Here is a 57671-nt window from a genome sequence, read left to right on the forward strand (position 1 = left end):
CCATTCGTTTTTAAGCTCTTTTTTATCAAAATCATCAAAAAAACTATTGTTTTTCTTATTTATAACTCCATTGAACCCTTTTGGAATTTCAACATCTAAAGCAGGTGAATGACCACCATGACTAAGTCTTAGCCAACCATCTTCTGACCAAATAACCTTTTGCAGTGCGGTTTCCCTTCCTAGAATAGGATATTTTCCCGAAACAGGTCTTGTACATAGATGTGCTAAATACCATTCATGCTCATCTGTTTCTACTAAACTTGCATGACCTGAACACTGAAGAGGTAATTCAGAATTATCTCTAGAAGTTAGCATAGGATTTTTGGGATCTACTTCATATGGTCCAGTAATACATTTTGATCGTGCAACCGTAACCATGTGCCCTTCTTCTGTTCCACCTTCAGCAGTTAATAAATAATAGTAATCCCCATGCTTATAAATCTGTGGTGCCTCTGTTTTTTGATACTTTGTTCCATTAAAAATCTTATATACCTTTCCAATCAATTCTTTTTTTTCATCATCAAATTCTTGAAGAACAATTCCACAAGATCTGTTATGAGTTGCTAAACGGTAATCCCATATTTCATTTACTAACCATTTTTTTTCATTAGTATCGTGGAATAAAGCTGGATCAAACCCAGAACTATTTAAATAAAGCGGTTTGCTCCAAGGACCTTTAATATCTTTAGCAGTTATTAGATAGTTATTTACATCTTTAAATGGTACTTTTGTAGTTTTTACATCAGTATATACTAAATAAAAAGTGTCGTCTGAATAACTTAAATGAGGTGCCCAAATGCTGCATCCTTTTGGGTTGCCCTGTAAATTAACTAAATTCTCATTTGTTAATACTGAAGTGTAGTAATCCCAATTAACTAAATCATATGATTCGTAAATTCTTATTCCTGGCAGCCATTCAAAGGTAGAAACTGCAATATAGTACTTTTCATTAACTTTTACTATACAAGGATCTGGATTAAACCCTTCAAGTATTGGATTGTGAATAAATTGCATTAATATCACTTCCTTTATTTATTAAACTCGTTCTTTTGCTAATTCAAGAGCATTTCTTTCTTGTAACTCTTGAGAAATTCTCGCATATGTTTCTTTATCTAAGTTATAAAATCTCATACAAACAATTGCTATAATATATAAACAAATAGGAATAACTGCTGTAGCAATAAGAATACCATTAAGTGCTGTAGGTGTTTGTGCTTGTTTTGCTACATATCCACTCATAGATAAAACTAAGCCCGGAATCATTCCACCTAAAGCATTACCACATTTAAAGAAAAATCCTATAACTGCATATATCATACCTCCTAAACGTTTATTTGTCTTCCATTCACCATATTCAACAGTTTCTGGAATTAATGCCCACATAAATGCACTTATCATACCATTTCCCACTGCAGCAATTCCACGTGAAATAAAAATGGCAGTAATCCAGTTACTTGGGAAAACAAATAATCCAACCATACCTATAATATCAGTTGCTATAGATAATGTCATAAGTTGCTTTTTGGTTAATTTTCTACTTAACCATGGAATAAATGGGATAACAAATAGTGCTGGTAATGTACCTATTCCAGAATACCATTTAACTAATTCTGGTCTTCCAACATAGTAGGTAACATAATAAATTCCAGTTGAATTAACAACAGATTTTACACCATATATAACGAAGAAAAATATACTTAAAATTACTAATGGTCTATTAACTTTAAATTGTTCAAAAATATCACTAAATTTTATTTTTGTATGTGAAGCTGGAACTTGTACTCTTTCTTTTGTTGTTCCAAAACATATAAGTAATAAAACTCCTCCAATAGTTGCAATAATAATCATTGTTAACTGCCAGCTTTTTGAAAGGCTCATTGTTTTTGAAAATTGATTTGCTAATAATGGTACAAAGAATGCTACAATAACGCCTCCTATATTTGCTAAAAATGTTCTGTATGTAGTTATACTAACAGATTCATGTTGATCTTGAGTCATTGCAGAAGTTAATGCACCGTAAGGAACATTAACAAATGTATAACAGACTGATAAAGCAATATAAGTTGCATAAGCATATAAGATTTTCCCACCTTGACTAAGTTGAGGTGTACTATAACATAATATAGCCAAAACAGCAAAAGGAATTGCACCATATAATAAGAAAGGTCTAAATTTACCATATTTTGTGTTAGTTTTATCAACAATCATTCCTACAATAGGGTCCATAACGGCATCGATGATACGAACTATAAAAAACATAAATGCTGCAGCACTTGATGCTAGTCCAAAAACGTCAGTGTAAAAAAACAATAAATAGCTTGAAATACTTGCATATACAAGGTTACATGCAAAATCTCCAAATCCATACCCAATTTTTTCTCTTACTGAAATTTTAGCATTTGAATTTTTTTCCATAATTTAACCTCCTAATTTTAAATTAAACATTTGAATTCATATTTTTGTGAATCATACTAAAACACTAAAGTTGCTAACGTTTTCTTAAATGAGTAAAAACGACTTTACTTTTTTATTAATTCTATATTTCACTATTTAAGAATTCATGTAGATACTATTTTTTGCTATTAGCTACTTTTTCTATGCACACGTTAACACTTAATTGTGTAATTACATATGTAATGCAACATTAAAATTGGTAGAGACTTCTAGTTAATTCTATCAGTTATGGCATTTTGTTATTTTTGATCACCTCCTACTTTTAAATTTAGTATATCATCTTTGTATAACTTTTTCAGTAAACTTTATAAAGCCACTTCAATTAACTGTGAACTATCTATAAAGTGGACTATTCAAAGCAATCTAAAAAAATTGCTTTGATTTAATGCATCCGCAAAATATTGAGTTTCCAAACAAAATTCACTATTTTTATATACTTAACCATCATTCTTATAATTTTTGTAATTCACATATAGCTAGATTTTCTTATATTAATAAGTTATCTATTTCTTTAAATTTATCTTTTAAACAAATATACAATGATGAATAAATTTTATAAAGTTTATTATACTTTTCAACATTTTCTCTTATAGGCTCTATTTTATCTGTAGTTCTTATAAGTTTGCTACATGCTTCGTCTACAGAATTAAAAAACCTACATCCAACTGCTGCAAGTATTGCTGCCCCATAAGCTGAACCTTCCTTTGAACTTACAATACTTACATCAAGATTAAAAATATCTGCTATTATTTGTCTCCAAAGTTTACTATCCGAACCTCCACCATTGATTCTTATCTCTTTCATATCTACATTTAAATTCTTTAATATTTCAAGTGAATTTCTAAGTGCAAAAGATACGCCCTCTAAAATAGCTCTTGTCATATCTCCCCTTTTATGAGTTACATTTAATCCAATAAAACTTCCTTTTGCATAAGGATCATTGTAAGGTGTTCTCTCACCTATTAAATATGGTAAAAAAAATAATTTATTGCTACCTACAGGAGAATTTTCTGCTTCCAAAAGTAATTTTTCAAAAGCATTTTTACTTGTATCTACGTTAATTTCATCTATCCACCATTTAAGGCTTAATGCTGCAGATAATATTACCCCCATTTGATGCCATTTCCCATTTGCATGACAAAATGAATGTAATCTATTTTTTTTATCTGCATAAAATTTTTCATTTGATGCAAAAACAACCCCAGATGTTCCAAGTGTGACAGATAATACTCCAGAGTTAACTGTTCCAGTACCTACAGCTCCAGCTGCTTGATCTCCAGCTCCAGCTATTACTTTAGTATCAGTTAAAAGTCCAGTTTCTTTTGATGCTGCAAATGAAACATTGCCTATTACTTCATAGGATTCATAAACTTTAGGCAAAACATCTTCTTTTATTTCCAATAAATCTATCATTTCCTTTGACCATCTTCTATTTTTAACATCAAACATTATTGTCCCAGAAGCGTCTGATACATCTGATACGAATACTCCTGTAAGTTTAAAACTTATATAGTCCTTAGGAAGCATAATATGTGCTATTTTGCTGTATATATATGGTTTATTTTCCTTAACCCACAACATTTTTGGTAATGTAAAACCTGTTAATGCCATATTTCCTGTATACATAGAAAGTTTATCTTGTCCAAATTCTTTATTTAAATAATCACACTGTTTCTGTGTTCTCTGATCACACCATAATATAGCTGGCAATAAAATTTTATTTTCTTTATCAAGAATTACGAGTCCATGCATTTGTCCACTAAAGCTTATACCTGCAATATCTTTTGCATTAATATTATGGTTATTTATAAGCTCTTTAATTCCATCTTTAGTACTATTCCACCAATCTTCTGGGTTTTGTTCTGCCCAACCAACCTTAGGATAACTTATGTTATAGTCTTTAGATACACTTTGTAATATATTGCCTTTTTCATTCATTATGATAAGCTTTACAGAAGAAGTTCCTAAATCTATACCTAAAAAATTCATAATCATCCCTTCTTTCTTCATAAGATTATTATTACAGAGACAGTTTAACTGTCTCTAGATTTTAAGTTATTATTTATCTTCAAGTAGATATTGATTTACTATAGATTCTAAAAGTTCTTGTCTTCCTGATCTATTCTTTATATCATTGTTTTCTAAAGCATATTTCTCAAGCTCATTAAATCCTACTTTTCCATCTACTATTGCTTTACCTATGCTAGTATTAAAGCTTGAATATTTTTCTTTGATAAAGTTTTCAATAGGACCATCTTTTAAAAGTTTATATGCTACTCTAAGCCCCTTAGCAAAAGTATCCATACCTGCTATATATGCTAAGAATAAATCTTCTGGTTCAAAAGATGCTCTTCTTACTTTCGCATCAAAATTCAATCCGCCTGGTGCTATACCACCATTTTTAAGTACTTCATACATGGACAAAGTTGAACTATATGTATCTGTAGGAAATTGATCTGTATCCCATCCAAGATGTGGATCACCTTGATTGGCATCTAAGCTTCCAAGTGCATTGTTTATTCTTGCCAAACATATTTCATGTTGGAAAGTATGCCCTGCTAAAGTAGCATGATTTGCTTCAATATTTATTTTAAAATAACTGTCTAGCTTGTACTTTCTCAAAAATCCCAAAACAGTTGCTACATCAGAATCATATTGATGCTTAGTAGGCTCCTTTGGTTTTGGTTCTATAAGAAATTGTCCTTTAAAGTCTATTTCTTTTGCATAATCTACTGCCATATGTAATAGTCTTGCAAAATTATCAAGCTCAAACTCCATATTAGTATTTAAAAGTGTTTCATATCCTTCTCTTCCACCCCAAAACACATAATTTTCTCCGCCTAGCTCTTTCGTAATTTCTATTGCTTTTTTAATTTGTGCTGCCGCATACGCGAAAACATCCACATTACATGTAGTACCAGCGCCATGTACAAATCTTGGGTTAGAAAATAAATTTGCAGTACCCCATAATAATTTTTTATCGTGTTTTTTCATTAAATTTTTACAAAATGATACTATCTCATCTAAATTTTTATTAGTTTCTGTTAAATCTTTTCCTTCAGGTGCTATATCTCTATCATGAAAGCAAAAATAATTTATATTTAGTTTGTCCATAAATTCAAAAGCTGCTTCCATTCTAGCTTTTGCAAGTTCCATTTTATCGTTTACATTATTCCAAGAACGAAGCATAGTTCCTACACCAAATTGATCAGTTCCATCCGCAGTTAATGTATGCCAATATGACATTGCAAATCTTAAATGTTTTTTCATTGATTTATCACCAATTATTTCATCAGCATTATAATATTTAAATGAATATGGATTTTTAGAATTTGGTCCTTCATAATTTATTTTAGATACGTTGTTAAAGTATTCTTTCATTTTTCATCACCTCATACCTTTATTTTCAAATTTAGTATACCACTTTCATTAATCTTTTTCAACCCACTTTATAAAGTTATTTTATAAAACAGCTTTATAAATTCATTTAAATTTATATTTGTACTTTCATATTAAAAAATGAGTATAAAAGCAAAAGGGACTGACACCCTAAATAATTAGTGTCTCAGTCCCTTTTTCTAACTATTATAAAAAAGAATTATTATAGCAAAAAAGCAACCCCCTTAAATAGAAACTATTTAAGGGGGAAACATTCATTAATTAGATAATGTTAATGTTTTCTGCTTGAGGTCCTTTTGGTCCATCAACTACTTCATAAGATACTTTTTGACCTTCTTGTAAAGTCTTGTATCCTTCTGCTTGTATTTGAGAAAAATGTGCAAAAACATCTTTTCCATCTTCTCCTGTGATAAATCCAAATCCTTTTTCTGAATTAAACCATTTAACTGTACCACTCATTTATCGTGTACCTCCGAAATTTTATTTTTCTTAAACTCTTTGTAATAACCCACCAATAAAATTTCGATATCAACATACTATTTTTATTAAGTACTCATTGAAATATATTTGTGTAACATTATTTACTCTTCATTTAAGCAATGTACTAATGATATCACATTTTATTACATAAAGCAAGTTATTTTAATTAATTATATTCCTTTAAAACAAAATAAATGTTTTAAAGATTCTTGGTGACATTATTACTAAACATTTGTCATTTATAGTATATCAAAGTTTATAAAAAATAAACCTATAATTTGAAATTTAAAAATCAAATTCACGCATAATTACAATTCCTACAAGTCCTGGACCTGTATGTACTCCTGCTACAGGACTTATATCTCCCATTCCAAGAAAAGTTATGTTAGGAATTAGTTTAAAATCTTCAAATACTTTCTTGCATTCGTCCTGTGCACCACCATTCATAACCCAAACTCTGCATTTAGAGGAACTTAATATATCCTTTGTAATATCCATTAGTTTATTTAAAGCTTTTTTGTTCCCCCTAACTTTAGTGTAGGTATAATAAATTCCTTGAGAATCTATTGATATTATTGGTTTTATATTCAACAGTTCACCTACTGTACCATAAACTTTTCCTATTCTTCCTCCAATAATAAGATATTTCAACGTATCCACTGCATAAAATACAGATATACTATCTCTTATCTTAGGTAAAGCCCCAACTATTTCCTCATAAGTTTTGCCAGCTTTTAAAAGTTCACCACACTTTATTAGTATAGCTCCTGCCCCTAATGTTAAAGACTTAGAATCAAAAACTGTAGTTATTATACTAGGATAATTACCGCTTACTAATTTTAATGCATTATATGTACCTGATAATCCTGAAGAAATAGGAACTATGATAGCATGTGTATATCCTTCACTTTCCAATTCTCCAAAAAGCTTTTCCATATCCTGAATAGATGGTAATGATGTATGTGGAATTTCCTTATCTAAATTATCATAAACTTCATTAGGCGTTATATTCACCCTATCTATGTACTCCCTGTCCTTATAAACTATTCTAAGTGGCAATACTTTTATATTATATTTTTCAACTATTTCTTTATCTAAATCAGATGTACTATCTGTAACTAATGCAATTTTCGTCATTATAATTAGACGCCTCCTTTATTAACAAGTATATTATATATCATATTATTAATATATATCAACAGTGATATGTATCAATGGTAATATATCTTTTTTAGCTTCACGAGCAAATATAATATTGAGAATAAATATTTATTTGTGTTAATATTTAAATATGACATTTAAAAGCTTATTAATATTTAATAAGCTTTTAATTAAAAACATAGTAAATAAAATATCAAATTGCTTTCATGCCAATGTGTAACTTTTACATAAAGTTGTCAATAATTATAACGAAAGGATGGAATATTTATGAAAGATATACAACTTAAAAATAAAGATGGATTAACAGAAAAAGAGTTTCTAGAAAGATATACGCCTGGAAATTATGAAAAGCCTTCTACTACTGTAGATATGCTGCTCTTTACAGTGGATGATAAAAAATCATATGATACAGAAAAGTTACCTGAAAAAGAATTAAAAATTCTTTTAATTAAAAGAGGAAATCATCCTTATATGGAATGTTTTGCAATTCCAGGTGGTTTTGTAAATATAGATGAAACTTTAAATGAAGCAGTTTATAGGGAACTAAAAGAAGAAACAAATGTGGAGAATGTATATTTTGAACAGCTTTATACCTGGGGAGATGACATAAAAAGAGATCCCAGGATGAGAGTTATATCTGTATCTTATATAGCTTTAGTAGATAAAAACAATATAAAGCCACAGGCAGGAGATGATGCCTGTGATGTAGAATGGTTTTCTATAAAAAGAGAATTTATATCATCAAGTAAAAATAATGGTGCAAAAGAAGATACATATAACTTAATATTAAAATCTGATACTAAAGATTCTGAAATAATATATAAAATCACTGAAAAATGTACAAAAAATGGCATTATAGTGAATAAAGAACCTAATTACGAACTTTTAAATCAAAGTAAAGGTAAACTAGCTTTTGATCATGTACAAATTATAGATACTGCACTTAAAAGGCTTAAAAACAAATTAGAATATACCCCTATAGCATTCACACTTTTACCTGAATATTTTACTCTGTCAGAACTCCAAAGTGTATATGAAGCTATTCTTAATAAACCTTTAATTAAAGAAGATTTTTTAATAAAGATCACTCCAATGATAAAAGAAACGGATTGTATAAGTAAAAATTCAAATCATAAATCTGAAAAATATTATAAGTTCAATGATAATTGGCAACACAGTTTTTTTAAGTAATAGAGTTGTATTTTGTTTAAAGTTACAAATACATATTGTATTTTTTCTAAAATAACATTATATTAGAAGATACAGAAAAGAAAACTAAAATTTGAAATCTAAGGAGACTTTATATGGACTTTTTAAAAGAGCTATTTGCAAAAGAATCTACTAAAAGAATTTTATTCTTTATTGTGTTAATAATAATTTTCTATTTATTAAAATCTTTATTAAACTTATTATTATTAACTTTCTTATTTACTTATTTAATGAACAGTTTACAAGGTTTGATAGTACGACAACTTAAAAAAATCACTCCAGTAAGAGAAAAGCTCATTACAATTCTTTTGTATTCATTATTATTTGCATCTATAGTTTTAATAATAGTAAATTATATACCTCTACTTATTACTGAAACTAAATCTATGTTGAATCAACCTACATTTGATTTTAGCACTAATTCTAATTCAGATATTATTCAAAAATATTTGGTAAGTGCATTTCAACAAATTGACTTACAGAAATATGTAAAATCAGGTTTTGATATTACAGTTCAGCTAGCTGCTAATATAGGAAAATGGAGTGCCAATGTATTTATTGCAATAATGTTAAGTTTATTTTTTATGCTGGAAAAGAAAAAAATAGAACTTTTTTTAGAAAAGTTTAAAACAAGCAAAGTAAAAGACATGTTTAAATATTTCAGCTTTTTTGGAAATAATTTTTTAAATTCCTTTGGTAAAGTTATACAAGCTCAAATTATAATAGCCTTTGTGAATACCATAATATCTGTTATCATGCTTTCTATATTAAGATTTCCACAATTAATTACATTAGGATTCATGATATTTATATTTAGTTTAGTTCCTGTAGCAGGAGTTATAATTTCACTTATACCACTTTCTTTGATTGCATTTAAAATAGGTGGCTTTACTAAAGTTTTATATGTATTAATTATGATAGCAGTGATTCACTCACTTGAAAGTTATATTTTAAATCCTAAGCTTATGTCAGCTAAAATTGAATTACCTATATTTTTTACATTTATAATACTATTAGCTTCAGAACATTTTATGGGAGTATGGGGATTACTTATAGGCATTCCACTTGTAATGTTCATACTAGACTTACTGGATGTAAAAGTAAATGATTAACTTAAAACCTTATAATAATTAAATATTTGCATCAGCCTTAGATAAAATCAATAAAAGCCTTAGGACTTTACCTTTACTTGAAAATAACAAGTTTGTAAAAATCCTTAGGCTTTTAACAATTTAACCTTTAAAACAATTAAACTTCTCTGTTATAACTAAACTTTTTAATAATTGAATACAAACCAATAAATAATAAATTTAATGTTATTACCTAGAAGCTTTAACATTGGCTCCTGTATTTATATATCTTCTACAGCAACAATAGTTACATTTCTTAAATTCCAATCATAAGTTAAATCATATATTTCTTTTGTTTCTACATTCCTAACTTTAGGACGAATAGAACATTCCTCATTGTTTTCTATTACAATAACTCTTTCACCATTACTTAGTTTTAAAATTGATCCTACAGGATATGGAGCTACTCTTCTAAGAAATATTTTTACTAATTTAGGATCAAATATTTGTCCATTATTAGCCATTATATATTCTATAGCTTCTGATGGTATACATGCTTTTGTAGTAGCTGTTTTTGTAACCAATTTATCATAGGCATCGCAGAGACATATAATTCTTCCAAACTTTGATATTTCCTCTCCCTTTTTTCCATCAGGATACCCTTTACCATCAAACCTTTCATGATGTTGAAGTACACCTACATAAGAAGTCACAGGTATAGTGTAATATTGTTTTATGTATTTATATCCAAGTTCAGAATGGCTTTGTATTAATTTTTCCTCTTCTTTTGTCAGGTTTTCAGTTTTATTTAATACTTCTTTTGATATAAATACCTTACCAATATCATGTAGAAGTCCTGCTGCTGTCAGTTTTTCTATCCTTTTAGTCTCTAAATTAAGTCCTACTCCTACAACTGCTGCTAATACACCTACATTTAAACAATGAGTATACATGTAGTCATCAAAGGTTTTAATATCTATCATATTTATCATTATATTTTTACTATTTAAAATTTCAAACATAATACTTTTTGCTATGTTTTCCACCATATTTATAGTTCTGCCTATGTTGCTGGAATTATTATATATACTTTTTATGGACTTAATTGCTTGAATTCTAAGTTCATCTGAAATTACGTTTTTAACTTCTATGTCTGAAGATATACTATCATCTATATAAACACCATTAACACCTATTTTTACAAGACTAGATATATATTCTTCAGTTAAAACTACATCTTCAGCCAGAAGCACAACACCTTCAGTAGAGTATATACTTTTGCCAAGCTTCATACCTTCTTTAAGGCATAATACTGGAACATATCTCATACTAATTGTTTCCTCCAATTCTTAATTATCTATTACTGTTATCGAACTAATTAAATTCAACTTTATTTTCACTTCATATATTTTAGTATTGTATATCCATTAGTATGCATATTAAATAAATCCTTTAATAGGTTATTAACCTATTAAAGGATCGTCCTAAAATATTTTAAATTACTTCTATTGTATCTCCCGATTTTACATAACCACCTTTTAAAACTTTTGTAAATATACCTTCCCTTGGCATAATACAGTCACCTACCTGACTTCGTATAGCACACCCCTTATGACATTCTTTTCCAATCTGAGTCACTTCCATTAATGTTTCTCCTATTTTAAGTTTAGTTCCAACTGGAAGTTCATATAAAGTTATACCTTCTGTGGTTATGTTTTCTGCAAATTTACCACTGCTTAGTCCTTCTGCTCCCATAGCTTTCATTTTATCAATACTTTCTTGCGAAAGCAAACTAACTTGCCTATGCCACTCTCCAGCATGAGCATCTCCCTCTAATCCATAATTTTCTTTAAAATAACCTTTTCCAATAGGTTTTTTTACAACTCCTTTAGTCTCACTTATATTCACTTCAACAACTTTGGCCATCTCGTACTTCTCCTTTACGTGTAATTTAAAAATTAGCGCTGGTATACTCCTGATTTTCCTCCGCTTTTTCGCATAAGCATAATATCAGATATTATCATTTGCCTATCTATAGCCTTGCACATATCATAAATAGTAAGCGCTGCCACAGAAACTGCAGTAAGAGCTTCCATTTCAATTCCAGTTTTTCCTACAGTTTTGGTTACAGCTTCAATATCTATTTTTAAATTTTCAAAATCCAGATCAAATCTGATATCACATCCAGATATCATAATTGGATGGCACATTGGAATAATTTGAGATGTGTTTTTAGCTCCCATTATACCACCAACCTGTGCCACTGAGAGTACATCTCCCTTCTTTATTCCTCCATCACTAATTCTTTTGAGAGTTTCCTCTTTCATATATATAGAGCCTTTTGCAATGGCTTCTCTTTCTGTATCACTTTTCTCACTTACATCAACCATTTTAGCTCTTCCTTCACTGTTTATATGTGTAAGTTCCATGCTTTTCCTCCTCTTTTAATGCTATCTTGCACACTCTGAAGCCTTTCCTGTTAATATGTCTATACCATGAGGCAATGCTGGTAGTATTGCTTGTAAATTTTCTACTGCACCCTTAGGACTTCCTGGCAAATTAACAATTAACGTTTCATTTCTTATTCCTGAAATTGCTCTTGAAAGCATAGCCTTTGGAGTTACTTTTAAAGACTCACTTCGCATTGCTTCTCCTATACCAGGTACATATTTTTTTATTACTTGCATTGTAGCTTCTGGAGTTACATCTCTTTTAGAAAAACCTGTTCCTCCATTTGTTAATACTAAATTAACTTTTAATTCATCGGAAAGATATATTAGTTCTTCTACTATTTTCTCCAATTCATCTGGTATAATTTTGTAATGATCTATACTATAATACTCTGGATCTAATATATTCTTTAATGCTTCACCTGTCCCATCTTTTCTTTCGCCTTTAGAACCTTTATCACTTATAGTAACAATAGCAGTTTTTATCATTATATCCCCACCTAACAGTATAAAAATTTGCATTCTTAATTTATATAATTTTCCTTAAACCTATAATACATGAATTTTCAAAAATTTGCAATGTAGCATTTAATTTGAACTTACTATACTTCTTTATAATCTACATCTACAATTTTCTTTTCAGAAAAGTCAAATTCGTCTTTTTCATTAGATATATTACTATGTGTTTTAACTTCTTCTCTTCTAATATTGTCTCCACTCTTCCAACTTTTAAAACTTTTTACTACTTTAGAAATCCCCCAAATTCCTGCAGCAACTAATGCTATCCATGGTAAAATTCTTATAAGTACTATAAAAATTATCAATCCTATTGCTATTTTAAAAACTGATGAAAAACCTTTATTTATAAAATCCATAATTTACATACCCCTTTTCTATTTTATTAAATTTAGTATTTTACATAACAATTATCAAGTAATTCCTAGATTCAAATGAAATTTGTTTATGAGAATTACTTTGTCCAATCAATAGTAGCCATCGGATAAAGTAATAATTTATTTTGAAATTATATCTTTTGATATTATAATATGATTATACCATACGCTTCTAATAAATGGTATCTAATATTACTTAATAAAGTATTAATAAATTATTAACTTTTTATGACATATTTCACTTTAAAAATAGTATTAAAAAAACTATAAAAAAATTAAATAATTATATTTGCAATATTATAACGAAAGGCAGGCCACATTATGCTATTATATTTCTTATTATCCATAGTACTCTTTTTACTAATAGTTGAAATAATTACAGTATTCTTCAAACTTACAGGTTTATCTGAAGAAAAATCTAGATTTCAAGTTATCTCTTTACTTACAGGATCTGGATTTACCACAAGAGAAGCTGAGCTTATAACTCAACATCCCACCAGAAGAAGATTAGCTCAACTGTTAATGGTTTTAGGGTATATAGGTTTTCTTACAGGTATATCTTTTTTAGTAGACATAATCAAACATTCTATGTCTATAAAGAGTATTCCAATGCTACTAATATTTTTTATATTTATGTGGTACATTTTAAGGGAAAAAATACTTGTACAATATTTAGACACATTTATTGAAAAAGTAATTTTAAGAAGGTATTCAAAATATAAGTCTCCAACTAAAATGTATAAACTTGTTACTAGAGCTAAAGGTTATGGAGTATATAATATTATTATAGATGAAAATAGTGGACTAGTTGGAGTTTCATTAAAGGATTCTAATTTAAAACCTAGAAACATGATAATTTTAAATATTGATAAGGGGAATCAATTTATAGGTTTTCCTAAAAGGGATTATGTATTGGAAAAAGGGGATAATGTACTACTATATGGTAAAGTAGAAGAAATTATTAAAACATTTAACTTGAATAACCTTCCCCCAAAATATAAAAATAGCTAAATAATATAAAAAAGGACAAGTCACCTTATAATGTGATTTGTCCTTGTTATAATGCTATTTTTTATTAACTTGATACCAATTATTAATAACTTTTGTACTTTCGTCACTAGGGTAATATCGTTTATCTGTACTATGTTCTCCTATTGCAAATATAGAAAATCCTAAAAACCAAGATTCCTTCTCAAATGCCCTTCTATAGCCTTCAAAACAATTAGCTTGCTCCACATTATTTACAGTATTATTTTGATATGGATCCCATGGATGCACAGAAGCATTGTTAATTTTAGGAAATCCAAGTTCTCCAAAGAAAATAGGTTTATTCCACTTATCATGGAATTTCTTTATTTCCTGCTTTACATTCTGCTTTCTATCATATATTTGTGTACTTTCTATAGCGCTAAATATATTTTCTGCAGTATTAGTACTATTATTTGTAAGCTCAAAGTAGGCTGCAATGGAAATAAAATCCAACTTTGAAAACATCTTATTATTCACCTTATTTTCATAAGCAGTAATTGTCTCTGGTTTCCATTTAGCTGTATACCACCACCCCATTCTATAAGTTACTAACCCCTTATAATATTTTCTAACATAATCTATAGTGTCACACCAATAACCTTCTGCAAACTCCATATTTATAAAGCTTGAACCTATATCTAGTGCATCTACATGATATGGCACTGCAATATCATTAATTATAGTTTTTAGAACATTATTTTTCCAATTGTAGAAAAAATCATTTATATTATTCGGTTTCCAAGCTGTCTCATATTTACTTCCATTATCTATCCATGGATAAGGTTCTAATATTATATTTACTTTTTTCCATCTTAATTTTTTTAATAAGATTTTTGCTTTTTCTTCGCTCTCTTTATCTACGCTCATATTACTAGAGGATAAATCCTTTATATTTACAACAATAGGAACATTTATCGTATTTAATTTAAGCTTGTCTATATCGCTTAAAACTTCATCAACCTTATAGTCTGTAGATAAATTGCCTGATTTAATTTTTGTTTCAAACTTTTCATTTAATGTCTTTCCTTCAATTTTATTTATGTTCTTATTAATAACTCCTCTAGAATCCGGATTAGTTTTAATAATATGAACTGCAACTGCAATTATAATTATTATTACAAATAATATTGCGATTTTTTTCTTATTCATTTTTACCTCCATTTGTTATATACATTTTTTAATATCAATTGTACTTTTACTTAGATTAAGTACACTGTTTGCAAATAGAATGCTTTTGCTTTGACTTAAATTTGAAAAATATTAAATTAAAAATAGGCAAAATATATAGATAAAATAGATATGGTATACATGAAGCATCTGCACCTAAGTTTACTATTGGAAGAAGCAGTGCAATATTCCATGGGATTAAAGCAGAAATAATTATAGCCGTGTTTTCTAAATCAACAGCTAAAGTATCATTATCCATTTCATTTTTTTCATAAGCCTTTTTATTTAGCATATGCGTTAATATAACTGCAATAGCTTGACTGCATCCAAATGCTGAGGTAAGTATTCCAGTAATAATCATGTTTCTAAAAAGCTTATATCGTGAATTTGCCTTATAGGTCATATTTTCAATACTGTTCAACATCCCTGTTTCTTCAAAAATACCAGAAAAAGCAGAAGATACAAATATTACCAAAGACGTTTTTAGCATTGAAATGATTCCCCCACCTTTAATTATTGAATAGAGAGGATTGGACTTGTCCATACTGTACCCTAAAATTATAAACCTTATTGAATTTATAATACCATTATGTTGTATTATAATACTCAACAAAAAAGCTATAATTATGCTAATAAGCATTGAAATTTTTACATTTACTTTAAATAATGAAAGAATAATAATTACTAAAGCAGGCAATAGCACAATCATATTTACATCAAATACTTTTAGTATTTCACTATTTATATCAGTGCTAGCTTTATGTAAAGGAAATATTTGTGATACTACACTATAAAAAATAATTGAAATAAAAAAAGGCATTATGCAAGTCTTGATCATATTTTTTATATTATCATAAATGTTTGTTTCTGTAATGCAGGCAACAAGACTTGCACTAGAAGACATAGGGGAGCATCTATCACCAAAATATGCGCCTGCAATAATAGCTCCTGCTGTAGCCGCAATATTTACTCCCCCACCTCTTGCAATCACTATAAGTGCTATTCCTACAGTACCCACAGTACCAAAGGAGGTGCCTATGAGTACTGATACAAAACTACTAATTAAAAATGCAGATAATATAAATATATTAGGTCTTAATAATTTTATTCCATAATAAACTATTGCAGATACAGTACCTGAAGCCATCCATATTGCTGTAATTGCTCCAATGAGCACAAATATTTTTATAACTATAATAGACTTTTTGCCTCCCCTGTATGCCATTATAAAAACCTTCTTTGCAGGATATCCTCTTTTTACTGCTGCTACAAAAAATAATATCAATCCTATAACTAACGGATATACAACGAATATCCCCTTATAAATACTTAAAATTAAAAGTAAAAATGTAATAATGAAACATATAATTAAATCCAAAATAGACACCTCATTATTTGTGTATTAATTTTGCAATTAATGCAAGCATTCCTGATGTAATTAAGGGGCCTACTGGAACTCCACCTAAAAAAGCTGCTGCTGCTACTGATCCTAGAATCATAGCAGGCATAACATCTCCATGACCCTGTACCGTAAGATACTTTAACCCGAGTCCACTTAAATACGTAGTAAAAAATGATAATACTAGTGCAATTATTCCTATCCATGATGTAAACACATTTTTTACATTAATAGTAGTAACAGTACCTTTTGCAATAGGAATTAATATAGCTGCTATTAGTAATATCAGTCCTATAGTTACACCATTTTTCTCTATGTATGGAAATACATATTCTTCTATATGTAAAAGTTTAAGCATTAAAAGAACACAGGCAGCTATGGCTACAGAATTTGCTTTACCTATTACTGCTGCAATAAGTATTGCAATTAACATAATGTTTGATTCCAAAACAAATCATCCCCCATATAAAAATATAATTATACATTTAATAAAAAATATATTCTTATACATTTAAACTATTCCACAAGTGATAATTCTGATTTAAATTATAAATTAAAATTAATCAATTTACCATAGATAGACATAATATATATTATACTCTTTCATGCTGCAATATGTAATATATAACTCTAAATTGCATAAGCGCAAGTACTTACCAATATCATTATAATTTATATTTCAATGAAAGGAGTGTTCAAAATGAACTCTTGGGTACATGAAGCAATATTCTACCACATATATCCATTAGGATTTTGTGAAGCACCTTTTTCTAATGATTCAAAAATAGAAATTGTAAATAGAATAGAAAAAATAGAAAAATGGATTCCTCATTTAAAATCCTTAGGCATAAATGCAGTTTATCTAGGTCCTATTTTTGAATCTAACACCCACGGATACGATACTACCGATTATTACAAAATTGATCGAAGGCTTGGAAATGATGAAGATTTTAAAGAAGTTTGTATGACACTTCACAAAAATGGAATTAAAATAGTACTGGATGGTGTATTTAATCATGTAGGAAGAAACTTTTTTGCTTTTAAAGACGTTAAAAAAAACAAACAAAACTCAAAATATTGCAATTGGTTTTCTAATATTAACTTTAATTTAGAAAATCCTTACAAAGACAGCTTTTGTTATGATACCTGGGAAGGTCATTATGAACTGGTAAAACTAAATTTAAAAAATCCAGAAGTAAAAGAACATATATTTAAAGCTATATGTTACTGGATAAAATATTTTGATATTGACGGCTTAAGATTAGATGCTGCAAATTGCTTAGATATAGATTTTTTAAAAGAGCTTTCACTCTATTGCAAAAATAAGAAACATGATTTTTGGCTTATGGGTGAAATAATTCATGGAGATTACAATGTATGGGCAAATAAAAATATGCTAGATTCTATTACTAATTATGAATGTTATAAAGGTATTTATTCAAGTTTAAATGACAAAAATTATTTTGAAATAAATTATTCTTTGAATAGACAGTTTGGGGATCATGGAATATATAAAAACTTAAATCTTTACAATTTTATTGACAATCATGATGTGACAAGAATATCAAGTATATTAAATAATCCAAATCACATTTATCTTGCATACGCTCTACTTTTTACAATGCCCGGAATACCTTCTATATACTATGGTAGTGAATATGGTATAACAGGAAAAAAAGAAAAGAATTCTGATTTATCTCTAAGACCTAGCTTAAATGAAATAGAAAGCAAAACTTTGAATAGAGATATTTTTAATTTAGTAGCTAAACTTTCTAAAATAAGAATTTCTTCTCCTGCATTAAAATTAGGAAAATATAAAGAAATTATTATAAGAAATGAGCAGATTGTTTTTGCTAGAATTTGTGATACAGAAACTATATTAATTGCACTAAATTTATCAGATAAAAAGATTGCTTCTCTAGAATTTAGTATTTCTAATTCTATAAATTATTTGTTGGATCTTTTTAATAATGGTGAAAAAAATACTATAATAAACGGAAAAGCACTTTTAAATCTTGAACCTTACTGTATAAAAATATTAAAAGCTTACTAAAAAAGTTTATATTAATTTAAAATAAGAATTAAGAATAAAATTTCATTTATACCACCTGGTTTGGATTTTTTTAATTAAGATAATCCTTAGGTTTGCATTGTATTAAATAATTTATCTTATTTTTGGTTAAACTTCTTAATATATATTTAAGAAGGGAGATACTAATATGTCAAGAATTAATTGCGACGTTATAAACTGTTCTCATAATAATGAAAGGATTTGTTATGCCAATGTTATAAATGTTGGAGGAAAAAGTGCTCATAGTAATTCTGAAACTTGCTGTGCATCTTTTTTAGACTCTTTATCTTATAGCCATCTTACAAACAATGTTAATAGCCCACAAAATAGCTGCAGCTCAATTACCTGCAACGTAGTTACATGTACCCATAATTCCAATAGTATTTGCAGAGCTGACTCTATAAAAGTTAATGGGGATAATGTAAATTTATATACAGAGACTAATTGTTTAACCTTTAAAAATGAATAATTTATCACAAAAAGGATTCCTTAATATTTCTATAAGGAATCCTTTCTTTTATTTAAAATATCTATTCAATAAGCCTTCAAAAGCTCTACCATGTCTGGCTTCGTCTTGATACTATGAGTATCTACAAGGGTTACAGGCACTAATTTTTTAAATGTACATAGTTATGTACAACCACTTTACTTGATTTCATCATTGGTTTCTTCAAATAAATATGACAAGTCCTTTTGGATTTTAGCTAGGTTTTCTGCATCTTTCTTTGGTTCTTCAACCAAGTACACTCTTGCTTTTTCAAAAGCTGCATCGATTGTTTCTATATTTTCTATCAACTTATCTCTTGTAAACTTGTTCTCATCAGCATAAAAACGCAATGTGGTCGAAAACTTCTTATGGCCAAGTCTTAGCATTAGCTCGTGAACAGGTGTGTTTAGATTCACCATTTGTGTTGCATGGGTTCTACGCAAGCTATGAAAATTGAAGTCTATACCTGTTTCTTTCTTAATGGCCCTAGTCCAGTATTTGATACTATTAGGTGTGAGTAACTCTCCATTCTCCTTACGACAAATAAAGTCACCACCAACTATTCGCTCTAATAAAACTCCATTTTTATCTTTGTCTAGCACAACCTCTGTGTTTCTATAAGCATCTGGATTAGCTTCACGAGTTTCTTTTTGCTTGTTATCTACCTCAAATAAATGTTCAATCATAGGCAAAGTTAAATCAATAGTTCTCACGGCCGCAAATGTCTTCACTGGACCTAAACATATAGCACCATCTTCAAATCCCATCTGTCTATTAATCTTTACAGTAGAATTACCCCAATCTATATTACTAAACCTCAAACCAAATACCTCAGATATACGCAACCCAAGCTTGAAGCCCAATAAAAACGCAGTGTAGCAGTTACCTCGTCTAAATACTGACTCTATCTTGGCTATTTCTTCCATCGTATAAGACTTTATATTTCTTTCATCTTCCTCATCTTCGTGTGTTCTGTCAGGCATAGTAAGGCGATTACCCTTGTCGATAACCATTTTAGTATATCTGTCAGTATCAATCAAATCGTGTCCATATGCTCGACCATAGAGCAAGTAAAAGAATTTTAAAAATCCTTCCACATACTTATAGGAATAACCACCTTGGTAACTTTCAATACCATCACCATAAGCATACATTTTAGCTAGATAATCTTTTAGCTCCTGTGCTGTAATAGTCGATATATAGCGGTTACCAAAGTTCTTTTCTATGTGATTCTCCCACATAGATTGTTGCTTTCGTATCGTGGACTTAGCTTTTTGAGCTGTACCATTCAACATATACTCCTCATAAATCTCACTAAGCTTAGCATCTTTAACCACAATAGGTTTTGGTGGTTTCGGTGTCTTCAATTCAATGAGTTTCTTAGCTCTTGCTTCAACGGCTTGTTTCTTCGTTTTAAAAGGATTACCTGAATCGTCTTGTCTTGCCTTTGCAGTAGCCTTTAAATCCTTAGTATTAATTACAATCCTATACTCCCAACTACCATCTTCTAACTGATAAACGCCAGTATCATTAACTTTAGCCATACAACATACCCCCCTTAAAATTACTCTAAGATTATCATGTACAGTATAAAAGTACAATACAATTCACGATATTTCTTCAAATAAAACGGGCAAGAAAGTCCTATGAAATAGGGAAGTTGTTACATAGATGGCAAAGGCCATATTATTATACTAAATATTAATAAATTAGTAGTTAGTAGGCAAAAATTGTCATAGGCATAGATACTTAAAGTCATAACATTAAGTTCTTCATAAACACAATAACTATGAAATAAATATGTACATTTTAGAACTTTTTTTGTTTACGGCACATAGTATTAGTATGAACCGATTTACTGTATGAGCAGTATGCGGAATACAAGTACAGCACTATTATATATAAGTATAGAGCTACTAGATACAGGTACAGGATTACTTGATATAAGTACAGAGCTATTATACACAACTACGAGTTAGTTTATACATAGTAATGGTATATCACCGAACTCTGTATGAACAGAAATCGGTATAAACCGTCGGTGTATCAGGGGTTGACGGGATTTTCAAAGTAGGTCGAATAAAACCAACAAGATTACAGGATACTGGATTATTAAATTTATATTGTTAATTCGCTATGCAATCGCCTTAGAGGCAGTTTTGAGGGGGTACTGGTATATTTGTATGTCTAGGTGGGTAAGGGGGATTAGAGGCGATTATATGAGGTGTTGAGAATTTCTGATAAAAACTTCAAGGATTATGAAGGTTTTAGACACATAAGATTCGAGGTTTAAACCCTATAAACCGGCCTGTAGATGGATTTATGTATAAAGCATTGCACCTTTAAAATAATCTGTAATTCTGCACTGATACAGAATTACAGATAGACATAGTGAAACCCCGCATACTACAAGAGTTGTGGGGCTATTAAAATCTATGAATCAAGGTTACATTAATACATTCATAGTGAAATTATACTATGATACCAAAAGTATCTATATTAATCCTGTGGACCTTCGGACAGATAAAAATAATGGAAAACTCACTGTCTGAAATGGCTGAAACGAGTCTATGACTAGCCTCACTTACATTTCTACTATCTTGGTACTACAAATCATTCTAACTCATAGTGTATATTTTTGAAGAATTTTATGAGAGTGAGTGCCTTGGGAAACCTATGAATACGGGCGGTCTTAGGTGTCTTGAATTTCGAGTGGAAACCGATAGTAATTGAATGATTTTTCTACATTTGTACTTCCAATTTGAACATAAGTACCCGTTGGTTTATGTTCAATTTCGAGCAATCCGTGGTCAACCATACGATGCTTTACTACCGTGTAAACGTGGTGTTTATCTAGGATAAGCACTTTCCCCAAAGCTTCGTATGTACATTTTACACCTAAATAAGCATTACGTCTAATCGTGATATATAACTTTAGCTCCTGTTGGCTGATTTCTCCAGTTCCAAGCAGTTCAAAGAGTTTCACTGGCAAAGTTACGAACTGCTTAGATTTAGTGTAGTTCTTCGCTTTATATACAGCCACACCAGTAGCAGATTTAGTTATCAAATTAAGTTCCAATAGAGCTTTCATAGAGCGTGATACCTTCTGCTCTGATAATCCTGTCAGAGTTATAAGTTCTGACACCTTATAAGCTTTCTTACTTTCGATTAAAACTTTTAGAATTACATAAGCGTAACCTTTTAGAGTGCGTAAGCAATCATCGGTTAAATATCTTCCGTCCAGTATGTAAAATTGTGTGCTATCTTCTGTTGGGCCTCGTCTACATTTTGGACATCGGGCCTCGTCACAATACTTTACAAGTATGGAAGAAAAGCTGTTTCTGTCGGATAAACACCCCAGTAGACTGTATTCTTTATTATCTTTGGGTTTCCAGTATCTATTAAAATCTTTAATGACTTCATCGTCTGACTTTGCATCCTCTGCTACACATAAAGAATTACATGTCTCATTCCAGCTTAATACGATTTCTAATGCTTCGCTTTGAGGTACTTTAGCACAATCACGGAAGTAACTTACTATTCTACCAAGACACTTATTTCTCTCACCCTTAGGTACGCCAGTCTCAAGCATTTTTGCTACACAAGGATACATACCACGGAACTTTCGTGTTATAGATTTTTTTCGAGTTACCGGTCTACCTATGCCAGTAGCTTTCTCTAACTTTTTAAGCTTACTCTCTAAGAAATCCAATGTGTATCTCCTGTATTTATTGTCATTGGTATATGCAGATACTATATTTACAGATAACGGGGATTCTTTATCTTTGTGATTAAGTGTTCCGGGTAGGCGTAGCGATTGGGCTTGACTGATATTTGCAATGTCGGCCCCGCATAAAACTGCAAATCTACGAGTGATTGAAGTAACACGGGCTATATCAGTTGTTTCTTCAATACCTATATAAATATGATAACCGTGACCTGAATCTATGACATAATGTATAAATAGACCTCCAGTTGTAACCTTGAAGTGGTTCGTAAATTCTTGTATCGTTTCAAATTTACCCTTAAAATCTTTCTTATCAAGGTCAAAGCCCAAACAAAAGCGGCGACTCATATTCTCACCTTCTTTAGTTTTAGCCTCACTCTTAACTGAGGATAAAGTTATAAAAGTATCACAATCCTTTAATCCCTGTTTTAACCTTAGCTTTAAAAGTTCTTTATTTTCAAAATAGAAAACTCGAGGTATATCTCGTCTGAAAAACAGAGCAATTTTTTCATTGGCCAATAAAGACGGAAACAAAAAGTCGATATAGTTATCTAATGTTGATAAATACATAGGTTCTAGTGGTTCTAAGTTGCTGAAATTATGTTCTCCGACACTTGTATGCCAAGCACCTCTCTGAATTGTACGCATAACCTTATACCTCCTTTTTGTAGTCTAGTAGTAGATTTATTAAATACCTTGGAGCAGTAACCACTTCAAATAGTAGACCGGTCTCAGTGCATATGTATTGCTCCCTATTTGGTTCCTGCTCAGACACCGATATTAGGGTAATTGTACCTTCGGCACGTGCTTTCATTACGGTATTGATTGCGGATTGTGGTAGTGGTCTTCCACAAATGTCGTAAAGTGCATATGCTTGCTCCATTAAATCACATCCTCTTTATATAATGCTTTTGTTTAATCCTCGCTTTCAAGAGTTTGCCTAGCACGGCAAACTGTATCCCTTGTAACTTCATCTACGCCAAAGTCAAGAGCTATGTTAGTTAGCAATAAATTTAATATATAATCAGGCGGTATCCTGACCTCCAATTCCCAGTCCTGTAGAGTACGAACAGATATTTTGTACTTTTCCGCCAGCTCGTACTGTTTTAAACCTATTTTTTTGCGCACAGCTCTTAATGTCGCGCCTGTAGCCATTATAATCACTCCTTTACATACTATTAATAATATTATAACACGCTGAGCGTGTATAGATAAAGTTTTTTCTCATACACACGCTGTGCGTGTGCATGCTTTTATTTCAAATATAAAAATTTAAGAAATCCGACTATTGTACATAGACACGCTCAGCGTGTTCATGTACAACTTGTGATTTTTTATCCAAATAAAAAGACATAGGAGTGCAACTTAAGTTACACTCCTTATCTTAAATTGTTCTCAAAGCTATTTAGTGAAACTCGCTGATTTAATGATGTTTCTTGGAGTATAGCCGAATCTTTCATCTCGTGCTGCCTCAGCATCTGTAATGTCTGATGGTTCTTTGAATAGATTTGCTAGGTAACTGGTCGGCTCTTTGGGTTCTTTTGTATCAATCATATCACTCATATCACACCCTTTAAGGTGGCTATAAGCCTCATTGCGTAAGACAGTCTGTACTAACTCCTCATTAAATAAGAGTTTACCTGAGTTAGCATTAGCACGTGTATATGGTAGCGTTCCTGCTGATACTCTCCTGCGGATAGTAGTTACACCCAAACCTGTTATTTTTGCTAGTTCCGTGATTGTGAGTAGCTTACTCATATATAAAACCCTCCTCTATCTTAATCAAATTTATCCTATATTACTCAACATAAACAGGCCTGATTCAGTCTAAATTAGTCTAAAATAATCTAAGGTAATCTAAGGCAATCTAAATTGTACTAACTTGTTCAAAAGTACGCCTTTGCTACCTAAGACGAACTGTATACCAATGAGCAAAACACCCTGTAAACCTTGCCATTACAAGACTTTCGCAATATTTATATTGAAGACATATAAAACACTTCTTCAAAACGCGAACTTTTTCTTTGCAAAATGCGAACTATTCTATTATAATAGTCTAAAGCAATTACAAATTTTAAGGAGGTATCAGCTATGAAAACTAGAGTTATAAATATAGAAGAATATAAAGCAATACTAACCACTATTGGTTCTGGATTTACATTCAAAGTTAATGGAGCTGATAGAAAGTTCAGACCTAACCAAAGGGTTAAACTGGCTCTAATGCTTGAGGGAAACCTCGGTGTCCGCATAGGCGATACACTAAATTTAACCCTGAATTCATTTAGAAACAATGGAACTAACATAGTCTTAGACATTGTAGAAGAAAAAACTGGCAAGAACAGAACTTTTACAGCACCTAAGGAGCTATACCTAGTTGTCAAAGAATATGCTTTAGATAATAAGCTAAGTACAGATGATAAGCTGTTCCCCATAACTGAAAGAGCCGTACAAAAACAATTAAAGATAGTATGCAACTATTTAGGACTAGAAAACATATCTACACATAGTTTTAGGAAGTTTTATGCTAATGAAATCTTCAACAACAATGGTCAAAACATAGAACTCGTTAGGGCATTATTGCAACATAGTACAATAGCAATTACACAAAAATACCTTGGTGTTAGTAGTAAAGAGATAGAATCTGCTATAAGTAATCATGTGCATATTGTTTAAATACAAATAAAACTGAACAAGGAAGTGTAAGATATGAAAGGTATTTTTTATTGTGTTAAATGCCACAAGGTAGCTACCATACGGCATAAATGTAATCCTCTAAGCTATGTATCCATTACACGCAATATGCGTTTTATAGTGGATACAATGAATGATTTGGGGCTTGAACTTATGAGTGCAGTTAGCTATGTTGAAAATATAGATAGGTCTTTTTCACACAAACTAGAACTTGAACTAGAATTTCGCTATGAATACAACGAGGCAATACTACAGGCTATGCCAGACGGTTGGAACTGGTATAAATTCAGTGTTAAAGACGGCAAGGTGTGGCTATCAGGTTTAAGGTACATTGAGGAGTATGTTTGGACAGGAGCTGAAACAGTTACAGACCGTCTTAATCATATTATTAAGGAGTTTGAGAATTATTTAGGTACTCGTGACACACAGGCCACAAAAAGTATACTTATGTTAATGGGCAGTTGATACATAACAACAATGTTTAACGAACTAAAGGCAACCTTAATTGGTTGCCTTTAGTTCGTTAAAAAAGAATATTCTGCATTGGTTTTATATTTGTTACATATTTATAAAGCAAATGTATTTTCTATAACACCTGGAAGCAAGGTATAAATTGATTTTCCTATTCTACTTTCAAAATATTGCTTTATCTCCATTGTTGATTTCCACTTATCTATAATCAAGTCATTAATTCCATACCTAAGTGCTACATCTATCATTCTTTTTTCAACTAGACAAAAGCCAGAAGGAATAGCGATTGCATCACAAAATTGAATCAATTTATCGTATTCATTAAATTCTATATTTCTCAAGTAGTCTTTTATAAACTCTATCTCTGATTCACTACAGTCCCACTTTCCTGAATAACACTCTATTTCCTTAACCAAAAACGGATGTGTAATACATATTCTTGCAGCCTCATTAAAGCCTTTCTCTCTTAAGAAATTATATCCACTAATTATATGATGCATATCAGTAACTCCTTCTCTTCTACCTACATCATGTAAAAGCCCCAATATGTATGCCGTTTCAGAATTTAGTCCCTCCGTTTCTTCTGCAATAAGCCTTGCTGCTTCCGCAACATATTTCGAGTGATTAATCCAAGGTCCTGGATTTAACCTTCCTGCCTCTTCTAAAAATATCTTTGCTTCATACAATATAGGTAAACCTTGTATTCCATCGTTTTTCATTTTACTTTAACTCCTTTATTTTTTATATGATTAATTCGCATTACTATTGTACATTAACTTAATTATATAATATATGGATAGTATTAACAATTAAATTGTATCATATTTTCAACATTATTCTTTACAAAGTCAAATTTAAGTATAAGACATCGGACTTGCACCAATAGGATTGTTCAACTTTGCTGGACACATAGCACTATAAGACCCTAAGATAAAACCTTCTGAAGGTCTTTCTTATACTTTCAAAACCTTTATACGCAAGGCTTTGATAACAAACGCTGTACATTATGTACAGTGTTTACTTATATACAAGACTATTTTTATAATTTGTGTACAGTATTAGGTACAACCGCTATAATTAAAAAGGACACCCGTCAGGGTATCCTTTAATTGTCCATATATTATTCAAAGTCTTATAAACTCTTACAAACACTTAGTCTTATATTAGTTGAAGTATCTATCTAAAAGACCCTTAAAAGCCTTGCCGTGTCTTGCCTCATCCTTACACATTTCGTGAACTGTATCATGAATAGCATCCAAGTTTTTCTGCTTTGCAAGACCTGCAAGTTTTTTCTTTCCATCGCAAGCTCCATACTCAGCTTCAACCCTTGCTTTTAAGTTTTCTTTAGTATTTGGCTTTACTACTTCTCCCAATAGTTCTGCAAATTTTGATGCATGCTCTGCTTCTTCAAAAGCTATCCTTTTATATGCCTCAGAAACTTCAGGAAATCCCTCTCTATCTGCCTGTCTTGACATGGCCAGATACATTCCTACTTCTGTGCACTCACCTACAAAGTTTGCTCTTAATCCTTCTACTATTTCATGATCCACATCTGCTGCTACACCAATTCTATGTTCATCTGCCCAGGATAAGCCTTCAGTAACTTCTTTAAACTTACTTGCATCAGCTTTACAAATAGGACATACTTCTGGTGGTTCATTTCCTTCATGGACATATCCACAAACTGTACAAACAAATTTTTTCATATAAATTCTCCTTTTCTAAAAATTTTCACCTTACTATTTTTCTCTTTTAAAGTTTTTTTACTCTAATAATATAAATATTTTTATCAATACATTATGTCATTTAAAATAATTTTGGAGTACATTTAAATAAAATTTGTAATTTTATAGTTTAATATAAATTGTTTACTTTTAATTTACTTTACATAATATTTTGTATGTAAAGATGCAAAATAAAAAAATAGAAACAGTACTTATATTTTGTGTACTGTTTTTAATATCATAAAATTATAGATCTATCTTATTTTCTAAAATATAAGAAGTTGCTATGAAAAGAACTATAAATAATATAGCTTGAAAAATTAAAGATGCCATATTAACATCAACTCCATGCATTCCATACATAGTATTTTGTAATTTAGATGAAACTATATCTACACTAAAAGTTTCAGGAAAAATTTTAGATATTGTAGATAAAAATTCACTTACTATAATTGAAAGAACAACAAATATTCCGAAAGCACCTAATTTTCCTAACTTTTTATTTCTAATTGCCACTTTACTTAATGATATTGAAAAATATACTGTAGTTAAAAAATAGAGCATATATACTACAGCGCTTACAACAGTAAACATAATAAAACCTGGGCTAACAACTTCTGAAATTTTTGATAAAATTCCTTTCCAATCACTTGTAATTTGAGTAAATATTATGAAGTTAAAAAGAATAGCCACTGCTCCCATTACTATACTTTGAATTAAAGATGTCAAAAGTTTTGATCCTAAAATTGAATAACCAGTTTCCGGAAGAGTAAATAGTAAATACCCACTGTCCTTATATATGTCTCTACTAAATAAACTTATATTCCATATAAAAACTGAAATAGAAGTAGCACAAGTTATCATATATGATAAAAAAACTATGACTCCATCTTCCCATACTTTTATTCTTGTAAGAAGCATCAAATTAAGTATAATAATTACACCAAGGCTTATAATAATTTCTTTAGTATAACCTTTTAATTCATATTTTATTAGATTAAGCATCTTTAAATACCTCCCTGTATAGTTCATCTATGGACATTCCCTTTTCATTTCTAAATTCTTCAGCATTGCCACTTAAAACTATTTCACCTTTAGATATAAAAGCTACATCATCAAATAACCTTTCAATATCATTTACCAGGTGAGTAGTAATAATCATAGAACTATCCTCGCTGTAATTATTAAGTATAGCATCTAGTATTTTTTCCCTTGTAGTAGGATCTACCCCTCCTAAAGGCTCATCCAATATGTATAGCTTTGCTTTTCTAGACAAAGTAAGTGTTAAATATAATTTTTCAGTCATGCCTTTTGAAAGAGATGTAATTTTAGAATTTGCATCTAAATTCATAAATTCTAAAAGCTCCATAGCCTTATCTTTATCAAAATCCTTATAAAAGCTATTAAAAAACTCTATTGCATCCTTAATCTTCATCCATTTAAATAAATAATCCTTATCAGGCAGGTATGATACTATAGCTTTTGTCTGTATACCCGGTTTATGACCACCTATAACTATTTCTCCACTGCTCTGTCTTAAAATACCTGCAGCTATTTTTAAAAAAGTAGTTTTACCACTACCATTAGGTCCTAAAAGTCCCACTATTTTTCCTTTTTTAACTTCTAAATTTATTCCATTTAACGCTCTTTTACTAAAATAACTTTTTTCAATATTACTAGCTTTTAAAATAAAATCTTCCATAATTTATTCCTCCTGCAATTTATCCTGGATTATTTTTACTATTTCTTCTTTACTAAATCCTAAGTTCTTCATTCCATTTATAAAACCATCTATCATTTCCTTTGCCATACCTTTTTTTAGATTGCTTACCATTGCTATATCCTCCTTTACAAAGGTACCAGTCCCTCTCTGAGTATAAGTTATATTTTGTCTTTCTAATTCTTGATAAACCCTCTGAAGTGTATTAGGATTTACTTTAAATTTTGATGACATTTCTCTTACCGATGGTAATTTGTCTCCTGGTTTTAAACTTTCTGAAACTATATCCTTTTTTATACTATTCATTATTTGAACATATATAGGAAGCTTATCATCAAATTTAATATCCATTATCTTACCTCCTTATGTTTTAATGTTTTAGTGTTGTATTTAAATAGTACACTAAAACTATATGGTAGTCAACAGTAAATTTTTTGTGATAAGCTCAGAAAAAAAGCATATTGCAAGTTTGGATTTTAACTTCAGTTGTACATATTAATATTGATAGTTTTATAATTTAGCCCTTAAAAACTTAGGCGGAAGCCTTCAGGATAGACACATAAAGCAAAAAATATTTCTTTTGGTATAATAGAATTGCGAGGATTGAAAAGGATCAAATAGAGCACTATATAACATATATATCTAAAACTAGAAATAAACTTACTACTTACAGCCTGAACCTTAAGTTGTGATTAGAATAACTAACTTAAAATATATAGATAAAAATAATTATTATGAAAGCTGCGCTTTTAAGATAGATAATAGGAATAATAGTATATATGTAGACTGAAGTAAGAAGAAACGTTAAGCTGTATGAAGACTGATATATGTTGTGCAGGAACATTCGAGCAAATTTTAGAAGTTCTTATGCTTGAGATATTGAAAAATGCCGTAATTTTTGCCAGGACGGCAAAAGCTCCGAAAGTGACAGGAGGTCACATTTGAGGAGGTAGGCATTTTTTTATATCTCAGGCATTAGAACTTCTTAAATGAAGCGAGTGTTCCTGCACAACATATATCAACCGTAATACAGCTTAACGTTTCTTCGGTTACTTGCGTCACATTATTTTTACAATGTGAACTTTCTAAAATTCTTTTTCTAAAAGTTTATAAGTATATACAATTAAAAAACTTGTAACTATTAAAGAAAGTACAACACTTACATTTAAAGTAGGATACTGATTTAACGCAATTCCTTTAATATTACCTAATATATAACCTAATCCAATAAAAACAGCAGTAAGAGCAACATCATATTGGAACAAATACTTATAAAGTAAAATATAAATTACTCCTCCTAATAATGAAAATATAAGCATTATTATAGATGGAGAACTAAATGAACTTACTATTCCATAAGGTACCATGAGTAAAATAGCTAAAGCTATTTTAGTATATTTACTTTTAGCATTCTTAACAGCTATAACTATGGCTAAAAATAAAGCCATTTTTCCTATATAAGAAGTACACATATAGATTAATTGTCCCAAAAACTTATTTAAAGTTCCTAGTGAACAATAAATAGAATTATCTACTTCCATCACATTCCTTCCAGTAAATATAGTTCCAATAAAAAATATGAGAAGCGTAATAGAAAAAATCAACATAACATTAAAATAGCTGTGTTTTGAAGGTTTTCTATAAAAACTCTTTGAATATGCTATTATTGATACTTCTATAAATGATACAATTACTTTTCCCAATATACCTGCTGCTGTAGAAGTTATTATCTGGGATCTAAAGGAACTAGTAGTAGAAAAAAGCATCTGCTTTTCTGGCATATTTAAAAATAAGGACATTATATTTAATGTTAAAAGTATTAAAAATAGCTTAAAAAATATAGGTTTCGATATTTGTTTTTTGCTCCAAGCAATTACAGCTTTTATTCCTATCCATATTATTGGTATAATAAATGCTAAAGCTAGTATCGCTACAACAGCTATTATCCAGGCATACTTTTTTACCATTTGGCTTTTCGCACTATCAGAAATTTGCAGTGTTTTATCTATTTGAAGTATTTCACTGCCAGAAACTACTGCATTTATTTCAGGCTTATAAACCTTAAGCTTGGTAGTTTTATCTTCTAAAGTAAATGACCAATCAATACGATTATCCAATTTATTTTCTTTTGCTGAAATTTCTTTTAAATCTGCTTTTTTCAGTCCATATTTATTTTCTATAAAATCATAAAGCAGTTTTTCAGCTTTTTCTTTAGTAAGATTTTCTCCTTTTCTATTTTTAGGGAGAATATGCTTAACATTTATATTATGTTTCTTATCAATAACTGTAACTTGAAACTCCTCAGCTCTTTCATTTATATCCCCAGTAAATTTTACAAATCTCACTTTCCATTTAAAGAGATTTATGTAATTCCCTATTAAGGATTTGTATTTATCTCTTCCTTCTTTTCTAATAAAATCTTGAGAAACAAATATTTCATCATCATTATCATATATATCTTTAACTTCTACATTACTTATGACTTTCCAATCGCCAGAAAGTTTAAAGCCTTCCTTTTGAAGCTCCATCTTAGCTAAACTTTCTGCTTCAGCTCGTTCAATATTAAATTGTGGTATTGCTGAATGAATTGTAAATAATGCAATTATAGATACAATAGTAAAAAACACTGTAATTGCAGTAATTATCCTATTCTTTTTCTTTGATTCAGTCCAGTTTTTTATTTTATTAGTTTCACTTTCCTCATTATCGACAATAGGATTTTCAATAATTTCTCTACTATTTTCATTTGATTCTTCTACATATTCTTCTATATTTGCAGCATTATACACATCTTCTTCTATATCTATCCAGAATCCATTTTTAATTCTTCCATATACAGCTAGGGCTAATGGTAAAATCACAATAATTACTATTAGAATTTTTTGATATATAAGAGGTTTACCTGATGTTGTCATAATCATCATAGTCATAAGTATAAAATCATAAGTAAAGTGAGCTATTATTCCTGATATAATACCAAAAAAATAGAATATTAATCCGAAACCTAAAGCTACAATTAAAAGTTCCACTAATCTTGCGTATGCAGGAAATCCAGGATAATTAGCATGAGCAGCACTAAATACTAATATTTCAAATACAAATGCTGTTATTATGCATAATTTTGGTTTATTATATTTTTTTCCTATTAAAACTCCAAGACAAATAGGCATTGCTCTAAATGCAAATTCTTCAAAAACTCCTGCATTAAGGGCTTGTGCAAAACCTCCTGTCCATGCAAACCAATTTTCTTGTATATTAGGATCTATTACCATAGAAGCCGGCTGCCACCATCCAGGAAGATGATTCATTGTTCCATAAAATATAGTTTCATACATAAGCATTAATATAACAAATAAATATGCAATAATTACTCTATTTAAAAACTGCCATGATCCAAAATTTCTTATAGAAATCATCTTCCAAAAATTTGGATGATTAGGAAATGCTTTTTTATATAGTCCTTCACCTACACATATAGAAATAAAAGTAAACACACCTGTTAAAATACCTATAATTAGTGATATAAATATTTTTACCATATAAAATAAGGTTGGAGTCAAATATGTAGTATCCATATAGGTCAAATCCTGATTCATATTAAAAATTCCATTTATAAATGTCATAAAAATTAAAAATATCACAAAAATCAATGGATTTTTCCATGTTATCATTTTTCTTCTATTCAAGTAGAAGAAACAAAAGAATCCAACTACAAAAATTAGTATGTAAAATATAAAAGATGAAGTATTGGCAATATTATCATTATAACTTCTTTGCTGTTCATAGTTTCTGGTAAAACTTTCAGGTATATCAAGATAGTGTTGGACTTTAACTAATTTATCTCCCTTAATTTGTAATTCTACTTTATCTTTTGCTTCTCCTATATTTACATTTCTTTTATAGTTAAAAATATAATCTGCTCTTCCATTACTTTGTATTTTTTGTGATTTATCTATTAATTTATATTCTTTTAAGTTTAAATTCCAATTTTCTACTGCTTGCTTTTCAGCAATAGTTTCAGCAGTATTTTCACTTAAAGACACTCCCTTTACATCATCAAGTACGCTTTTATAAAATCCATAAACCTTTCCTGAAGGTGTAAAGTATACATCAACTTTTTCATTTCCTCCCTTTGGTATAATACTAACTGTCCAAACAGCTGGTATGTATCCGTCTTCTTTTTTTATTAAAGAATTTAATTTATGGGAATCTCCAACTTTAAGTTCATAATATGTTTGAGCTTTCTCATCTAAAGAAAAAGAAGCAGTTTCTCTAGAATTTTTTAGTTCCCAACCATATTTTTCTGCAAGTTTTTTTGTTTCATTTATAGCTTGATTTTTATTCATTTTTACATTAAAATCTAAATCTTCTTGAGCATTTGGTGCAAAAGTAAAAAAAAGTGCTGCTATTATAGAGAATAAAATTAGTCCTCCAACCTTTTTCCATGTATTAATTTTCACGCGTTTCCCCATCTCCTTCACTATTATTGTAAATAATATTATTTACTACTATTTTACATGATTATTATTTCGTTTACCTTTCTTTAACCTTAAATTTTTTTAATTTAAAAAAGGCTGCTTGAAAAAAGCAAACCTTTTTTAATAATTAAAACTTTCTACTTAATTTTAAACTTATCTACTAAATTATTCAATTGATTTGATGAATTACTTAGATCTTCAGCCATTTGAGCAAATTCCGACATTACATCTGTCTGTCCTTGAACACCACTAGATATAGCCTTTATTTCAGCGGACATCTCTAAATTACTACTATTTACAGTTTCCATAGTTGTTTTAAGTTCCTCCACTGAAGCACTTTGCTCCTGTGCTGCTGCAGCTATACTTTGAATTTTACTATTTACGTTGTTTATACCTTGTACAATCTTTTCAATATGAACAACTACATCTTCAACCATTCTACTTCCCTTTTTAATATTATCTGCTTCTTGCGCTGCTGCATCTATCGTGTTTTTTATCATTTTATTTATACCCTCTATTATATTTTCAATATTTTTAGAAGATTCATTATTACTTTCAGAAAGATTTCTTATTTCTTCAGCCACTACTGCAAAACCTTTTCCCTGTTCTCCTGCTCTACTAGCCTCTATTGAAGCATTTAAAGCTAACAAATTAGTTTGATCTGATATTGATTTAATAGTATTAATTATATTTTTAATTTCTTCTGCCTTAATACCTAATTTCTCATTTATAGCCATATTTGCTGAAGAAATATTTTCAATTTTATTCATTTCATCCTTAGTAATCTTTACAAACTCACTACTGTCCAAAGCAATATTGTTAATTTCTTCTGTCAGAATACTTATATTTTCAACATCTTCAGCTGTAATTTGTACTGACTCTGCAATATTAGAAGAGCTTGCAGCAACCTGACCTACTGAGTGAGAGATATTTTCACTTCCATTATCTAATTCCATCATGTTTTCATTTATTTCCCTTATACTCTCTATACCTTTTTCAGCTCCACTATTTAAGACTTCAGAACTTTTTGATACAAGAATAGAATTCTCTTTTATATTTTCTATCATGTTAACTAACTTGTCCATAAAATTGTTAAAAGATTTAGCCATTGTACCTATCTCATCATTAGATTTTATAGTTATCCTTTTAGTCAAATCGCCCTGGCCGTTTTCTATATCTTTAAGTATAACAAACATGTTATTAATTGGGTTTAATATACTAGCTTGTAGCAGCATTATAACTATAATAGCTAAAATTAATGAAAAAGTTCCAAGTGCTATTGAAAATCCCTTATTTTTGCCCATAATATTCTGTACATTTCTCAAATCTAAATTCATAGAATTCTCAGCAGTATTATTTAATGTATTAATTTCAACAGATAAATTAGATGCCATTGGATCAAATTTATCCATCAGTGTATTTCCTTTATCGGTCCCCTCTTTCATATAAACATTTGCCATATTCACACCAAGTTCATAAAATTCATCGAAATCTTTATCTATCTTTTCAGTTTTATCTTTAATACTAGGATCCATATTTTGAAGTTTGTTCAAAGAATCCTTAAAGGTCAATTTATATTTTTCGGCTTCTTTAAGACTATCCACATTTTTAGTTGCAGAAGCATCTGATAGAAACTGTTGTATTTGTATTACTGATACATTTATTTTAGATGAATATTGTAATTCCCTATATGTAAAATCTTTTACTTTACTTATGCTTTTATCATTATTACTCAAAAAATTGATACTAATCACAATATTTAACAAAAAGCTTAATAGAATGACTCCAAATGCTAAAATTAATTTTGATCTTATTTTTAAATTCATACTAATTCCTCCTAAGTACTTATTCTACATAAATTATATTTGTAAAAAATTGTTTGACTTTCAAATGACAAATGTTATTATAGCCATTTGAAAACTTAGTAACTTTTTAGTGCTATAAGTACATTATAGCTTAAATAGCTCTATGTGGTAAATAGATATTGTTATTTCTTAATTCACTCCTACTACACTTACATAATATTCATCTACCCTAAAATCTCTATTTCCAAACTTCTCTTTCTTTTATTTTAATAGTTCAAATACTCATTATTATATTAAAAAGGTAATGTTTTATTTTTATTAATACCTTAGTTTCTACACTATAATAGGCAATTTTTAGTTTCAGGTACTCCATACATTTAACATATTAAAACATAATTAAATAGGTGCAATCAATTACATTGATCACACCTGTTTTCATAATCTGATATTCTATTTTTTAAATATAATAACTCATCATTAACAACAAAGAATATCTTTTCATAATACTATTACTTTAACTTGGTAATGATTTAAACCATAATGTTAATATACGCTTAGCTTGTTTTTTACAAACATGGACTCTTAAATAAAAACTTTAAATTTAAACAAAATTACATTCTCGTACTAATAAGATTTATGTCAGCAATATCAAAAATTCTAGATGAATTATTATAATATGCCTTCTGTTGTTTAGTGATTTTTGACTTTTCTTCTCTTAGTTCTTTTAGTTTCTTTCTACGTATTTTTTCCACATCACTTAGTTCATCCGTATCCTTAGATTTTTTCTCTTTGTATTTACAATTACAACTAACCCCACCATTTTCGTCTATTACAAAGCTTACATCAGTTATTTCTTTACCATCAGGCATGTACTTATGTGTACTAAGATATTGAGGAAATGATGGTGCTAAATTTAACAATCTATTTAAATTTTCAGCTGCTTTTGGGTCCTTCATTGCTTTTTCTACATACTTTGGAGAAACATTAAAGGTTGTTGTTCCATTCTTATTAAATAAATATGAATCACTCATATTAATATTAACGCCAGGATATTTATTACAAAGATTATTAAAATATTCATCTTTTGAAACTGTTTTAGCTGAATTATTTATTGTATTGTTATCTACAATTTTATTTGAATTATTCATAGAGTTATTTGATATTTGTGTATAGTAGCGATTATAACTACTTCCAATTTCAATTGACATATTATTCATCCTTTCTATGCATTTCAGTAAAGTACTTCCTGTATTGTTATCGGATTCATCTTCTTCAACTTAATGGTTTTCCATATATTATAATTCCAAATATCTTTTAAATAGCACTTTATCAAATCTTAAAATATATTCAAAGATTTTAGAAAACATAGAACGAAAAGCCTTGCATATTATATATCAAAACATACCTAATCTTAATTTACAATTTTAAATGATATTTTCCATAGGTTTTTCAAGCTTTCATAAAGATTTCAACCTTTTCTATAAGACTTTGATATAGTGATTTATTTTATTTTTGTAAAGACACCTTTTCCACAATCTTTTCTGGATTTATTATTTTGCCTAATTTATATTCTTTACCCTGTTTACCAATTTGAACTATATCACCTGTATCCATTACTGCTTTCAAAAACTTTTCTGGGGTTATATTGGGATTTACCTGACAGCATAAAGTATATAAACCTGCTACATAAGGAACTGTCCAACTAAGTCCACCCTGTTTGTAAAATACATAATCTGATTTTCCAGTAGGAGATGCAGTACACCTGCTGTCCATTGGTACCATAAAATTCTTTTCTATATCAAATTTTTTATTATCTTTAAAAAACATACTCTTCCAGAATATTCCTGGTTCATAACTTTTAAAGTCATCTGGATTTTTCGTATTTTCTCTTCCAAGACCCCAAAAATCTAATCCATAATATTTATCAAAACTTGTGGAAACTACTAATATTCCTTCATTTTTAGCTCTTTTTACTGCTTCATCTATTTCTTTATACCCTTTTTGATTTTCACTCCATCCTATTGACATAGAAATAACTCTTATCTTTCTTTCTTTTGGCAGAGTTTTATTTATTTCTATAATTCTATCTATAGATTTGGCTAAATATTTAAAATCAAAAGGAAACTCACCTAACATGCTGCTTAAAGTAAATTTTCCATGAGTTTCAGCAATATAGTACAAATCTGCTTCTGGTGCAACTCCCACATTCTTACCTACTGCAATTGAAGCAACCGCTGGTCCATGCATCTGTGCATTATTTTCTTTAGGATTGTGAATTTCTTCATAAAACTTTAATCTGTCTTTATATTCTTTATGATCAGTTAAAAGAGTTTGATCAATAATAGCCATGCTTACTCCTTTTCCGGTTATTCCTTTTTCATGAAGCTTTCTTATATTTAATCCCGGATTCTTTCCCATTTCCATAATTCCTTGAGCATCAAAGCCTTTTGGCATATCAGAAGGCCATTTTGTCTTACTATCAAAATCTGCATGCATTAAATCTTTTAAATTATCCTTAACATTAAGTTCTGATAAATCATAGCTTCTTAAATCTACCTGCCAACCTTTTTTTGAGTTTTCATCATATTTAGGAAGTTTTTTAAGCTTCCCTCTTCCATAACCTGAAGCCTCAGGTAATCTAGCTATTCCACTATTTCCATTTACCTTATAATCAGTATATTGGGTTAGTGGAAAATTGAAAGCAAATATTAAAAATACTCCTATAATAATGATAATAAGAAAAAGTATCTTCTTTTTAAAACTAAGTTTTTTAATACTTTCTAACATGCTTTACCCCCTAAACTATTTATTTTTCACATTATTTTTAGCATGGATTACAATTGTAATCCATACTTTAATATTACCATTGTAATCCAAACTTGTCAATAAAGTTTTAAATTCCACTAAATAGAAAAGAGAAGGCTGACTTTTCCTTCTCCTTAAACTTTTATAATATCCTTAAAATATTGAGTTATTTTTTCTCTATTTGTTGTATTTAACTTTAGCACTTTACCATTAATATAAATGTTCAATTCATTAACTAAGGAAATATCCACATCATATTTTAAATTTCTTTTTTTATACTCTAAAGATATAAATTCATTTATAATCTCCTCAATTTCTTTTAATGACATATTATTTTTAATCACTTTTTGCTTCAAAATAGCTTTTTTCAAAGAAGGCTTAACCTCCTTCATTATCTTGTAAAGATTTATTTGTTTCCACCTTGCTACCCTTATCTTTAAATCTTTAAAGATTTCATTTTCATCTTTCCTTATAATGGGAACATTGTGAAGCTGACTTTCAAGCTTTTTTACAGTAGGATTACTGCTGTCAAACTTGCTCATAATAAATAAGGCACCATAATCATATTCAGTTCTTATAATTCTTCCATAAATCTGCTTTAGGTCTATGGAAACAATGGGAAAATTCACCCTTGCATAAGCATGCCAATAGCTTTTTCCTCTTTCTACTTGATTTTCTATTAAAGATTTATAAAATGGTTCCTTACTATTAATATTAGGCACTTTATCTAAAATTACTGTAGTCATAGTATCTCCTGGAATATCTATTCCTTCAAAATATCCCTTTGATCCCAGCAAAATATATCTTTCCTCTCTAGATTTTAATTTTTCTATATCCTTTTTTCCGTCTACAACACTTACTCCTAAAGCCTTTAAATTTTCTAAAGCCTCCTCCTTAAAGGCATGAAGCCTTTTTCTACTGGTAAAAAGAATAATAATATTGCCTTCAACATTAGATAAAAGCTCTATAACAAACTTTTTCATTTCTTCTGAAAAAGCATCTATATCATTAGGATCAATATTCTCCACAGCATAAATTGCACTCTTACCTTTATAGTCAAACACAGGTTTTATAGGAGGAACCTCTACTATTTCTTTGTTTTGAGACTTTGCAATATTTATTCCTAAAGTATTTTTTAAATTATTGTAACCATTATCTGAACTTAAAGTTGCAGATACAAAAACACAACTCTTAGCGCTACTTAAGACTTTTTCATAAAAAGCACCAGATACATCTAAGGGAATACTAGATATCTTCCACCACTTAAAAAATTTATCTACTTCAAAGTAAAAACAATACCCTTCTTCATTTTGATTTATCAAACTTTCCAAAAGTCTGCTATATCCATTTATACCTTCCACTTTTTCTATTAATATTTTAAGTCTTTTATCTTTTTGGAGGTTAGATATATCCTTTAAAACAATAACTGCCTTCTCTAAATTTATATTTAAGCTACCTAAATCTTCTTTAAGATACTCTAAATATTTTATTACTCCTGCTATCTTAGGATTATTTTTATTTAAATGATCTTTTATGTTGTAATCCTTACTTATGCCGCTAGTATATATATAATTTTCAAATGCAGCCTTAATATTCAACATTTGATTTATGCACTGCTTTATCCATGACTCTATGTCACTTAAAGGTAAAGTGTCCTTTTTAGTTCTTCTTGATAAATAATATAAGTATCCACTTTTTTCTTCGCTGTTATATATTTCTTTTAGATATCTTTCAAATTCATAAGAAACCAGAGCATTTTCAAAAGCATCATAGGCTTCCTGAGTAAGATTATGTGCTTCATCCACCACAATATTTTCAAGCTGAACAATAGTTTTGTATGGCCATTTTAATAGTAAGGAATGATTTACAACAATAAGCTGTGATTCCTTTAGCAATTCAACCCTTGCTGCGTAATAACACTGATCTTTATACTTACAAACTCCCACATCGCAAAGCTCTGAATCACAATTACACTGATTTATCAAAAAATCCAAATTAAACTTCTCTCTTATAACAGTGCTTATTTCCTCTACCTCTCCAATACCCTTTTCTCTCATAAGCCTTTTTAAATAAACATAACCAATGAGAGTTTTCATATCTTTGGGATATTCTATATCCCCAAACCTGTCAAAACAGAGATAATTGCCTTTTCCTTTGATTAAAGTATAATTTACATCTCTTTTCAAATTTAATGCTTCTAAAAGATTAGGAATATCTTTCTCAACCAGCTGATTTTGTAATCCTTTCGTGTTAGTAGATATAATAACCTTTTCTTCTTTGACATATGTATATATGGAAGCTGGAAGCAAATAAGCCATGCTTTTTCCCAATCCCGTTGGTGCTTCCATTATTGTAATTTTGCCTTTTTCCAGTCCTTCTCTTATAAATTTTGATGCATCCCTCTGCTGTGGTCTTAAGGTATAGCTCCTTCCATTTCTTCTCCAGATTTGTTTATGTTCAAAAAGTTTTTCATAATCCTTCAGTGCAAAAACAGGATATGGCTCAATAACTTTCTTCTTAAATTCAATAGTTCTATTTTCTATGAAGTATTTTACATCCTTCATATTTACCTTTGCAAGATGCTTATACCAGCTCCACCATTCCAGTTCTGTAATACTCATAGGCATTGAATAACCATTTTCACAATAGAAGTTGCTTATTGCATAATTAACCATAAGTATTATATCTTCCACATAACTAAGACCCCTGCAATGTTCGCTCTCATAACCAGGAATAAACTTCTTTAATAAATATTGAAGATCAAAGGACCTAAGCTCTGGAAATAGAATTGCAATAAGTTCTATTAAATCTAAAAATTCATTATGTATCTTAAGAAGATTTTTTTCAAATTCTTTATTGTAAGAGACTACTGGAAAATCTTCAATAAAGTATATTAGTTTCTTAATCCCATCTTTTAACTGCAGAGCACTATCTAGTTCTTTTTGTGTAATTCCACTTAAAAGATCTGAAATACTTAATTCTACTAATTTATTTGGATTAACTAAAATGTTAAACTTTGTAACAACATTATTCCTTATTTTAACAGCACAAATTCTTATGATTTTGTCATCATTACCTTTGATCTCTATATGTAAAAATATTAAATTATTTAGTATACTGTATGGTTTCATATCTTCTCCTTGATAAATAAGTTAACTATTATACTTACTTATAACATTAGCATAAAATCTAAGGGTATTATAACATATATTATTCTTTAATTTAATAAAAAACTCTAACACCATTTTTTACTTTATAAAAACAATATCTCTTCTTATTAAAGGTTAAACCTAATAAAATAGAAAAAGTGCACATCCTTAAAAGATTAGCACTTTCCTTATAACTATTACATTTTTTCACTTACTATTTTCTCAAACTTCTTATCTGAAAGAATTTCATTTGTCACAAACTCACCATTATAAAATAAACTATATGTAACAAAAGGAGCTGGTGCCATTTTTGCTTCTTCAGTGGATTCAATTCTAATTGATTTAAAGGCAATTTTTTTCTCGTGAGCAATTTTTTCAATAATAGGTACATATTTTGCAGTAAACGGACACTGGTTTGAATAATACAAAACAAAACCTTGCTCTTTAATTAAAGGTATTTTTATATGTTCCATAAAACAAGGTTTAGATGCATTTTCATGAAAAGGTAAATAAAACAATTCATAAAAAGGCTCTGAAGTATCAGCTAGCTTAAATCCCTTATACTTTAAATACTTGAGATCTGAAATATAAGGAATTTTCTTTTTGGCAGACAATATTACTAATCCTAACTTTCCTTTTTTCTTACTATCAGAAATACAAGCCTTCAAAAGTTCATTTGAATATCCTTGTCCTTTAAATCTCCCTGATACCCACAAGCAATCAATAAACATATAATCATTTGCTTCAATAGGGCACCATGCATTTTCTGCTGGCACATATTCTATAAAACATTTTCCCCTTACATTTCCCTTTAAGAATACCAAGCCTTCTTTAAAACGTTTTTTCAACCATTGTTTTTTTGATACAACTTGGCAATCCTTATTGCTTGAAATTGCGCAACAAATATGTTCTTCTTCTATGTTTCCCTCCGTAACCTTTATCAGTTCCACTATATCATCCTCCTAAATTTATTCGATGACTACACTCTCTAATACTTCCTCTTCTCCAAGTTGAAGTAAATCCCTGGATATCCATTTCTAATCATTAGGTAAAATTAAAACTCTATCTATTTTACCATATATCGTAATACTGTCCTCAATTTGTCTTTCCCTACTTTTCTGGCATCACTAAGATAAATTTCTCTATGAATCATTGATTTCCTTTGAAGGCAACTATTCTCCATGAATTCTTTCATCTTTGCAAAGTTTTCTGGTTCATTATCATAAGAACCTTTGTGCAACATTTGAATACTTAAACCATCCTCTAACTCATCAAACACAATTTCATCTAATAGTGGATGAGGTTTTTTCTTACGGGCAATTGCTAATGCCTTTTCTGCAACATTTTCATTCACAAATTCAGGCTGCCTAATCATAATAGTATATAATAACTCATCTTTATTTAAAGCATCTGCTTTTTTACCTTCTTCTGTCAAATTCCATAAACCTTCTAGTGGATATACTGTATATTCAAAATATCCATCTGGTGTAAATCCATTTTTAGGCATCATTCTAACAGCATATGACATAGTATATAGCACTCCTATTCGCTCCGAAAAATCTTCATCATTAGGGTTTCCTTTTCCCTTTATAATAAAAAACTTCTGTTTTGGAATTTTAACTAACTCAGGAATTACTTTTGGCAAATATAATTCTTTTTCATGTTTTCTCCACTCATGTTTCATATTACTTATCTCCTTTATACTAACATTTACAATGATTAATTCTTAATGCATTTGATTCAACATCTGCACTATGTAATAATCTCCTTGATCTTTCTTTTTTATAGTATAACAAAAGTAACATGACAACTGTATGTCATATTTCTTAATTACCAACTTTCGCACATTCAAAATTTCAACTTTTACATAAGAATACAGGATAAGCATTTATTCACATTAGCTAAGTTGTTTTCTTATTAGTCTTAGAAAAAAATTAAGAAAAGCATTAGAACTTTAGCCCTATTTTATGAAACCAAGTTTGGCAAAGTTCTTAGGCTTTCCTTAACTTTAGACTAATCAAAACATTTAGCAGTGATTAGCCACTCATTATATATCATGTAGTAAAAGTTAAAATTCAAACTTTTACTACATTTTTGCTTCTCATTATGCTTATTATTTATCTTTGTTTTCTTCAGTATTCTTATCATCAAGATAGCCTTTGCATTTTGTTTGAGGATTGTTCAAAAGTCCTGCTGTTACAAGAATTCCAAGAAGTGCATTTACTACCTCACTATAATTTTTAGGAAGAATATCAATACCAAATCCATTTAAAAGCATTGGTATAAACGCCGCTATAGAAACCCATAAACCATAATTTTTAAATCTATTGTTCATAACAAATCCCTCCTAATCCATTGTATTCTTTGATACAATTTTGTGTTACCAACAATACATTAACTCTGCTTATCTTTTAATATATTAATTTGTTCTAATCTTGATTTAAAGCTTTCTAATTTGTCTTTTTTATTTCCCTCATTCTGTTGAGTATTTTCAAATAATTCTAGAGTTCTATTTATTATTCTAATTTCATCACTGTATTTTTTTTGCTTTCTATATAAACTAACTAATCGCTCATATGGTTCAATTTCTGAAAATCCTTCTTTAACATTCAATTCATATAATTTAACAGCGTTGTTTATATCACCTTGTTTTTCGAGTTCTCTCGCCTTTAAATTTCTTTTAATTTGTTTACTAAATATAATATCTTTATATTCTATAAGCTTGCATTTCTTTTTAAATGAATTTTTATGTGAATTAATAAATTTTGCATTATCAATATCTTCTTTTAATTCATATATTAATTTATTATCAAGTGCTTTTTTAGCCTTTTGCATATATTTTTCAGCTTTATGTAATTTCAATCTTTGTAAATTGTAGGCTGAAATTGCCACAAACATTCTTTGCCTGGCACGTTTATTTATAATAACAAATGATGGTATACCTATGAAGGCAATTAAAAATACAGGATTAGTAAATCCTAAAAATAAGCATATACACGTAGTAGCTAATAATAAAGTATTTGTTATTTGGATCATAATAATATTTTTATTAAGTTTAATGTGTAACTTATTATTTATTATAATAATTTTTTTATTATTAGCAGCAAATCTATTATCATTAAAACCTGTAGAAATATCTATTCCATTGGTTTTACTAAAATTGATTTTAATATTTCTGCCTATTTTAATAGTTTTTTTAAAATTAGTTCCCATATATAACCACCTCTTACAATAATTATACCATACTGTTATGAGGAAGTGCCAGCAAGCGGGCAAAATCATGGTGCAATAAAAAAATTTATTGTATCTACACATAATGGGGCAGGAAATAACTTAAAAGATAGCATATACTGTTAATTAAAATCTATCTGAATAATAATAAGAAGACATTACTTATAATGACAAAATAAAAGAGTTTGGAATTAGTCCAAACTCTTTTATGATTTTTAACAAAATTACATTCATATTATTACTTTAGTTAAACTAGTGTGATATGAGTTATTTTTTATGCTTCCAATAAGAAAGAATAATAAGCCCTCATAGTTTCATATATATCTGCTTTGCTTGCTATTTCCCATGGAGCATGCATATTAAGAAGTGCGACACCACAGTCTATGACTTCCATATTATATTGAGCAAGTATATATGCTATAGTTCCACCGCCGCCTTGATCGACTTTTCCAAGTTCTGATGTTTGCCATGAAACATTATGTTTTTCCATTATAGACCTTATTTGTGCTATATACTCTGGATTTGCATCATTGCACCCTGATTTACCTCTTGCTCCAGTGTATTTATTAAATACTATACCTTTGCCAAAGTAAGCAGCATTTTTCTTTTCCATAGTAGATGGATAATTAGGATCAAAAGCTGCAGATACATCAGAAGATAACATTTTAGAATTAGTAAGAGCTCTTCTTAACTTCAGTTCTGTATAATCCTTGCAAAGATTCATAACTTCGGCTACTATGTTTTCAAAGAATCTTGAATGCATACCAGTTGAACCTACACTGCCTATTTCTTCTTTATCTACAAAAAGCCCCAAACAAGTTTTATCAGGCTTTTCTATTTTAAGCATAGCTTCAAAAGAAGTATATGCACATATTCTATCATCATGTCCATATGCCATAACCATACTTCTATCTAATCCATAATCTCTAGCTTTTCCAGCTGGAACTATTTCAAGCTCTGCAGAAACAAAATCTTCTTCATCAACATCATACTTTTCATTTAAAAGTTTTAATACATTTTGTCTAACTCTATCCTTAGCTTCTTTATCCTTAATTGGCATACTACCAACTAAAACATTTAAATCTTCACCTTCTACTATTTTGTTTCCTTTTTTCTCCATCTGGTCAGAAGATAAATGTATTAAAAGGTCAGAAACTCCTATTACAGGATCATCTTCACCGTCCCCTATTGATACTTTTATTTTTGTACCATCCTTTTTTATAATAACACCATGTATAGCTAAAGGAAGTGTAACCCATTGGTATTTTTTTATTCCACCATAATAATGAGTTTTGAATAATGCCATATCGGTATCTTCATATAGAGGATTCTGCTTTAAATCCAGCCTTGGAGAATCTATATGAGCACCTAATATTCTCATACCATCTTCAAAAGGTCTATTTCCTATAACAAACAATGCTAATCCTTTGCCCTTATTATTTGCATATACTTTATCTCCATGGTTTAAAGTACCATTTTTTGATATAACATCTTCTATATTTTTAAATCCTGCTTCTTCTGCTCTTATTATAAATTCTTCTACACATTCTCTTTCTGTTTTACACTTTGACATAAAAGTTTTGTATTTATCTGATAAATGAAATACATCCTTTAAGTCATCTTTTGAATATTTCTCCCATGCGTATTCATATTTTTTAGTTAAATCTTTACACATAACTATAATCCCCTCTCATCTCTAGCATATAAGGAACGCTTCCCCTTGCTATAATTATATTTACATAGTAGACTAATTTTAATAACTACTCCATTACATTTTAACACAAAATTTAGAATAATGCTTAAAATAAATCATAATTTAAAAAAACTACCAAATCAAGTATTTATTCTAAGTAATTTCATTACATAATATTAAAATACAAAAGTTGGTTTAATCTCAAAGCCATTTTTTCTTCTTAAATATAATGACAAGTACTACTGTTATAACTATCATTATTAATACCATACAATGATAACCATGTTGCATTTTTTCAAAAGGAATCCCTTTCATATTCATACCATGCATACTAGTTAGTAAATTTAATGGCAAAAATATTGTAGCTATCATAGTAAATACTTTCATAAGTTCATTTGTTTTATTGGCAATTTCAGATTCAAAAGCCTCTCTGACTAGAGCTAAATCTTGAACAAGACTTTCCAGTGCCAGCATCAATTTATCTATCTTTTTATTTAAACTCATAAAGTATGAAATATTTTCTTTTTCAAGCATCATGTTATCATTAGTTACTAAACTATCTCCTATATATCTTAGTGGGTTTAAATATTTACGTATTTTATATACTTGCCTTCTAAGACTTATAAGATTATCTATTTGTTCGTGCTTAGGCTCTTTTAAAATGCTTATTTCAATTTCATCCACTTCCGCTTCTAAAGCAGCTATTATATCGTAATTTTTAACCACTATTCTATCTAAAATATAATAAAGCAGTATGCAAACTTTAGGTTTATCCTTTAACACAAAACAATTTTTAGAATCCTTAATATCCTGAAGAAATTCTTCTATTATATCAATCTTTTCCTTATATACTGTTATTATATAATCTTTGCTCAAAAAAACATTTAATTCTCTTGAGTTAATTACTTTATTACAATAATTTAGAACACTAAGAGTCATAAAAATATATCCATCAAAAAAGCTTATTTTTGATGGCTGTGCAAACTTTTCACATTCTTCTATACTTTCTTTATCTAATAAAATAAAATTTTTTAGTGTTCCTAATTCATCTGCTTTTATTAATACCCAATAATGACTCATACCCAACTGTAAGTTATCTGTAATTTCTTTAAAATTATTAGCTATATCTAATATTTTCATAAACACACCCACCAATTTAATAAACTTAATGCAAGTTTAAATTATATAGGTTTTCTAAATAAAAATTGAGAATTAGTAAATTAATTCTCAATTTTTATTTAGGCACATTCAATAAAATAACTAGTCAAAGATGTTAGTCTATTTTGTATCAGACAAGAAAGCAGGTTCCGCTGATAGTTGTTCTATCAAAGGGTTCTGCTGACGCAGTATGATGCAAAATGGGCTAACATACTGACTAGTTATTTTATTGAATGTGCCTTAAACATTTATATATAGTTTGTGTGCTTTAATCTGTAATTATTCCATCAATAAAAACATCATGTTCTTCCATTGGAACTTCACTAAACACTTGAAATTTATAGGCTAATCCTATTTTTTTAGAATCTTTTCGGGTTTTTACTAGAAATCTATCATAAAATCCCCCACCATAACCTATTCTTCCACCTCTTCTATCAAATGCAAGTCCTGGTAAATAAGACAACTCTATATCCTTTTCTTGCACTTTTAATTTGTTATCTTCAGGTTCTAAAATACCATAAGCACCTTCTTTTAAGTCTTTAAAGCTTTTTATTCTTACAATATCCATACCTTGTTCTTTTGATATTATTTTAGGTACACATAATATTTTTCCATCTTGCAAAGCCTGCTTTATAATTCTATGGGTATCAACTTCATTGTTAAAGCTTACAAATATGAATATTGTTTGGGCATTTTTATAGTCGCTACTGTTTATTATTTTGTTAAATATAATACTATTGGAATTTTGCCTATCTGCTGCAGAAAAAGTATTTTTTCTCTCTTTTACTAATTTTCTTATAGACTTTTTATTTTCCAATTGATTCCCTTCCTTCAGCTTCTTCATTAATTCTCTCATTTATTATATCTACAGGAGTAGTGTTTGAAATAAAACTGTATCTAAAATTTGCTGCAGCTGCTTCAATTATTACAGCCAAATTTCTTCCTGGTCTAATTGGAATAGTTAATTTTTTTACAGGCACATTCAATATGTTAACATATTCATTATCAATACCTAATCTGTCGTAACTTTCATCTTCCTTCCATTGCTCAATGTATACAACAAGATTAATTTTCTTGGACTTTAGTATAGAACTTAATCCATATAAAGCTGGTATATCAATTATGCCCATTCCTCTAACCTCAATCATACCTGATGTTATGTAAGGAGATGTACCAAATAACTCTCCATCTATTTCTTTAATATCAACGGCATCATCAGCTACTAATCTATGTCCTCTTTTAATAAGTTCAAGAGCTGTTTCACTTTTACCAATACCACTTTCACCTGTAATTAATATTCCTATACCATATACATCTACAAGTACACCATGCAGCCTAGTTTCAGGTGCTAGTTTATCATCTAAATAGTTCATAATTTTACTTATAAATCTAGTAGAAATACTGTCAGTCCTTAATATCCATCTTTTATTTTTTATAGCACTTTCCATAAATTCTTTATGAGGCTCTAATTCTCTAGTTACTATAGTGCAAGGATTATCAAATTCAAAATACTTTTCTAATCTCTTCTTCCTAAGCTCTGGTTGCATTGCATCCAAAAAACTCCATTCAGCCTTTCCAACAATTTGGACTCTCTCATTAGCATAATAATTATAGAATCCTGCAAATTGAAGACCTGGTCTATTTATATCGGTTACACTTATGGTATTAATCTTTTCTCCTTTATTTATTACTTCAAGTTTTAAATCTTTTATTAAATCTTTTACTGTTACTGCCATTTTATAATGTTAACTCCTCTCAGTTTAATTTTTCATTAGATGGAACCCTTTTAATGCCATCTAACTGAGCTTTAAAATTTCTTTTTATCGAATCAATATAAATTTGTCTTAATTCTTTTTGTTTAATTTTTTCTTCTTCTGTAAGTCCTTCATTTTGACTTTTCTTATACAAAAAATTTATTTTTTCTATTACTTCATCTATTTTCATTTTCCCACTCCTACCAAATACTTATTCTTATCCTATATTATACTAGAATTTATCAAACTTATAAATAAAATAAATATTAAAACTTGTTAAATAATTTAGTATAATATTAAAAGTTTAAAATTACATTTTTACTTACTTTACTATTTTAAGTAAGGTCTTTATTTAAATTATTATTTCTAGGTTCTAGAAATAATAATTTTTTAAGTTTATAATACATAATCTTCATACAAAAAAAATTAACACTAAAAATAAAGTTCATTTCATTTTTAGTGTTAAATCATTTTTTTAGATAAACATTTATTTAAATCATCTTACAACTAAACTACTTCTATTTAAATCATGATGAGCCTCTACAAATCTTATAGTACCTGTTTTTGCTCTCATAACTACACTGTGAGTTGTTGCCCAATCGTTTTTAGAAAAAACCACTCCTCTTAATAGATCACAGTCAGTTATAGCTGTTGCTGCAAAATATACTTCATCATCTTTGACTAAATCATTTATAAGCAAAACTTTATTTAAATCTTTTATACCCATGGCTTTACATCGTTCCTTTTCTTGATCTGTATGAGGTTCTAATTTAGCCTGCATATCTCCGCCCATACACTTTATGGCAGCTGCTGCAATAACTCCTTCTGGAGCTCCACCAGTTCCCATAAATATATCTACACCTGTATTTTCAAAGCCGCAGGCAATAACTGCTGCTACATCTCCCTCGCCAAAAAGCTTAACCCTAGCTCCTACTTCTCTAGCTGCCTCAACAATATAATCATGCCTTTCTCTATCCTGAACAATTATGGTCATTTCTGTTACATCTTTATTTAATGCTTTTGATACATTCAATATATTTTCTTTGGGACTTTTATTTATATCTATAGCACCTTTTGCCCCAGGTCCTACGGCTATTTTTTTCATATACATATCTGGTGCATGAAATAAACTTCCTTTAGGTCCCATAGCAACTACTGCTATAGCATTAGGTAAACCTTTAGCTATTAAAATAGTTCCATCTAATGGATCCACAGCTATATCCATTTCAGGCATATTGTCATTTCCGACACCAACTGATTGTCCTATATAAAGCATTGGAGCGTTATCTAATTCTCCTTCTCCTATTACTACGGTTCCTCTAACAGGCATCATAGCAAAAGCCTTTTCCATACCATCTACTGCAGCTTGATCTGCCTCAATCTTATCTCCTCTTCCCATAAATTTTGAAGAACAAAGCGCAGCTGCTTCAGTAACTCTAGCTAATCCCATTGCTATATCTGTATTAAGCATGTAAATTTACCTCCAATTTATTTTAATTGAGTATATAATTTGCTGTTTTAATTAAATATTGTGTTTATTTATTGCCAATATCAAGTCATGTATATATATTGTGTTGTATTCTTAGTATACTACAGTTAAATATTATATCATATTTATAAAATAAAACAAGTTTTTAGTGTTTTATTTTATATTAATTACTCACATTTACAAAATTAATTGTTATTATAAAACTTATTAAAAAACTTATTGTAGAATAAAAACTTTTAGACATTATTTTTCTTTTACATTTTTTTACATATGTTGTATTTACAGGATATAAAGACACATTTTTATGTTCTCCACATTTTTTCCACACATTAATCCACACTTTATCTACAGACATAATGTTAATTTATGTGTTTTGATGTATCTATTTGACTTATAAAATATATGCGAAAATACTAGTAATCTGATAAAATGTAATAGTGTTAATAATTTAAATTGTTTTATGATTTTAAAAACATGACAATTTTTTAAAAATAAATATTCTCAAATATAAATTATATAATTAAATAAACTTTATATTTATAGGCATAAGGTTACTTATTTTTTATAAATTCATCTCAAAACATTATTAATGTTAACGTTAACAATAATACTAATTATCATTTATAATAAACTGCTTTGACAGTTATTAACTATAAAAACACCTGTATGCATAATATTCTTAACTATAATAAAAAAATATGCTTAGTTATGAGGTAATATTAATTATGAACATTAACTTAAAAATTTTGGATTTACAAATTAATTATTTAAAAGAAACTTTGTATGTTTTATTAAAATGCAAAGAACTTACAAATCAAGATGTTGTAAAATGCAGCGAAAAGTTAGACAAGCTTATATTAGAATATGAACGATTAAGAAATATAGACCAATTTTCAATTTAATCATATATTTAAAAAAATCAGATACTATATGAAAACCTACAGAATTCTATTCTGCAGGTTTATTCATCTGAAAACTTATATTCTTACCTATCTCAAAAGCTTTTTTCTTAATTTCTTCATTTTTTTCTATAGGTACATTGTCAGTATTTACTGCGTATATTTTGTATGAAAATTCTGACCCTGTAACAGAAAAAAACTGTTTCAAAGCATATTCTATAGGTTCAAAAACATTTTTTGTGTTAGATCCTGCAGTCATAATAAGAATTCCAACTTTTTTATTTAAGTTTTGTGAAAAGTCCCTTCGTATAAACTTTCCGCTCCAGTTTACCTGTAATCTATCTATAACTACTTTTAGTGGAGCTGGAACAAATGAAAAATATACAGGTGACGCTATAACTATATTATCGCTACTTTCTATTTTCTTGTAAATATCTGTCATATCATCTTTTAGTACACATTCTTTATGATTATAGCAATATTTGCAATCTGTACAAGGTTTTACATTTATATTATAAACATTAATAATCTCTATTTCTCCTGAAACACCCTCTAAAAAATGTTTTAAAAGTATTGCAGTGTTACCATTTTTATGTGGCGATGCAATAAAAACTAAAGTTCTCAAAAAAATCACCTGCCTTTTAAATTTTACTTAAATATTTTGTGAATACTTTCATGAAATTTAATTAAAAAAATATTAAAATAAATAATAGACCTTTTATCGGTCTACTATTTATTTTAATACTCTACTCTTCCAACTTATCTAAAATTTTATCCAAATCAACTTCTTTTCCTTTTTCATAAAACGCTGCTACGAATTCATTATAATCATAGTTTTCTTTATCTAATTCATAAGTTGTATATTGTGCTTCTAAGTTTGTATCTTCCATAATATCTTCTATTATTTCACCAACATTATCTACTGCTAAATCACTTAAATAAGGAAGAAAATAATCATAATACCATTTGTTACTTTTAGCTTCTTCTTCACTTTCATCGTTAGAGTATGCTTCTGCAGCGCTTAATTCTTCGTCATCAAAATCATAAAAGAATCTTAATACAATTGCCTCGTCATTATAACTTAAATCCTCTATCTCATTTAAACCATTTTCTGATAAACATTGGACTACTTTTTCTTTATTCATGCTAACATCTCCTTAATTTTACAATGTAATTATAGTGTAACCATTTTACCACATGTTATATAATTTATCTATGTTATTGGACCAATAACTTTACACAACATTTTTACTACTCTGTTTAAAAAAATATTTTTTATTAGTATATAATCAAGTATCATGCGAGATAATTCATATTATGGAGGTAATTTTAATGAACATTAATTTAATTGGTGTACCAATGTTTTTTGGTTCTGATAAAAAAGGAGTAGAATTTGGTCCTAATAAACTTAGAGAAAAAGGAATTAAGGAGATCTTAACCAAAAATAACCATACAGTATATGATTATGGAAACCTGTATGTTAAAGATATAACTGAAAAAGAAAAATTTGATTTTCACTCCAATATGAAATATTTAAAATCTATTATCGATGTGAATAAAAATTTAGCTCATGAAGTGTATAGTTCTCTTACTTCTAACAGTTTTCCTTTAATTATTGGTGGAGACCATTCTTTAGGTCTTGGAAGTATATCCGGTGCCAGCAAATATAACCGTGATATTGCAGTTATTTGGGTTGATGCCCATGGAGATATAAATACTCACGAAACAAGTCCAACAGGAAATGTTCACGGGATGCCACTTGCTGCAGCTATGGGTATAGGCTTTAATGAATTAACAGATTTATATTACAAGGGCGTAAAAGTAAATTCTAAAAATGTATTTATCATTGGAGCAAGGGATTTAGATGATGGAGAAAAAGCTCTAATAAAACATAAAGATCTTAATGTTTATTCTACAAAAGATATAGAAAATATAGGTATAGAAAAAATCTTGAAGGAAGTTCATTCTCAAATTACGGACAATGGAATTAGCAGAATTCATTTAAGCTTTGACATAGATTGCCTTGATTCTGATTTAGTACCAGGTACAGGAACTCCAGTAAAAAATGGAATGAATTTAGAACAGGCTAAATATCTTTTAAAATATTTGATGGAAACTACTCTTGTGAAATCAATGGATTTTGTAGAATTAAATCCTATGTTAGATAAAAATGATTTTACTGCAGATATGTGCATAGATCTTATAGATTGGACTTTTAAATATTTAAAATAAGTAATAATAAAAAAACAAACTAATAGCAATTAAGCTGTTAGTTTGTTTTTGGGAGTTATTTTAAAATTGCCATAAATTTATCTACAAATTCATCAACCTTTTTTAATTCTTCTTCGCTTGGAACAAATTTAAATTTAATACCTTCTACTACATTAAATTTTAATGATTTTAGTCTTTCAGTAATCATAGGAACGCCTTCTCCACTCCATCCAAAAGATCCGAAAGCACCTGCTGCTTTGCCTCTATTAGTAATAGCACATACTAAAGATAATACATCCCATACAGGTTTAACAGCATCCTGATTAATAGTTGGTGATCCCATTAATATTCCATTAGATTTCTCTATTAATGATACTATATCATTAATGTTCATAGAAGTTATTTCATGAGCTTGTGCTTTTACTCCTTTAGTATTTATCTTTTCTGATATATAATTTGCAACCTTCTCTGTGTTTCCATAAGCTGATACATAAAATATTTGCACGTTTTTTTCAGCTGACTCTTCTACTTTCGCCCAAGTTTTATAAAGTTCCATATATTTTTTTATATCATTTACATGTACTGGTCCATGACTTGGTGCTACTATATCTATGTCTAAATTTTCAATTCTATCAAGACCCATTAATACAAACTTTCTAAATGGTCCCATTATTACATCAAAATAGTATTTCATTTCATCGAAATAATCGCCAGAGCAATTATCAGTTATAGAATTTTTAGGACAATAATGGCATCCAAGAAAATCACAGGTAAATAATACTTGCTGCTTTTCAGCATAAGTAAACATAGTATCTGGCCAATGTAAGTTTGGTGCACTTATGAATTTAAGATTAGTATTCCCAAGGTTTAATTCTTTTGAAGCAACTTCACTTTTAAATTTCATATTAGCTATTTCCTCAGCATACATTATTGCTGCTTTTGAAGCTATGACAGTAGCTTCTGGATAAGCTTTAAGTAATTTAGCTAGTGATCCACTATGATCCAGTTCTGTATGCTGAACAATTACATAATCAACTTTTCTATTTCCAATTACGCTTTTTATGTTTGAAAGAAATTCATCAAAATATCCATCTTTTACTGTGTCTACTACAGCTACTTTATCATCGTCTATTAAATAAGAATTATACGTAGTGCCCTTTTTAGTTTCCATTATTATGTCAAATACTCTCAATTCAGGATTTTCTACTCCAACCCAATAAATATTATCTTTTAATTTTATAGCGCTCATAATATACCTCCTACAATTTTGTTTCATTTAACATCAATCTTTATATTTTCTATTTTACCATAAAAATATTTTTTATTAAATAGTAATTGTTATTATTTATTAAAAATTATATAATAATTTAACCATTTTAATATTATATTTCATATAAAGTAAAATATTGGGGCGTTTATATTATGAATAATTTCAAACTAAGATTTATATTAAGCTCAAACTTCATAAGAATCTTCGTTGAAATCAATTAAATGATATTAGATTTTTCATCATTGAAAAATATATATTGCAGATGTAATGCTCTAGTAAGTGATACATATAATATTTTTTTATCTAATTCATTATCTTTATAATTCTCCTTATTACAATTGTATATAACACTACAGTCAAATTCTAAACCCTTAGTCATATAAGATGGTATTATTATTTTCTCCAATTTTAAATTTTTATCTGTTTCTTTAATAAGGTCCCATTTATATTCACTGTATTTTTTTAAATATTCTTTTACTTTTTTACATTCTTCATAAGTTCTTCCTATAACAGCTATACTCTTTTTATTTATAGCTTCTACTTCTTTAACTATAGAATCTAATCTTTCAGCAAATTCCCTATTATTATTAAATTTTATAATTTCAGGGCTTTTACCATGTCTTAAAACGGGCACAGCTGGTTTAAATTTATTTTTCTGCTTTGTAAGTACTTTATTTGCAAATTCTATTATTTCCACTGTGGAACGATAACTTTGAGTTAACTGTACATAAGTTGCTTTATCTTTAAATACTTGTTCTATTAAATTTTCCCAACTTTCTATGCCCTTATAGTAGTATATCCCCTGACCTATGTCCCCTACTATAGTTAAAGAATTATTTAAAACCATTTCATTCATTGCAGCTATTTGAAATATGCTGTAATCTTGTGCTTCATCTATAACTATATGTTTATACTTGAACCTTTCACATACACCTTCTATTTTGAATTTTAAATACAGCATGGCTGCTAAATCATCACTATCTAAAATACCATTTTTAAAATTATAGTTTAATTCACTTTTTATATACTCAGCCAACTCTTTCGGTATCTTATCATTGATAACCTGGTTAAAAATTTCTTCATTATCAAATAAATCAAAATAGAGTTTTCCAGTATCTATTACTTTCCACTTCACAAAATAATCTTCAAAGTTTTTTTTGCTTTGTTGCTTTAATTCTACCTTTTTATTATCTCTTTTATCGTATATTTCTATTAATTTTTTTCTTCTATCAATTCCATCTTCCATGGTCTTCTTTACTCTAGCCGCCATATATTCATATGAAAAATCTACTTTATCCAATATATTTTTAATTTTTTCATCTATTTTTAAGCCTAGATATCTTTTTATTTCATCTTTTCTTTTATTTAAAGATAAATGCACCATATCTTCAGCATATAACCTTTTTATTTCTTTTTTATCAAAAAGTATATTATTTTCAATCTTTATATCTTCTATATTCAAATCTTTTATTTCCATATATTTTATATACTTATCCATTAGCAGTTTATAATCAATGGTACCTTTAATTTTACTGCTGTTAACTATATATTCTAAATTATTATTATTTCCTTCTAAAATATCCGAAAGTTTTTTATCCTTTGTAATAACTTTTGCTTTAATCTTTAATATTTCACAAGCAATTTCTTCAAAAGTTCTTTGCTTAACATTATTTATGCCAAGGTCTGGTAGAACCTCAGATATATAATCTAAAAATAACTTATTAGGTGCTATAACTAAAATATCTTCTCCATTAAGCTTTTCTTTGTATTTATATATCAAATATGCTAATCTATGAAGCGCAACTGTAGTTTTTCCTGATCCTGCTGATCCTTGTACTATAAGTGCTGTGTTTTTTTCAGCCCTTATTATATCATTTTGTTCCTTCTGTATAGTAGCTACTACATCCTTTAGCTTACTGCTTACACTTTGCTCCAGATTAATTTTTAAATACTCATCCATTAGTGCATTTTCTTCACCGCCGGCTGTTCTTAAAATTATTTCATTTATGCCTTCATCAAAAGCATTTATAAGTTTTTTATCTTTGATTACGAATTTCCTTTTAAGACTAAGTTCGCCGCTAATTATTCCTGCAGGTGCCCTATAAAAAACTTCTCCATGAGTTCCAC

52 protein-coding genes (2 of these 52 only partly in view) are annotated in these 57671 nt (G+C 29.0%); 9 read left to right on the plus strand and 43 right to left on the minus strand.

Features of this window, described 5'->3' with window-relative positions; genetic code table 11:
* From HBE96_RS08415 to HBE96_RS08440, 6 genes are all read right to left on the minus strand, one after another.
* Nucleotides 1-1014, minus strand: the 5' portion of a protein-coding gene (locus tag HBE96_RS08415; protein WP_169297317.1) for a glycoside hydrolase family 43 protein. It extends 543 nt beyond the left edge of the window; 1014 of the gene's 1557 nt are visible here — the first part of the coding sequence; it begins with the start codon at nucleotides 1012-1014; its stop codon lies off the left edge, out of view.
* 21 nt (nucleotides 1015-1035) lie between these two features.
* Nucleotides 1036-2415, minus strand: coding sequence for a glycoside-pentoside-hexuronide (GPH):cation symporter (locus tag HBE96_RS08420; protein ID WP_169297318.1), 1380 nt, complete (start codon nucleotides 2413-2415; stop codon nucleotides 1036-1038).
* Between the two features lie 525 nt (nucleotides 2416-2940).
* Entirely contained in the window at nucleotides 2941-4443 is a 1503-nt protein-coding gene (gene xylB / locus HBE96_RS08425) for a xylulokinase (protein ID WP_169297319.1), read from the minus strand.
* 69 nt (nucleotides 4444-4512) lie between these two features.
* Entirely contained in the window at nucleotides 4513-5835 is a 1323-nt protein-coding gene (gene xylA, locus HBE96_RS08430) for a xylose isomerase (RefSeq protein WP_169297320.1), read from the minus strand.
* Nucleotides 5836-6114: 279 nt separating this feature from the next.
* Nucleotides 6115-6312 carry a cold-shock protein gene (locus tag HBE96_RS08435; protein ID WP_169297321.1) on the minus strand — a complete coding sequence of 66 codons (198 nt, stop codon included), beginning with the start codon at nucleotides 6310-6312 and terminating at the stop codon, nucleotides 6115-6117.
* Between the two features lie 306 nt (nucleotides 6313-6618).
* Nucleotides 6619-7470, minus strand: coding sequence for a DegV family protein (locus tag HBE96_RS08440; protein WP_169297322.1), 852 nt, complete (start codon nucleotides 7468-7470; stop codon nucleotides 6619-6621).
* A 291-nt stretch (nucleotides 7471-7761) separates the two neighbouring features.
* Between HBE96_RS08440 and HBE96_RS08445 the strand changes: the two genes are divergently transcribed.
* Both HBE96_RS08445 and HBE96_RS08450 read left to right on the plus strand, forming a co-directional pair.
* Nucleotides 7762-8685: an NUDIX hydrolase gene (locus HBE96_RS08445; RefSeq protein WP_169297323.1), complete on the plus strand. Its 924-nt coding sequence runs from the start codon at nucleotides 7762-7764 to the stop codon at nucleotides 8683-8685.
* A 113-nt stretch (nucleotides 8686-8798) separates the two neighbouring features.
* Entirely contained in the window at nucleotides 8799-9815 is a 1017-nt protein-coding gene (locus HBE96_RS08450; protein ID WP_169297324.1) for an AI-2E family transporter, read from the plus strand.
* Between the two features lie 239 nt (nucleotides 9816-10054).
* Here the strand turns inward: HBE96_RS08450 and HBE96_RS08455 are convergent, their stop codons facing one another.
* From HBE96_RS08455 to HBE96_RS08475, 5 genes are all read right to left on the minus strand, one after another.
* Complete coding sequence (locus tag HBE96_RS08455) at nucleotides 10055-11101, minus strand: HD-GYP domain-containing protein (protein WP_169297325.1); 1047 nt, start codon at nucleotides 11099-11101, stop codon at nucleotides 10055-10057.
* A gap of 166 nt (nucleotides 11102-11267) precedes the next feature.
* Nucleotides 11268-11699 (minus strand): MOSC domain-containing protein, encoded by a 432-nt coding sequence (locus HBE96_RS08460; RefSeq protein ID WP_169297326.1) that lies wholly within the window; start codon nucleotides 11697-11699, stop codon nucleotides 11268-11270.
* Nucleotides 11700-11731: 32 nt separating this feature from the next.
* Nucleotides 11732-12202: a cyclic pyranopterin monophosphate synthase MoaC gene (gene moaC / locus HBE96_RS08465; protein ID WP_169297327.1), complete on the minus strand. Its 471-nt coding sequence runs from the start codon at nucleotides 12200-12202 to the stop codon at nucleotides 11732-11734.
* A gap of 21 nt (nucleotides 12203-12223) precedes the next feature.
* Nucleotides 12224-12712, minus strand: coding sequence for a MogA/MoaB family molybdenum cofactor biosynthesis protein (locus HBE96_RS08470; RefSeq protein WP_169297328.1), 489 nt, complete (start codon nucleotides 12710-12712; stop codon nucleotides 12224-12226).
* Between the two features lie 113 nt (nucleotides 12713-12825).
* Nucleotides 12826-13098 carry a hypothetical protein gene (locus HBE96_RS08475; RefSeq protein ID WP_169297329.1) on the minus strand — a complete coding sequence of 91 codons (273 nt, stop codon included), beginning with the start codon at nucleotides 13096-13098 and terminating at the stop codon, nucleotides 12826-12828.
* 339 nt (nucleotides 13099-13437) lie between these two features.
* Between HBE96_RS08475 and HBE96_RS08480 the strand changes: the two genes are divergently transcribed.
* On the plus strand, nucleotides 13438-14127 hold the full coding sequence (locus tag HBE96_RS08480; protein ID WP_243186868.1) for a TrkA C-terminal domain-containing protein: 690 nt from the start codon (nucleotides 13438-13440) through the stop codon (nucleotides 14125-14127).
* 54 nt (nucleotides 14128-14181) lie between these two features.
* Here the strand turns inward: HBE96_RS08480 and HBE96_RS08485 are convergent, their stop codons facing one another.
* The 3 genes from HBE96_RS08485 to HBE96_RS08495 are packed head-to-tail and all read right to left on the minus strand — an operon-like array spanning nucleotide 14182 to nucleotide 17159.
* Nucleotides 14182-15294, minus strand: coding sequence for a glycoside hydrolase family 113 (locus HBE96_RS08485; RefSeq protein WP_169297330.1), 1113 nt, complete (start codon nucleotides 15292-15294; stop codon nucleotides 14182-14184).
* 55 nt (nucleotides 15295-15349) lie between these two features.
* Entirely contained in the window at nucleotides 15350-16690 is a 1341-nt protein-coding gene (locus tag HBE96_RS08490; RefSeq protein WP_169297331.1) for a Na+/H+ antiporter NhaC family protein, read from the minus strand.
* Between the two features lie 13 nt (nucleotides 16691-16703).
* The gene (locus tag HBE96_RS08495) at nucleotides 16704-17159 is read right to left on the minus strand and encodes a DUF441 domain-containing protein (protein ID WP_169297332.1); all 456 of its coding nucleotides are present in this window, start codon (nucleotides 17157-17159) and stop codon (nucleotides 16704-16706) included.
* A gap of 252 nt (nucleotides 17160-17411) precedes the next feature.
* Here HBE96_RS08495 and HBE96_RS08500 point away from each other — a divergent pair, with 252 nt between their 5' ends.
* Nucleotides 17412-18764 (plus strand): alpha-amylase family glycosyl hydrolase, encoded by a 1353-nt coding sequence (locus tag HBE96_RS08500; RefSeq protein WP_169297333.1) that lies wholly within the window; start codon nucleotides 17412-17414, stop codon nucleotides 18762-18764.
* 166 nt (nucleotides 18765-18930) lie between these two features.
* Nucleotides 18931-19251, plus strand: coding sequence for a DUF1540 domain-containing protein (locus HBE96_RS08505; protein WP_169297334.1), 321 nt, complete (start codon nucleotides 18931-18933; stop codon nucleotides 19249-19251).
* Nucleotides 19252-19427: 176 nt separating this feature from the next.
* Here HBE96_RS08505 and HBE96_RS08510 read toward each other — a convergent pair whose 3' ends face one another.
* The 5 genes from HBE96_RS08510 to HBE96_RS08530 all read right to left on the minus strand — a co-directional run bounded on the left by HBE96_RS08510 (nucleotide 19428) and on the right by HBE96_RS08530 (nucleotide 24754).
* On the minus strand, nucleotides 19428-20813 hold the full coding sequence (locus tag HBE96_RS08510; RefSeq protein WP_169297335.1) for a tyrosine-type recombinase/integrase: 1386 nt from the start codon (nucleotides 20811-20813) through the stop codon (nucleotides 19428-19430).
* A 1148-nt stretch (nucleotides 20814-21961) separates the two neighbouring features.
* Nucleotides 21962-23644 carry a helix-turn-helix domain-containing protein gene (locus tag HBE96_RS08515; RefSeq protein WP_169297336.1) on the minus strand — a complete coding sequence of 561 codons (1683 nt, stop codon included), beginning with the start codon at nucleotides 23642-23644 and terminating at the stop codon, nucleotides 21962-21964.
* A gap of 4 nt (nucleotides 23645-23648) precedes the next feature.
* Nucleotides 23649-23879: a hypothetical protein gene (locus tag HBE96_RS08520; RefSeq protein ID WP_169297337.1), complete on the minus strand. Its 231-nt coding sequence runs from the start codon at nucleotides 23877-23879 to the stop codon at nucleotides 23649-23651.
* 32 nt (nucleotides 23880-23911) lie between these two features.
* A complete protein-coding gene (locus HBE96_RS08525) occupies nucleotides 23912-24151 on the minus strand; it encodes a helix-turn-helix domain-containing protein (RefSeq protein WP_169297338.1) in 240 nt (79 codons plus the stop codon).
* Nucleotides 24152-24397: 246 nt separating this feature from the next.
* On the minus strand, nucleotides 24398-24754 hold the full coding sequence (locus HBE96_RS08530) for a helix-turn-helix transcriptional regulator (protein WP_169297339.1): 357 nt from the start codon (nucleotides 24752-24754) through the stop codon (nucleotides 24398-24400).
* Nucleotides 24755-25087: 333 nt separating this feature from the next.
* Here HBE96_RS08530 and HBE96_RS08535 point away from each other — a divergent pair, with 333 nt between their 5' ends.
* Both HBE96_RS08535 and HBE96_RS08540 read left to right on the plus strand, forming a co-directional pair.
* Nucleotides 25088-25669, plus strand: a complete 582-nt coding sequence (locus HBE96_RS08535) for a tyrosine-type recombinase/integrase (protein WP_169297340.1) — start codon at nucleotides 25088-25090, stop codon at nucleotides 25667-25669.
* Between the two features lie 126 nt (nucleotides 25670-25795).
* A complete protein-coding gene (locus tag HBE96_RS08540; RefSeq protein ID WP_169297341.1) occupies nucleotides 25796-26152 on the plus strand; it encodes a hypothetical protein in 357 nt (118 codons plus the stop codon).
* 101 nt (nucleotides 26153-26253) lie between these two features.
* On the opposite strand, the gene HBE96_RS08545 is transcribed toward HBE96_RS08540, so the two are convergent.
* From HBE96_RS08545 to glpX, 20 genes are all read right to left on the minus strand, one after another.
* On the minus strand, nucleotides 26254-26877 hold the full coding sequence (locus tag HBE96_RS08545) for an HD domain-containing protein (protein WP_169297342.1): 624 nt from the start codon (nucleotides 26875-26877) through the stop codon (nucleotides 26254-26256).
* 444 nt (nucleotides 26878-27321) lie between these two features.
* Nucleotides 27322-27864, minus strand: coding sequence for an NADH peroxidase (locus tag HBE96_RS08550; protein WP_169297343.1), 543 nt, complete (start codon nucleotides 27862-27864; stop codon nucleotides 27322-27324).
* Nucleotides 27865-28128: 264 nt separating this feature from the next.
* Nucleotides 28129-28887, minus strand: coding sequence for a hypothetical protein (locus tag HBE96_RS08555; protein WP_169297344.1), 759 nt, complete (start codon nucleotides 28885-28887; stop codon nucleotides 28129-28131).
* Nucleotides 28880-29584 carry an ABC transporter ATP-binding protein gene (locus HBE96_RS08560; protein ID WP_169297345.1) on the minus strand — a complete coding sequence of 235 codons (705 nt, stop codon included), beginning with the start codon at nucleotides 29582-29584 and terminating at the stop codon, nucleotides 28880-28882. The genes HBE96_RS08555 and HBE96_RS08560 overlap by 8 nt, the downstream gene beginning before the upstream one ends.
* A 3-nt stretch (nucleotides 29585-29587) precedes the next feature.
* Nucleotides 29588-29953: a GntR family transcriptional regulator gene (locus tag HBE96_RS08565; protein WP_169297346.1), complete on the minus strand. Its 366-nt coding sequence runs from the start codon at nucleotides 29951-29953 to the stop codon at nucleotides 29588-29590.
* A gap of 734 nt (nucleotides 29954-30687) precedes the next feature.
* Nucleotides 30688-34062, minus strand: a complete 3375-nt coding sequence (locus HBE96_RS08570) for a CPBP family intramembrane glutamic endopeptidase (protein ID WP_169297347.1) — start codon at nucleotides 34060-34062, stop codon at nucleotides 30688-30690.
* Between the two features lie 155 nt (nucleotides 34063-34217).
* The gene (locus HBE96_RS08575; protein WP_169297348.1) at nucleotides 34218-35906 is read right to left on the minus strand and encodes a methyl-accepting chemotaxis protein; all 1689 of its coding nucleotides are present in this window, start codon (nucleotides 35904-35906) and stop codon (nucleotides 34218-34220) included.
* Between the two features lie 590 nt (nucleotides 35907-36496).
* Nucleotides 36497-37093 (minus strand): DUF6033 family protein, encoded by a 597-nt coding sequence (locus tag HBE96_RS08580; RefSeq protein ID WP_169297349.1) that lies wholly within the window; start codon nucleotides 37091-37093, stop codon nucleotides 36497-36499.
* A gap of 298 nt (nucleotides 37094-37391) precedes the next feature.
* Complete coding sequence (locus HBE96_RS25970) at nucleotides 37392-38672, minus strand: S8 family serine peptidase (protein ID WP_206154862.1); 1281 nt, start codon at nucleotides 38670-38672, stop codon at nucleotides 37392-37394.
* A 152-nt stretch (nucleotides 38673-38824) separates the two neighbouring features.
* Entirely contained in the window at nucleotides 38825-41821 is a 2997-nt protein-coding gene (locus HBE96_RS08590) for a helicase C-terminal domain-containing protein (RefSeq protein ID WP_169297350.1), read from the minus strand.
* Between the two features lie 215 nt (nucleotides 41822-42036).
* Nucleotides 42037-42789, minus strand: a complete 753-nt coding sequence (locus tag HBE96_RS08595; protein WP_169297351.1) for a YoaP domain-containing protein — start codon at nucleotides 42787-42789, stop codon at nucleotides 42037-42039.
* Nucleotides 42790-42905: 116 nt separating this feature from the next.
* Nucleotides 42906-43523 (minus strand): GyrI-like domain-containing protein, encoded by a 618-nt coding sequence (locus tag HBE96_RS08600; RefSeq protein ID WP_169297352.1) that lies wholly within the window; start codon nucleotides 43521-43523, stop codon nucleotides 42906-42908.
* 429 nt (nucleotides 43524-43952) lie between these two features.
* A complete protein-coding gene (locus HBE96_RS08605; protein ID WP_169297353.1) occupies nucleotides 43953-44174 on the minus strand; it encodes a phage holin family protein in 222 nt (73 codons plus the stop codon).
* Nucleotides 44175-44233: 59 nt separating this feature from the next.
* Nucleotides 44234-45052: a DUF4236 domain-containing protein gene (locus tag HBE96_RS08610; RefSeq protein ID WP_169297354.1), complete on the minus strand. Its 819-nt coding sequence runs from the start codon at nucleotides 45050-45052 to the stop codon at nucleotides 44234-44236.
* A 292-nt stretch (nucleotides 45053-45344) separates the two neighbouring features.
* On the minus strand, nucleotides 45345-46745 hold the full coding sequence (locus HBE96_RS08615; RefSeq protein ID WP_169297355.1) for an aminopeptidase: 1401 nt from the start codon (nucleotides 46743-46745) through the stop codon (nucleotides 45345-45347).
* 219 nt (nucleotides 46746-46964) lie between these two features.
* The gene (locus HBE96_RS08620) at nucleotides 46965-47903 is read right to left on the minus strand and encodes a magnesium transporter CorA family protein (protein ID WP_169297356.1); all 939 of its coding nucleotides are present in this window, start codon (nucleotides 47901-47903) and stop codon (nucleotides 46965-46967) included.
* A gap of 286 nt (nucleotides 47904-48189) precedes the next feature.
* Nucleotides 48190-48738, minus strand: coding sequence for a 5-formyltetrahydrofolate cyclo-ligase (locus HBE96_RS08625; protein WP_169297357.1), 549 nt, complete (start codon nucleotides 48736-48738; stop codon nucleotides 48190-48192).
* Complete coding sequence (gene hprK / locus HBE96_RS08630) at nucleotides 48728-49657, minus strand: HPr(Ser) kinase/phosphatase (protein ID WP_169297358.1); 930 nt, start codon at nucleotides 49655-49657, stop codon at nucleotides 48728-48730. Before hprK ends, HBE96_RS08625 begins: the two co-directional genes overlap by 11 nt.
* A gap of 19 nt (nucleotides 49658-49676) precedes the next feature.
* Nucleotides 49677-49865, minus strand: coding sequence for a DUF896 domain-containing protein (locus HBE96_RS08635; protein ID WP_169297359.1), 189 nt, complete (start codon nucleotides 49863-49865; stop codon nucleotides 49677-49679).
* A 306-nt stretch (nucleotides 49866-50171) separates the two neighbouring features.
* Nucleotides 50172-51146, minus strand: coding sequence for a class II fructose-bisphosphatase (gene glpX / locus HBE96_RS08640; RefSeq protein ID WP_169297360.1), 975 nt, complete (start codon nucleotides 51144-51146; stop codon nucleotides 50172-50174).
* 743 nt (nucleotides 51147-51889) lie between these two features.
* On the opposite strand from glpX, the gene HBE96_RS08645 reads away from it, so the two are divergent.
* Nucleotides 51890-52066: an aspartyl-phosphate phosphatase Spo0E family protein gene (locus tag HBE96_RS08645; RefSeq protein WP_206154863.1), complete on the plus strand. Its 177-nt coding sequence runs from the start codon at nucleotides 51890-51892 to the stop codon at nucleotides 52064-52066.
* A gap of 46 nt (nucleotides 52067-52112) precedes the next feature.
* Here the strand turns inward: HBE96_RS08645 and HBE96_RS08650 are convergent, their stop codons facing one another.
* On the minus strand, nucleotides 52113-52688 hold the full coding sequence (locus tag HBE96_RS08650; protein WP_169297361.1) for a flavodoxin family protein: 576 nt from the start codon (nucleotides 52686-52688) through the stop codon (nucleotides 52113-52115).
* 121 nt (nucleotides 52689-52809) lie between these two features.
* Nucleotides 52810-53208, minus strand: a complete 399-nt coding sequence (locus HBE96_RS08655; protein ID WP_169297362.1) for a hypothetical protein — start codon at nucleotides 53206-53208, stop codon at nucleotides 52810-52812.
* A gap of 187 nt (nucleotides 53209-53395) precedes the next feature.
* Between HBE96_RS08655 and rocF the strand changes: the two genes are divergently transcribed.
* The gene (gene rocF, locus HBE96_RS08660; protein WP_169297363.1) at nucleotides 53396-54295 is read left to right on the plus strand and encodes an arginase; all 900 of its coding nucleotides are present in this window, start codon (nucleotides 53396-53398) and stop codon (nucleotides 54293-54295) included.
* 55 nt (nucleotides 54296-54350) lie between these two features.
* On the opposite strand, the gene HBE96_RS08665 is transcribed toward rocF, so the two are convergent.
* Together HBE96_RS08665 and helD are read right to left on the minus strand one after the other, a co-directional pair.
* Nucleotides 54351-55523 (minus strand): FprA family A-type flavoprotein, encoded by a 1173-nt coding sequence (locus HBE96_RS08665; protein WP_169297364.1) that lies wholly within the window; start codon nucleotides 55521-55523, stop codon nucleotides 54351-54353.
* 238 nt (nucleotides 55524-55761) lie between these two features.
* Nucleotides 55762-57671, minus strand: partial view of an RNA polymerase recycling motor HelD gene (gene helD / locus HBE96_RS08670; protein WP_169297365.1) — the 3' portion only. It continues 376 nt past the right edge of the window; the window shows 1910 of its 2286 coding nt (coding positions 377-2286); the start codon falls outside the window, past its right edge; its stop codon occupies nucleotides 55762-55764.

The organism is Clostridium muellerianum, assembly GCF_012926525.1.
GTDB classification, from domain to species: Bacteria; Bacillota; Clostridia; order Clostridiales; family Clostridiaceae; genus Clostridium_AM; species Clostridium_AM muellerianum.

Bases quoted from the DNA above. Each gene is read 5' to 3' on its own strand.
- HBE96_RS08435 (WP_169297321.1), bottom strand. From the start codon at position 6,312: ATGAGTGGTACAGTTAAATGGTTTAATTCAGAAAAAGGATTTGGATTT.
- HBE96_RS08580 (WP_169297349.1), bottom strand. From the start codon at position 37,093: ATGTCAATTGAAATTGGAAGTAGTTATAATCGCTACTATACACAAATA.
- moaC (WP_169297327.1), bottom strand. From the start codon at position 12,202: ATGGAACTTACACATATAAACAGTGAAGGAAGAGCTAAAATGGTTGAT.
- HBE96_RS08605 (WP_169297353.1), bottom strand. From the start codon at position 44,174: ATGAACAATAGATTTAAAAATTATGGTTTATGGGTTTCTATAGCGGCG.
- xylA (WP_169297320.1), bottom strand. From the start codon at position 5,835: ATGAAAGAATACTTTAACAACGTATCTAAAATAAATTATGAAGGACCA.
- HBE96_RS08505 (WP_169297334.1), top strand. From the start codon at position 18,931: ATGTCAAGAATTAATTGCGACGTTATAAACTGTTCTCATAATAATGAA.
- HBE96_RS08525 (WP_169297338.1), bottom strand. From the start codon at position 24,151: ATGGCTACAGGCGCGACATTAAGAGCTGTGCGCAAAAAAATAGGTTTA.
- HBE96_RS08460 (WP_169297326.1), bottom strand. From the start codon at position 11,699: ATGGCCAAAGTTGTTGAAGTGAATATAAGTGAGACTAAAGGAGTTGTA.
- HBE96_RS08480 (WP_243186868.1), top strand. From the start codon at position 13,438: ATGCTATTATATTTCTTATTATCCATAGTACTCTTTTTACTAATAGTT.
- HBE96_RS08550 (WP_169297343.1), bottom strand. From the start codon at position 27,864: ATGAAAAAATTTGTTTGTACAGTTTGTGGATATGTCCATGAAGGAAAT.
- HBE96_RS08575 (WP_169297348.1), bottom strand. From the start codon at position 35,906: ATGAATTTAAAAATAAGATCAAAATTAATTTTAGCATTTGGAGTCATT.
- HBE96_RS08520 (WP_169297337.1), bottom strand. From the start codon at position 23,879: ATGGAGCAAGCATATGCACTTTACGACATTTGTGGAAGACCACTACCA.
- HBE96_RS08535 (WP_169297340.1), top strand. From the start codon at position 25,088: ATGAAAACTAGAGTTATAAATATAGAAGAATATAAAGCAATACTAACC.
- HBE96_RS08485 (WP_169297330.1), bottom strand. From the start codon at position 15,294: ATGAATAAGAAAAAAATCGCAATATTATTTGTAATAATAATTATAATT.
- HBE96_RS08500 (WP_169297333.1), top strand. From the start codon at position 17,412: ATGAACTCTTGGGTACATGAAGCAATATTCTACCACATATATCCATTA.
- HBE96_RS08420 (WP_169297318.1), bottom strand. From the start codon at position 2,415: ATGGAAAAAAATTCAAATGCTAAAATTTCAGTAAGAGAAAAAATTGGG.
- HBE96_RS08440 (WP_169297322.1), bottom strand. From the start codon at position 7,470: ATGACGAAAATTGCATTAGTTACAGATAGTACATCTGATTTAGATAAA.
- HBE96_RS08590 (WP_169297350.1), bottom strand. From the start codon at position 41,821: ATGAAACCATACAGTATACTAAATAATTTAATATTTTTACATATAGAG.
- HBE96_RS08615 (WP_169297355.1), bottom strand. From the start codon at position 46,745: ATGTGTAAAGATTTAACTAAAAAATATGAATACGCATGGGAGAAATAT.
- HBE96_RS08645 (WP_206154863.1), top strand. From the start codon at position 51,890: ATGAACATTAACTTAAAAATTTTGGATTTACAAATTAATTATTTAAAA.
- HBE96_RS08475 (WP_169297329.1), bottom strand. From the start codon at position 13,098: ATGGATTTTATAAATAAAGGTTTTTCATCAGTTTTTAAAATAGCAATA.
- HBE96_RS08665 (WP_169297364.1), bottom strand. From the start codon at position 55,523: ATGAGCGCTATAAAATTAAAAGATAATATTTATTGGGTTGGAGTAGAA.
- HBE96_RS08565 (WP_169297346.1), bottom strand. From the start codon at position 29,953: ATGGATATTAAATTTGATGATAAGCTTCCTATATATGTTCAAATAATG.
- HBE96_RS08530 (WP_169297339.1), bottom strand. From the start codon at position 24,754: ATGAGTAAGCTACTCACAATCACGGAACTAGCAAAAATAACAGGTTTG.
- HBE96_RS08560 (WP_169297345.1), bottom strand. From the start codon at position 29,584: ATGGAAGATTTTATTTTAAAAGCTAGTAATATTGAAAAAAGTTATTTT.
- HBE96_RS08470 (WP_169297328.1), bottom strand. From the start codon at position 12,712: ATGATAAAAACTGCTATTGTTACTATAAGTGATAAAGGTTCTAAAGGC.
- HBE96_RS08555 (WP_169297344.1), bottom strand. From the start codon at position 28,887: ATGCTTAATCTAATAAAATATGAATTAAAAGGTTATACTAAAGAAATT.
- HBE96_RS08600 (WP_169297352.1), bottom strand. From the start codon at position 43,523: ATGAAACATGAGTGGAGAAAACATGAAAAAGAATTATATTTGCCAAAA.
- HBE96_RS08540 (WP_169297341.1), top strand. From the start codon at position 25,796: ATGCGTTTTATAGTGGATACAATGAATGATTTGGGGCTTGAACTTATG.
- hprK (WP_169297358.1), bottom strand. From the start codon at position 49,657: ATGGCAGTAACAGTAAAAGATTTAATAAAAGATTTAAAACTTGAAGTA.
- glpX (WP_169297360.1), bottom strand. From the start codon at position 51,146: ATGCTTAATACAGATATAGCAATGGGATTAGCTAGAGTTACTGAAGCA.
- HBE96_RS08450 (WP_169297324.1), top strand. From the start codon at position 8,799: ATGGACTTTTTAAAAGAGCTATTTGCAAAAGAATCTACTAAAAGAATT.
- HBE96_RS08510 (WP_169297335.1), bottom strand. From the start codon at position 20,813: ATGGCTAAAGTTAATGATACTGGCGTTTATCAGTTAGAAGATGGTAGT.
- HBE96_RS08655 (WP_169297362.1), bottom strand. From the start codon at position 53,208: ATGAATAAAGAAAAAGTAGTCCAATGTTTATCAGAAAATGGTTTAAAT.
- HBE96_RS08515 (WP_169297336.1), bottom strand. From the start codon at position 23,644: ATGCGTACAATTCAGAGAGGTGCTTGGCATACAAGTGTCGGAGAACAT.
- HBE96_RS08545 (WP_169297342.1), bottom strand. From the start codon at position 26,877: ATGAAAAACGATGGAATACAAGGTTTACCTATATTGTATGAAGCAAAG.
- xylB (WP_169297319.1), bottom strand. From the start codon at position 4,443: ATGAATTTTTTAGGTATAGATTTAGGAACTTCTTCTGTAAAGCTTATC.
- HBE96_RS08445 (WP_169297323.1), top strand. From the start codon at position 7,762: ATGAAAGATATACAACTTAAAAATAAAGATGGATTAACAGAAAAAGAG.
- HBE96_RS08635 (WP_169297359.1), bottom strand. From the start codon at position 49,865: ATGAAAATAGATGAAGTAATAGAAAAAATAAATTTTTTGTATAAGAAA.
- HBE96_RS08610 (WP_169297354.1), bottom strand. From the start codon at position 45,052: ATGGGAACTAATTTTAAAAAAACTATTAAAATAGGCAGAAATATTAAA.
- HBE96_RS08455 (WP_169297325.1), bottom strand. From the start codon at position 11,101: ATGAGATATGTTCCAGTATTATGCCTTAAAGAAGGTATGAAGCTTGGC.
- HBE96_RS25970 (WP_206154862.1), bottom strand. From the start codon at position 38,672: ATGTTAGAAAGTATTAAAAAACTTAGTTTTAAAAAGAAGATACTTTTT.
- HBE96_RS08620 (WP_169297356.1), bottom strand. From the start codon at position 47,903: ATGAAAATATTAGATATAGCTAATAATTTTAAAGAAATTACAGATAAC.
- rocF (WP_169297363.1), top strand. From the start codon at position 53,396: ATGAACATTAATTTAATTGGTGTACCAATGTTTTTTGGTTCTGATAAA.